The sequence below is a fragment of the Bacillus cereus genome (genome assembly GCF_002567495.1).
In the GTDB taxonomy this organism is placed as follows: domain Bacteria; phylum Bacillota; class Bacilli; order Bacillales; family Bacillaceae_G; genus Bacillus_A; species Bacillus_A cereus_AQ.
In genome coordinates, this window is the sequence record NZ_NVAP01000045.1 from 1 (window position 1) to 56,950 (window position 56,950).

Here is a 56,950-nt window from a genome sequence, read left to right on the forward strand (position 1 = left end):
CCCGGTCGGGACCGCCATTTATGTTGGCTCGGTAGCTCAGTCGGTAGAGCAGAGGACTGAAAATCCTCGTGTCGGCGGTTCGATTCCGTCCCGAGCCACCATTTTTTTTATGCCGGCTTAGCTCAATTGGTAGAGCAACTGACTTGTAATCAGTAGGTTGGGGGTTCAAGTCCTCTAGCCGGCATCATTTAGGGGCATAGTTTAAAGGTAGAACTGAGGTCTCCAAAACCTCCAGTGTGGGTTCGATTCCTACTGCCCCTGTAAAGTATATGGGCCTATAGCTCAGCTGGTTAGAGCGCACGCCTGATAAGCGTGAGGTCGATGGTTCGAGTCCATTTAGGCCCACCATATATTATTCCGCAGTAGCTCAGTGGTAGAGCTATCGGCTGTTAACCGATCGGTCGTAGGTTCGAGTCCTACCTGCGGAGCCATGGCCCGTTGGTCAAGTGGTTAAGACACCGCCCTTTCACGGCGGTAACACGGGTTCGAATCCCGTACGGGTCATACAAAAAAGAGTCAGCATTATGCTGGCTCTTTTTTATTTTGTTGATCCTTTTTATTATGTTACTTTCCCGAAATAAATAAAGGAATTTTGGAAAAGCTATGGTATGTATAAAAAGGAGGAAATAAATAATGACGCGAGTTAGAGACTTAATGAGTACCCATATTGTACATTGTACACCGCTAGACAATGTATATGAGGCAGCTGTAAAAATGAAGGAAGAATCGGTTGGATTAATTCCTGTTGTTGAAAATGAGCAAGTTGTTGGGCTTGTTACTGACCGAGATTTAGTTGTTCGGGGGATTGCTGAAAAACATCCTGGATCTAATAAAATTACAAATGTAATGACAACAAATATTATCTCAGTTTCTTCAAATGATTCTATTGAAAAAGCTACAGAGCTAATGGCACAGTATCAAATTAGACGATTACCAGTAGTTGATAGTGGTCAACTTATTGGCATGTTAGCACTAGGAGATTTAGCTATAAGGGAATCGGCAGATGATCAAGCTGGATTTGCCTTGAGCGAAATCTCAGAGCATACGGAGTAAATTGAAACTTGAATTGACCGAGATTTTAATGGCCCTATAAAGAGCTAAATTATATATAAAGTTCAGATACATTATTCTAGCATATGTGGATTAAACTAATATGTTAGCGTGATGTATCTGAGGCATTATATAATAAGTATATAGTTAATAATTTCGACAGTTTTTTAAAATTTCTTATTCTTAATTTTTAATAAGAGAAAAAATGATATACTGATAGATATAAGTATTATGAGGGGTTTTGAATATAACAATATTAATTTTTAATGGTGCAATAATAAATTAATATTTCCTACATAGATAAAAAGGGAAGGGGAATTATATGAAGGCTGTACAGGGCGATCCAAATTGGAATTTGGTTACAGATACATATATAGAACCAAATAATTTCGCTGAATTACTTTCTTTGCTTGTACCTTGTCACCCAAAAGGTGAGGGGAAAGAACGAACTATATTAGTATGGAAAGAGAAAGAATTTTATAAAGAAGAAAATTTAGCGGCATTTATCGTATATGGCATGAATAAAGTAAAGAGTTTACCGCAGTTTCATAAAGATGAAATTCCAACTTTAGTGCGTATCCTTCGCTTATGCCAAGAGATTGGTTGGTATGAAGAGGCAAATGCTTTTATGATAGCACAAGGGTTAGCTGAATTTGTTCGTACTTCATTGGAATATGAAACATGGGATCTTTTGACACAATCGGTTGCTTTAAACTATTTAATTATTAAATATCGTATCGGTGAATTGACAGATGGGGATATAGAAATTTGGGATAGAGTTAAATTTAATGAGAAATGTATAACAGATTGTAAACATTTATTATCTCATAAAGAAGTATTGGAATTTACATTCTTTTATATGTGCAAGAGAGCCAAATCATTATCAAAAGAGCAATTAAATAGTGATATGATGAGTTTAGCGATGTATTGTAATACTTTTGTATATGATTTATATACACATGATTTATTACGGAAATATCGTAAGTGTACAGACTTCCTATCATATTATGGACCTAGTCAAGCAGTTTTAGCATGTCAAAGAGCTGTATTGTCTCAAATTTCCGATCGATTAGACCCGTTAAAGACAACTCATGTAGATGATTATTTATATGTGATGAAAGAAATGATGGAGCATATGACGATAGGAGTAATGGATCGATACGGTCATTTTATTGGAAAGCTACTATCTTATGTGCCATTTTTTGAAATGATACAAGTTCCACAGCATGCATATTATTGTGAAGAATTACTGTATATTTGTAAGGGCATTGAATATAAAGAAGAAATACTACGCAATTATATATTTATACAATTACATGATTGTTTACCATCATTCTTTAAGCTATTTCTTAAAAATAAGCGTTACGCAACGATTCATGATATTCTTTTCTATTGGTGCGATGATGAACAAAGAATGAGCTTAGAGAAAAAATATAACCTGAGCTTTATTTATGAAAAATATGCTTGTGGATAAACAATATTTTCGATATGAAAAATTAATATAAATTAAAAAGGATCTCCGGTTTATGTGAGATCCTTTTTTGTTAGTAAAACAAGGAGAAAGTGATTAAGACAAGAAACAACATTCCATATAGCAGAAGTTGTGCAGTATAACTTCCTTGTATACCAAAAAAAGTATTGGCTTTTTCATACAAATTCAATATATATTTTATTGTATTATCTTTGAAAGATTGGTACACAGTGTCTCCTCTTTCTAAGCTTCTTGTTCTTGTTTTTTGTTGTTAGGGACATTAATATATCTAGCTACAAATAATAATACAGCCATAAAGAATACAGGCAATACGGTAGATAAATAAAAGCCATTACTAATTATATTTGTTATAAGGGCACTCAAAAGAAAAATAGCATTATAAATATGGGCAATTTTTTGTTTTAGTTGCACTTGAAATGATTCCATCATAATTTCTAATGCAACAAAAGCGATGATAATAGATAAAAATACAATGTTTGTATTGTAAATGATTAAACAACAGATTAAACCCAAAAAGGCTAGGCATTCAATTATAAGAGGTATATTGCGTGGCATATAATTTACCTAACTAAATATGGCAGTGGATTTACTGCATTTGTTTTTTCAAAATTCCATTCTCCATTATGTAATTCAAAATGAAGATGTTGCCCGTATGAATGACCTGTGTTTCCCATATGACCTACTAACTGTCCAGTTTGTACTTGATCACCAGCTTGTACAGTGCGATCCTTCATATGAGCATAAACAGTTGTATATAATTTCCCATTGATTTGATGCGCAATGAACACAACATTGCCGTAGCTAGCTGAATAATAAGATTTCACAACTTTACCTGCAGCAGCAGCTTGGATAGAGACGTTCCCTTGAGCGGCAATATCTATACCATAATGCATTTGTTCCCAGCGTATATCAAAGGTTGAGCTAATTCTTCCTTGAGCAGGGAATTTGAAAGCAGCTGGAATTGATGAAGGTTGCTCTGTTTTAGCTTGTGGTTGATTTTGTACTACATAGTGTCTTGCTACATATCCGTATCCTGTGCCAAAACGAATTTTATACCAAGTTCCTACAGTTTCTACTACTTGTACTTGTGTACCGTTTTGTAAAGAACCAAGTAGAGCGCTACTTGTACTAGCGGTGCTACGTACATTCAGCGTAGGTGTTGCAACAGTATATTTTGTATTATTTTGAACTGTGATTCCTTTTACTTGGGGCTGTGAACCATTAGACACGAATGCTTTTTGTACGTAACCTGTTTGGCCATTATGTGAAATTTTATACCATTCACCTTGATTTTCTTGAACGGTAATGAACTTGCCATTTGGTAATACATCTAAAATGGAAGATTCTAAATTAGGTTCAGAGCGAACGTTTAATGCATTAGCATTGACGATGTATTGATTATTAGATTGAAGTTTGTTTTTTAGTAAAATAGCATCCTTTTGTACATAACCTACTTTATTTTGAACAGATACTTTATACCAATCTTTAGTTGTTTCAAGGATGTTCACTTTTGTATTAAAGCGAATTGTATCAATTGACGAGCTATTTACGTTATCTTTTGTATGTAAGGCTACTTGATCGAATTTGACATATCCAGTTTTGACATTAGATAATTGTTCAGCGTTGGCTGTTTGTACATTTGTTTCTCCCATAGAAGGAAGTAAAGAAGCAATTGCGACAGTAGTTGCTGTTAAAGCAGCAGCTTTCATATGCATGTAATAGAGACCTCCTCTAGTTGTATAGTTGTAATTTTATTATAGTATAAAGATATAATATAGTGGGTTTATTCACATAAATGTAATATGAAATCAATATAAAAATAAATTTTTTGAGGATAATGATTCCTTTTTATACAATTAATTGGTTTTATATTTTCTAAAATAGAATATATGTATTGTATAACTTCAGTATTTTGTTGACAATTGAGAAAATTAAAACAGTTGATGATGTCTTATTAGGGTGTTATACTGACAGTGATAATTTTATAGTTTGCTAGGAGAGCTGGTGTTGCCAGCTGAGAGTAGGCCGTAAGCCTTTGATCCTTTTCATTACCTGATCTAGATTATGCTAGCGTAGGGAAGCAATTCGGACACTAATAATGAGTCCCCGTTTCTTTGCGTATAGAAACGGGGCTTTTTTATTTAAAAATTTCATATTGAAACCACTAGGGGTGCTTGATTTGCTGAGAGAGGAATAATCCTTAACCCTTACAACACCTGATCTAGGTAATACTAGCGAAGGGAAGTGGAGCATCGAATAAATGTACAATTTTATTTGCTGTAACCACTTCTTATATATAGAAGTGGTTTTTTATTTAGATACATATATTGAAAGGGGATAGAGAAATGAAATTTTGCGATAGATTATTAGGAACTGTGCAACCGGTTTGGGAGATGAGTCATAGTCATCCGTTTGTAGTAGGTATGGGAGATGGCACGTTAGAAAAAGATAAATTCCAGTATTATATTATTCAAGATTATTTATATCTATTGGATTATGCAAAGTTATATGCGATTGGTGTTGTAAAAGCAACGAATCCACAAGTAATGGGAAAATTCGCTGAACAAATTGATGGAATATTAAATGGAGAAATGACGATCCATAAACAATATGCAAAAAGACTTGGAATTTCTATAGAGGAGATAGAGTCTGCGAAACCATCTGCTAAAAATTTAGCCTATACAAATTATATGATGTCCGTATCCCAAAATGGCACACTTGCGGAATTAATAGCAGCACTCCTTCCATGTATGTGGAGCTACTGGGAAATTGGAAAGCGTTTAAATGATATTCCTGGAGCAAGAGATCATGAGTTCTTTGGTGAGTGGATTCAAGGATATAGTTCTGAAGAATATGGTAACCTTTGTATTTGGTTAATAGATTTATTGAATGAAATGGCAGTTGGAAAGTCTGAGAAAGAACTAGACCGATTAGAGGAGATTTTCCTATATTCCAGTCGATTTGAATATTTATTCTGGGATATGTCCTATCGTAAGGAGATGTGGGGATTTGAGGAGCAAGAACATACTACAGTTTCATAATGTTTCTTTTCATTATGATGAGAAGCCAATCATCCATGAATTAAATGCTTCTATACACGAGAAAGAGTTTGTCAGTATTATCGGACCGAGTGGATGCGGGAAAAGTACTTTATTTCGTCTTATTACAGGTCTAGAAAAGGTAAGTATTGGACAGATAGAACTGAAAGAAACAGAGCGCCATCCGGTAGGGTATATGCCACAAAAGGATATGCTTTTGCCGTGGAGAACAATTATTGAGAATGCTGCTTTGCCGCTAGAGTGCCAAGGTATGCAAAAGAAAGAAGCACAAGTAAAGGCGAAGGAACTGTTACATAAATTTGGTTTACAAGGATACGAGAAAAAATACCCGAAAGATTTATCTGGTGGTATGAGGCAACGTGTATCTTTTATCCGAACTTTATTAACAGGCGGGGAGATATTGTTGTTAGATGAACCGTTTAGCGCATTAGATGCTTTAACGAAGGCCTCTTTGCAAGAATGGTTGTTTGAACAATGGCAAGAGTGGGAAAAAACAATTTTGTTTATCACTCATGATGTTGAAGAAGCGTTATTTCTTTCAAACCGAGTTTTAGTAGTGGAACAGCAGCCGATAACGACTTTGACTGAGCGGATTGTACCGCTTGATCATAACAGAACACGAAAAGATTTATATAAACCGGAAGTATTAGCGCTGAAAGATGAGCTTCTTAGTATGTTACAAAGGCAGGTACTCGTGTGATGAACCGTTTGAAAGAATTAGTTCCTGCCATTACACTTTCTAGTATTTTACTTGCAGTGTGGGAAATAGGAGCAAGAATTGTAGATGAGATGTATATTTTACCGTCACCGTCTGCAATTGTTATGAAAATATGGAAACTAAAAAATATATTATTTACGGTTCATTTGCCGGCAACATTATATGTCGTTTTAATAGGCGTTGTTATTTCTATCGTGCTTGGGGTAGGGCTAGCGATATTAATGAATGCGAGTAATTGGATGGAGAGAGCATTTTATCCGTTATTAGTTGCTTCACAAACGATTCCTATTACAGCGCTTGCTCCGCTCTTTGTTTTATGGTTTGGATATACCATCTGGAGTAAGGTTGTTGTTACAGTTTTAATTACGTTTTTCCCGATTGCGGTCAATACGTATGATGGACTGCGTAGTACGAAAAAAGAATGGGAGGAGCTCTTAGTTACATATGGAGCAACGAAAAAAGATGTTTTTCTTAAATTAAAGTTGCCGTCTGCTCTTCCTTATTTTTTCTCAGCTTTAAAAATTGCAGTTCCGCTTAGTGTTATCGGAGCAGCTATTGGTGAATGGCTCGGTGCACAAGCTGGGCTTGGATATTTCAGTAAGAGAATGATGACGCAGTTAGATGGAGCTGGTGTATTTGCACCCATTGTATTGTTATCATTATTAGCTATTTTCTTCGTCGTACTTATTTCCATATTAGAAAAGAAATTCATTAGTTGGAGGAAGCATTCATGAAATTTTTAAAGCGCATCTTTGTGTTTACATTATTAGTTGCAATGATTGCAGGATGTTCGAGTAATTCAGCATCAGACAAAAGTAAAAAAGAGAAAGAAATAACAGTCATGTTAGATTGGTATCCAAATGCGGTACATAGCTTTATTTATGCGGCAATTGAAAAAGGATACTTTAAAGAAGAGGGAGTGAAGGTGAACATAAAATTCCCTTCTAATCCGACTGATCCATTAACACTGGCTGCAGCGGGGAAGGTGACAGTTGGCTTGTATTATCAGCCAGATGTTGTTATGGCAAGAGCAAATGAGCAAATTCCAGTGAAATCAATTGGAGCTGTCGTACGTTCACCATTAAACCATGTCGTATCGCTGAAATCAGCAGGTATTCAATCACCGAAAGATTTAGAAGGAAAAACAGTAGGATATTCTGGAACACCTCTAAGTGAGATGTATTTAAAAACGATGGTAAAAGAAGCTGGTGGTAATCCAGATACAGTGAAAGTAGTCGATGTTGGCTTTGACTTAGTACCAGCATTAATTACAAAAAAGGTGGATGCGGTAACAGGGGCATACATTAACCATGAAGTACCTGTTATGCGTCATGAAGGCCATGAACCAGCTTACTTTAATCCAGCTGATTACGGAGTACCGAACTATCATGAGCTTGTGTTTGTAACAGGTGATAAAACGTTGAAAAAAGATAAAGAAGCATTGCAAGCATTCTTACGTGGTACGAAAAAAGGCTATGATTTCATGAAGAAAAACCCAGATGAAGTATTGAATATTTTATTAAATCATCAAGAAAAAGAGAACTTCCCACTTGTGCCGGAAGTTGAGAAGGAAAGTATGAAAATTTTATTAGAGAAGATGGAAACGAAAGATGAGCCATTCTTATCAGATTCAAAAGAGTCTTGGGAGAAACAAAATAAATGGCTAAAGGACAAAGGAATGACGAAAGAAATCGTTCCGGCCGATGAGCTATTCGAAAATATTTTAAAGTAGGCGAATGAATATGAAAAATGAGCTCCACGTAATCTCAAATGGCCATATGCCATTCGAAGAGTTAGTGAATGTAGCGATGCAAATTGAGAGTGAGATTGATTATTTGCATATTCGTGAGCGTGAGAAGAGTACGAAGGAATTATATGAAGGGGTGGAAGGTCTTTTAATGGAGGGCTTTCCAGCTTCTAAAATTGTTATAAACGATCGAATTGATATCGCCATTTTATTAAATATTCCTCGTGTTCAACTAGGATATCGAAGCACAGATGTCAAGTCAGTGAAAGAAAAGTTTTCGTATTTGCATGTCGGTTATTCTGTGCATTCGCTAGATGAAGCGATTGTAGCATTTAAAAATGGAGCGGATTCACTCGTTTATGGCCATGTATTTCCGACAGAATGTAAAAAAGGTGTGCCAGCGAGAGGGCTTGAAGAAATCGCAGACATTGCAAGGTGTTTATCTATACCGATTACAGCAATTGGAGGAATTACTCCAGAAAACACAATGGATGTTCTTACTAACGGTGTAAGCGGTATAGCAGTTATGTCCGGAATTATAAGTAGTAATAACCCATATAGCAAAGCGGAATCTTATAAGGAATCAATAAGAAAGTGGGCGGAAAAACATGTGTAAGAAGTATGATGTAGCGATTATTGGTGGTGGTGTAATTGGTAGTTCAGTTGCACATTTTCTAGCAGAAAGAGGACATAAAGTAGCGATTGTCGAGAAGCAAAGAATTTCATCGGAAGCTTCGAAAGCAGCTGCTGGTTTACTCGGTGTTCAAGCAGAATGGGATGCGTATGATCCGTTATTTGAACTTGCTAGAGAAAGCCGAGCTATATTTCCGCAACTTGCAACAGTTTTACGTGAAAAGACGGGTATTGATATTGGATATGAAGAAAAGGGAATTTATCGTATTGCTCAAAATGAAGTTGAGAAGGAAAGAATTCTTCACATTATGGATTGGCAGCAGAAAACAGGTGAAGATTCCTATTTTCTAACGGGGGACCATTTGCGGGAAAAAGAGCCGTTTCTATCTGAATCCATTATAGGAGCAGTATATTATCCGAAAGATGGTCATGTTATTGCACCAGAGCTTACGAAAGCATTCGCACATTCTGCGGCAACTTCCGGTGCGGATATATATGAACAGACAGAAGTGTTTGATATCCGTATTGAAAAAAATAAAGTGACCGGAATTGTTACAAGTGAAGGTAGGATTGCATGCGAGAAAGTTGTTATTGCTGGTGGTTCATGGAGCACGAAGTTACTAGGGCATTTTCAACGCGATTGGGGTACATATCCAGTTAAAGGAGAAGTGGTTGCAGTAAGAAGTAGAAAACAACTTTTAAAAGCACCTATTTTTCAAGAAAGATTTTACATTGCTCCAAAGCGCGGTGGACGTTACGTAATTGGGGCAACAATGAAGCCTCATACGTTCAATAAAACTGTGCAGCCAGAAAGTATTACTTCTATATTAGAGCGGGCTTATACAATATTGCCAGCTTTAAAAGAAGCGGAATGGGAAAGTACATGGGCAGGATTAAGACCACAATCGAATCATGAAGCTCCTTATATGGGAGAGCATGAAGAAATAAAAGGTTTATATGCCTGCACGGGCCATTATCGAAACGGCATTTTATTAAGTCCTGTTTCTGGTCAATATATGGCTGATTTAATAGAAGGAAAGCGGGAGAATCAATTGCTAGATTCATTGCTCTCTAAAACGGTTTAGAAAGGGGATGGAAGTTTGAATTTAAAAATTAATGGTAACCAAATTGAAGTGCCAGCGAGTGTAAAAACAGTAGCTGAGCTACTTACACATTTAGAGTTAGATAACAGAATTGTTGTAGTAGAGCGTAATAAAGATATTTTACAAAAAGATGATCATATAGATACATCTGTTTTTGATGGAGACCAAATTGAGATTGTAACTTTCGTAGGAGGCGGTTGATTATGTTAAACATTGGACCATTTTCATTTCATTCTAGACTTTTATTAGGAACAGGTAAATTCCCTGATTTTGACGTACAGCAAAAGGCAATTGATGTTTCTGAAACTGAAATTTTAACGTTTGCAGTACGTCGTATGGATATCTTCGATGCAAAGCAACCTAATTTATTAGAGAAACTTGATGTGAAAAAATATACGTTATTACCAAATACAGCAGGGGCAAAAAACGCTGAAGAAGCTGTTCGTATTGCAAAATTAGCAAAAGCTTCTGGGCTTTGTGACATGATAAAGGTAGAAGTCATTGGTGACGATAGAACGTTATTACCTGATCCGGTAGAAACATTGAGAGCATCTGAAATGTTACTGGAAGAAGGATTTATCGTACTTCCGTACACATCTGATGATGTTGTATTAGCACGTAAATTACAAGAACTTGGCGTGCATGCGATTATGCCAGGAGCATCGCCGATTGGATCAGGACTGGGTATTGTAAATCCATTAAATTTAAGCTTTATTATTGAACAAGCGACAGTACCGGTTATCGTTGACGCCGGTATTGGTAGCCCAGCTGATGCGGCATTTGCAATGGAATTAGGAGCAGATGGTGTGTTATTAAATACAGCTGTATCAGGAGCAAAAGATCCTATTAAGATGGCACAGGCAATGAAATTAAGTATTGAAGCAGGACGTTTAGGATTTGAAGCAGGTCGTATTGCACGTAAGCGTTGTGCAACTGCAAGTAGTCCTTTAGAAGGAATGAGCGTAGTTGAATAATCGATATTCTCGCCAAGAACTATTTTCTCCAATTGGAGAAGAAGGACAGCAAAAGATAAGAGAAAAGCATGTACTTATTATCGGTGCAGGTGCATTAGGTAGTACAAATGCAGAGATGTTTGTAAGAGCAGGTGTTGGCAAGATAACAATTGTTGACCGGGATTATGTAGATTGGAGTAATTTACAAAGGCAACAATTGTATGCAGAGAGCGACGTAAAGAATAATCTTCCAAAAGCTATAGCGGCTAAAAAACGTTTAGAAGAGATTAATAGTGATGTAACAATAGAAGCTCTCGTTCAAGATGTAGCGGCTGAAGCGTTAGAGGAACTGGTTGTAAACGTTGATGTAATTATTGATGCGACTGATAATTTCGAAACACGTTTTATTGTAAATGATATAGCGCAAAAATATTCTATTCCATGGATTTACGGTGCATGTGTAGGAAGTTATGGTCTTTCTTACACTATTCTTCCTAGTAAAACACCATGTTTATCATGTTTATTACAATCGATTCCGCTTGGTGGGGCGACATGTGATACAGCGGGTATTATATCACCTGCTGTATCTCTTGTCGTTTCTCATCAAGTAACAGAAGCTCTGAAACTGTTAGTAGAAGATTATGAGTCACTTCGAGATGGGCTTGTGTCGTTTGATATGTGGAAGAATGAGTATTCATGTATGAATGTGCAAAAGCTTCGCCAGCATAATTGTCCTTCATGCGGAGAGAATGCATTATATCCGTATTTAAATAAAGAGAATACATCAAAAACAGCAGTTTTATGCGGGCGAAATACAGTTCAAATTAGACCACCTCATAAAGAGGAAATGAATTTTGAACAATATAAAGAGTTGCTGGAAGGTCGCGTGAATGATTTAAATGTAAATCCATATTTACTATCATTTTCTGTTGAAGACAAGAGGTTAGTCGCCTTTAAAGATGGCCGTGTGCTCGTACATGGAACGAAGGATATAAGCGAAGCAAAAACGATTTATCATCGCTATTTTGGATAGAAAAGGATGAGTGGGATGAAAGTGAATAAAGCTTTAACAATTGCAGGATCTGATAGCGGCGGTGGTGCTGGAATTCAGGCAGATTTAAAAACATTCCAAGAGCTTGGTGTATACGGAATGACGGCTATTACGGCAATTACTGCTCAAAACACGCTTGGCGTTCAAGGGGTATATCCTGTTCCGTTAGAAGGTATTACAGAACAGCTGAATTCAATTGGTACGGATTTAACACCAGATGCAGTGAAACTAGGAATGTTATTTAGTAGTGAAATTATTCAAATTGTTGCAGAACAAATTGAAAAGTTTGGCTGGAATAATATTGTGCTAGATCCTGTTATGATTGCAAAAGGTGGGGCATCATTATTACAGCAAGAAGCAGTTCAAGCATTAAAAGAATATTTATTACCAGTAGCAACTGTTATAACACCGAATGTCCCAGAAGCAGAAGTGTTAACTGGGATGGAGATTCATAATGTTGAAGATAGTAAGGAAGCTGCAAAAGTATTGCACGAATTAGGTGCTAAATATGTGCTTATGAAGGGCGGACATGCAGAATATCAAGGTAATGAAGTAATTGATTTACTCTTTGATGGAGAAGAGTTTGTTGAATTTAGAAGTGAGCGAATTCCTTCGAAACAAACGCATGGAAGCGGATGTACATTTGCTTCAGCAGTTACAGCTGGACTTGCGAAAGGATACTCGATGGAAGAGGCAGTTCAAGAAGCAAAACGATTTATTAGTATAGCAATTGAAGAGCCATTGCATATTGGTAGTGGTCATGGACCGACGAATCATTTTGCGTATAAATTGAATAAAACGCGCGCATAGGTGAGTAAAAAGTCAGTTTTATAACTGGCTTTTTTTCTGTTTACTTTTTCAAAATACAGGAGTAATATATCAGCCAGAATACATTTTTTTGTAAACGCTGAGTCCAATTATGTGGAGCGGGGGAACCAATTTGTGCGCCGACACTAGGGGTGAATCTTTCAAATTTGAAAGTAGGGCTACTCTCAAAGCCCGAATCCGACAGCTAACTTCGTAAGCGTCTTGAGAGAGGACGGTGCCATGATGGATACACCACTTCATCGATCCGATTAGTATAGGGGAATATCAATCTATGTTTGAATTCTTTTATGCTAAGGAGGATGGGGTACATGGAACTAACACTTATTTGTGTTGGAGAAGAGAACAAGATAAAGAGTTTAAGAGAGCTAGTAGCATTTCAGCATGAATTAATTATTTTTACAGCAAATGAAGAGATAGCAGCTGAAGTTAGGAATTGTGGGTTTGATTGGACTTATAGTTGTAGTAAGGAGCAGGATTTTACTAGTATTTGTGAGAGTATTAAGAAGGTAATTTTACTAGGGGATGAGCTTCCAATCGTTAGTTTTTTCACAGAACACATTCGCTTTTCTTTCCAAGCACCTATTACTGTTGTTACAAGGAATAAACGATATCCAGCCAGGCTCTATGAATCAATTGGAGCTAAATTTGTCGTGTTTACGAATTGTGATAATATTTCTTTTTTATTTTATGAATAGGGCGGGAGGAAGCGAATATGAAAGTATTACTATTGGGAGATATAGCGAATCGTTGGGCGGTATCGGTAGAGCGAGTTCAAGAATTGGTCCAGATTGATCCTCTTTTTCCAGGGCCATATATTATATTACCATCAAAAGATGCTTTGTATTTAGAGATGGATATTACCGAGTATGAGCAGCTACATGCAGAATTGACACAAGTTTATATTCGCGGGAGAAATTTACGTGCATTTTTACGAGGAGAATAAAGCTTGAATAAAAAAGAGCGAATGCTAAGTGCAACAAGCTATGCACTTCATGTCATTCGCTCTTTTTATTTCATATTTAAAAGGTCATTTTTAAGAAAAGAGAAGAGAAATAAAGAAAATAGATGAAATAATATTAATAACCTCTAATGTAAGCGTTTAAATGGATAGGAAAATTATTATTTTCAGTAATTTACCCCTTTACAAGTGAAATATAGAGGAGTATATTTACTCTCATAAATCATTCATAAAATTTCCAAAAAAACCTAAAATCGCTGAGTTCCAGAAATGGAGCGGGGGAACCAATTTTGTGCATCGTCACTTGGGGTGAATCTTTCAGTTTTGAAAGTAGGGCTACTCTTTAGGCCCGAATCCGACAGCTAACCTCGTAAGCGTTTAGAGAGGAGGTTTACTTTGTGTTGTTCATTTCGAACACTAAGTAAAGCTTAGTGTTCTTTTTTTGATAATTCGATGGTAAATTTTTGCAAAAAGAGAGGGATAGCTATGTTAGATGTTGTAATGATCGGGATCTTTGTTGTGTTAGTCGCATCGATGGCAAGTCTTGCAAGTTGGTCAGATAAAGTTGTGAAAGAAGGGAAGCAATCATGACGATTGCCTTATCGGTTATTGTTGGAGCAATTACGGTGTACTTAGTGTATGCATTATTAAATCCGGAAAAGTTTTAATTAGGGGGAGTCATTCATTATGATCTGGGTCGCAGTTGTTATTACAATGCTGTTGTTTATTCTTGTGGCAAAGCCAACGGGAATTTATTTAGAGAAAGCCTTTCAAGGGAGTAAAAAGTTAGATAAAGTATTCGGGCCTTTTGAAAAACTTATTTTTAAAATTACAGGTGTAAAAGAATACAATCAAACGTGGAAACAGTACGCACTATCATTAGTTTTGTTAAATGGATTTATGATTGTTGTCGTATATTTCATTTTCAGACTACAAGGGGTATTGCCATTAAATCCAGCACACATTGAAGGAATGGAGCCTACGCTCGCTTTTAATACAGCAATTAGTTTTATGGCTGATACAAACTTACAACATTACAGCGGTGAAAATGGTTTATCTTATTTATCACAATTAATTGGGATTACATTTTTAATGTTCGCGGCACCAGCAACGACTTTAGCGCTCGTTATGGCATTTATAAGAGGGCTCGCTGGAAAAGAACTCGGTAACTTTTTCGTTGATTTTACGAGAGCGTTAACGAGAGTATTTCTTCCTATCGCGTTTATTACGGCGTTAATCTTTGTCGCACTTGGTGTACCACAAACGTTAGATGGGGCAGTTACAGCACATACGATTGAAGGTGCAAAGCAAAGTATATTGCGTGGGCCTGTTGCATCATTTGTTTCCATTAAGGAACTTGGAAATAATGGCGGTGGATTTTTCGGAGCAAACTCTACTCATCCTTTCGAAAATCCAGGGCAAATAAGTAATATTTTGCAAATGATGCTTATGATGTTATTGCCAACAGCACTTCCATTTACGTACGGACGAATGGTAGGAAATAAAAAACAAGGCCGTGTCCTTTTCGTATCACTATTCATGGTGTTTTTACTAGGATTTATAACGATTACGACATCTGAGCTACATGGCAATCCCGTATTAAACGAAATGGGTATACAGCATGTGCAGGGAAGTACTGAAGGAAAAGAAGTACGATTCGGAACAGTATTTTCTTCGCTATACGCAACAGTAACGACGGCTGCTGAAACAGGCGCTGTTAATACGATGCATGATACGTTAACACCAATTGGCGGATTAGTACCACTTGTAAATATGATGTTAAACACGGTATATGGCGGCGTTGGAGCTGGCTTTGTGAACATTATTATGTATGCAATTATTGCAGTCTTTATATCTGGTTTAATGGTTGGACGGACACCAGAGTTTTTAGGTAAGAAAATCGAAGGCAAGGAAATGAAATTAATTGCGGTAACGATTTTGTTTCATCCACTTCTCATTTTAGGATTTTCAGCATTAGCCCTTTCTACACATTTAGGAACAGAAGCAATCTCTAACTCGGGCTTCCACGGTTTAACGCAAGTTGTTTATGAGTATACATCATCAGCTGCAAATAACGGATCTGGATTTGAAGGGTTAGGAGATAGTACACCGTTTTGGAATATTACGACTGGTTTAGTTATGTTTTTAGGACGTTACTTCAGTTTAATTACGATGCTAGCTGTTGCAGCTTCCCTAAAAGAAAAAACGGTAGTGCCAGAAACAGTCGGAACGTTCCGTACAGATAATAGTTTATTTGGTGGCATTTTCATCGGAACGATTGTAATTGTCGGAGCGTTAACATTCTTCCCAATGTTAGTACTTGGTCCAATTGCAGAATTTCTTACATTGAAGTAATGGAGGGTACATGATGAGACCGGTAGTAGTAAAAGAAAAACAAGTAAATGAGTCACAAATACATGCTGTAGAAGATGAGGTTAGACAAGCGAAAACGATGGATCGTGATATCGTAAAACATGCGATGAAGCAATCCTTTGCGAAATTGAATCCGAAAGTAATGGTAAAGAATCCGATTATGTTCGTTGTGGAAATTGGATTTATCATTACGTTTATTTTATCTTTTCTTCCAAGCAGTTCTAGTAGTATACCAGGGTGGTTTAATATAACAGTTTCTCTCATTCTATTATTTACAGTTTTATTTGCGAATTTTGCAGAAGCATTAGCGGAAGGGCGTGGTAAAGCACAAGCCGATTCTTTAAAACAGTCGAAGAAAGATGTATTTGCAAATGTTGTAAAAGAAAATGGAGACATTGCCCAAGTTTCAGCAACTGATCTGAGAAAAGGTGACGTTGTTATCGTAAAACAAGGAGAAATGATTCCGAATGATGGTGAAGTAATCAAAGGATTAGCATCTGTAGATGAATCTGCAATTACAGGGGAATCAGCTCCTGTTATAAAAGAAGCTGGTGGTGATTTTTGTTCCGTAACAGGCGGAACGATGGTCGTAAGTGATGAGATTACAATTGTTATTACGAGTAATCCTGGTGAATCATTTATCGATAAAATGATTTCTTTAGTAGAAGGAGCTGCTCGTCAAAAAACGCCGAATGAGATTGCTTTAAATACAGTATTAACGAGTTTAACGCTTATTTTCTTAATCGTTGTTGTGACGTTGCCGATTTTTACAAATTATTTAGGATTTCAAATTGATACAGCTGTACTTGTCGCATTGTTAGTTTGTTTAATTCCAACCACAATTGGTGGGTTATTATCGGCAATTGGTATTGCTGGGATGGACCGGGTCACAAAGTTTAACGTGTTAGCAATGTCAGGGAAAGCAGTAGAAGCTGCTGGTGATATTAATACAATTATTTTAGATAAAACAGGTACGATTACTTTCGGGAACCGAATGGCCCATACACTATTACCTGTAGGAAATGAAACGATTGAGCAAGTTGGAAAGTGGGCTGCGATTAGTTCAGTTTTAGATGAAACACCGGAAGGGCGATCTGTAATTGAGTACGCGCAAGCGAAATCTATATCATATAATAGGGAACTTGCAGAACAAGGTGAGTTTGTTCCATTTAAAGCCGAAACGAGAATGAGTGGTGTCGATTTACAGGACGGAACGAGAGTAAGAAAAGGTGCTGTCGGTGCCGTTATTGAATGGGTGCAATCACAAGGTGGAACAATTCCGAAAGATGTAAATCAAAAAGCAGATTTTATTTCAAAAGAGGGTGGAACACCACTTGTTGTTGCAGTAGACGATCGTATTTACGGTTTAATTTATTTAAAGGATACAGTAAAACCTGGTATGCGTGAGCGTTTTGAACAATTACGTCAAATGGGGATTAAAACGGTTATGTGTACAGGTGATAATCCATTAACAGCAGCAACGATTGCAAAAGAAGCTGGAGTAGATGAATTCGTTGCCGAGTGTAAACCAGAAGATAAAATTGCGGTTATTAAAGCAGAGCAAGATAAAGGGAAACTTGTAGCGATGACAGGTGATGGTACAAATGATGCGCCGGCATTAGCGCAGGCAGATGTTGGGTTAGCTATGAATAGTGGTACGACAGCTGCGAAAGAAGCAGCAAATATGATTGACCTAGATTCGAATCCAACGAAAATTATTGAGGTTGTAGGAATCGGTAAGCAATTATTAATGACGCGTGGTGCGTTAACGACATTTAGTATTGCGAATGATATAGCGAAGTATTTTGCGATTATTCCCGCGATGTTTACGCTTGCGATTCCACAAATGGAAGCATTGAACATTATGAAATTAACCTCACCACTGTCAGCGATTTTATCAGCATTAATATTTAACGCTGTTATTATTCCATTACTCATTCCGTTAGCAATGAAAGGTATCGCATATAAACCGATGAGTTCTAACGCACTACTTGGCCGAAACTTACTTATTTACGGGCTTGGTGGAGTGATTGTTCCATTCATTGGAATTAAAGTAATTGATATGATTGTCGGCTTGTTTATATAAGGAAGAGGGGAAAAAGATGGAGAAGAAACAAAGTATACTATCACCAATCATCCGTATTACTTTTACATTTTTAGTATTGTGCGGCCTTGTATATCCACTTATTGTTACAGGTATTGCGCAAGCAGTAATGAAGGATAATGCGGATGGAAGTCTAATATATAATGATAAAAATGAAGTGATCGGTTCTAAATTAATCGGGCAAAATTTCACGGATCCACGTTATTTTCAAGGGCGTGTTTCTAGTATTGAATATAAGGCTGAAGCATCTGGTTCAAATAACTATGCACCATCTAATCCAGATTTAGCAAAACGAGTAGAGAAAAGTATTGCAGACTGGAAGGAAAAAAATCCAGCTGTTCCAGTTACAGAAGTACCGATAGATTTAGTGACAAATTCAGGTTCAGGGCTAGATCCTGATATTAGTCCACAGGCAGCTTCTGTACAGGTGGATCGCATCTCTAAATTAACGAATATTCCGAAAGAAACGCTAAATCAGTTGATTAAAGATCAAACAGAAGGTGCGGCACTTGGCTTATTTGGAGAGAACCGCGTGAACGTCTTAAAGTTAAATGTAGAATTACAGAAACTATTGAAATAGTAACAGTGCTACCTCAATCTAACGGATTGAGGTAGCGTTGTTTCGAAGGAAAGGCGGTTTTTATTTTGTATGCAGATGACTATGAACCGAAGTTTCAAAGGCGAACACCAGAAGAGTATTTAGAATATATTCGGCAGCAAAATCGCGGAAAGTTAAAGCTATATGTAGGGGCAGCTCCAGGAGTAGGAAAAAGTTATAAAATGCTCTTTGATGCAAGAGAGATGAAAAAAGACGGTATAGATATTGTAATTGGTTTAATTGAAACGCACGGAAGAAAAGAGACAGAAGAAGCAATTGCTGATTTAGAAAAAGTTCCTTTAAAAGAAATAGATTATAAAGGGAAAGTATTTTATGAACTCGATGTGGAAGGAATTATAAAACGTGCACCGCAAGTCGTTGTTGTGGATGAACTTGCGCATAGTAATATTCCCGGATCTAAAAATAAGAAACGTTATATGGATGTACAGGAATTGCTAGATGCGGGTATATCCGTCTTATCGGCATTTAATATTCAGCATTTAGAAAGCGTTCATGACATTGTAGCTCAAATTACGAATGTTAAAGTGCGCGAACGAATTCCAGATTTTATTTTACAAAAGGCAAATGAAATTCAGCTCGTTGATGCAACGCCTGAGGTATTAAGAAAGAGATTAATAGACGGGAAGATATATAAGAAAGAAAAAATAGAGCAAAGCTTACAAAATTTCTTCACGCTTAATAATTTAGGAGCACTAAGAGAATTATCGCTTCGTGAAGTGGCCGATGATATGGATGAGAAAATTAGCCAAACCGTTATAGAACCGATTGGCGTGAAAGAAAAAATTCTCGTTTGTGTACAATACAGTTCAACAGCAGAGAAGTTAATACGGCGAGGTTGGCGTATGGCTGATCGGCTAAACGCGGAATTGTATGTATTAAATGTTGAAAGGGAAAATATAGATTCTCTTTCAGCTGGTAAAAAGCAAACAATTGAAGAGTGGAAGTCGCTAACGAATCAATTTGATGCAAGTTTTGTTTTAGAAGAGGCAAAAGGAAGAAAGCCAGCGGATGTTATTATTGAAGTCGCAAAAAAACTACAAGTAACACAAATTTTACTTGGGCAATCGGCAAGAACAAGGTGGGAAGAAGTTCGCAAAGGTTCGATTGTAAATGAAATTATGAGGCAAACGAAGTATATTGATATTCATATTGTTGCGGATCAAAGAGGATAAAATAGAGCCAACCTTTTTGGGGCTCTATTTTGCTTTTTGCGTGGTAGAGAAGTGTAGCATTTTCATCGCATATAAGATTACGAGTAGAAACATAATTGCTCCTAGGAAGAAAATCCAAAAGTAATTTTGATTCAATAAAAGAAATCCACCTACAAGTGGGCCTGTTCCCATACCGAGATAGCGGATGAAGTTGTACATACCGATAGCTGTTGCACGTTCTTCTACAAATTCTTCCGTTAATAAAGTAGTGTGAGTTGGCATAGAAAGTCCCATACTAAAACCGTATAAAGATGTAACGATAATGATGAATGGGATATTGATGCTATATGTGAAAGAGAATAAAGCAACGCATATAATATTGAAGAAACTAGTGATGAATAGAGCTTGCTTTGTTGTGAGGCGTTTTTGCAAAAACTTGTAGCAATAGCTTCCTAGCATAATAGAAAGGGACATTGGTACAAACATAAGACCAATTTCACTTGCAGTTAGGTGAAACGAATTTGTTAAAATGCTCGGTAAAAAAACGAGGAAGCAAAAGTAAATACAAAATTGAATGAAGCCAATAAGAGTAATAGAAAATCCAGTTGTATTTTTTAAGATAAGCCAGTAATTCTTTTGGGCTTTAGATTGCTTAATTATATTTGGCTTTGTTTCCGGGAGTAGTGAAATGTTTATGATTAATAAGATGATGCCAATTGTAGATAGAAAGAGAAAGACAGATAAGTGGCCATTTATACTGCCGAGATAACCACCTATGAGAGGACCTATTGCAGGTGCGAGAGCAAGTAACATTTGGTATAGGCTCATCGCTTCTCCGCGTTCTTTTCCTTCAAATAAATCACCAATAATTGTTGCTGCAACTACAGGGATAGCTGCTATTCCTATAGCTTGAACAGCCCTAAAAAATAGAAATAAATAAACGTTCGGCGAAAAAGCACATCCGATTGAACCAATCGTACTAATAATTAAACTAGGAATAAGGACAGATTTTCTCCCTTTTGTATCAATCAAGGGTCCATATATGAGCTGCATAATCGCAAGAACGAATGTGAATAGTGAAACGGTTAAATTTACAAGATAAAGAGAAGTATGAAAGGAATTTTGAATCATCGGTAAGATAGGTGTGTAAATATTTTGAGAGAAGGAACCGAGTAAGGCACTAATACAGACAACATATAAAATGAAATTAAGTTTAGATTTTTTCATAATGCTAACCTCCTTGTAATTTAGTTTCCTTGGAAACTAAATTTATTTTAACATGATTTTCTAACTTGTAAAGATGAAAAAATAATTTTAAAATGGTATATAGTTAAATTGTTTCTTTGGAAACTTAGGAGGCGAACGGATTGAAGCATACAACGAAACTAATGGAAATACTTTCAGACATTCGTACACTTTTGCATAAAAAAGAAGAACATTTAAAACGACAAAACGAGAAGTTTCTTCGTGAGACAGGTGTAAGTGATATGTCTTTATCTGAGTTACATGTTATCGAGTGTATCGGAAAAAGTGGTTTGATGAATGTAACGGCAATTACGACAGAAATGGGAATGACGAAGGGTGCAATCTCTAAAATATGTACAAAGTTGTTTCAAAAGAAATTCGTTGAGAAGATGCAAATGTTAGATAATCAAAAAGAAATCTTCTTCCGCTTAACGGAAAGTGGAAATGAAATATATATAGCTCATGAAAAATTGCATAAACAAGCTGAAGAAAAGTGGCTGTTACTTTTAGATGGATATACGAAAGAAGAGCAAGACTTTATTCAAAGGTTTATAAAGGATGTCACCAATCATTTGGAAATATAATTGGAAGAAAAAAATCCTTCTTCTCAAGCCTTTTGAATATAATTTCTGAAAGAACTCATATATAATAGAAAAAGATACTTAACATAGTGAATAATTAAAGAGTCAATATATATAGAGGAGAGAGTAACATGCTTGAAAATACCGGGTTAGTATTAGAAGGCGGCGGTATGCGTGGTGTATATACGGGCGGGATACTAGAATATTTTATGGAACAAGACTTATATTTTCCATATGTAATTGGTGTATCAGCTGGTGCTTGTCATGCAGCGTCGTATCTTTCCAGACAAAGAAATAGAAATAAAACGGTCAATATTGATTATGCATCACATCCGAAATATTTATCGTATAAAAATTTATGGAGAAAACGTCAGCTATTTGATATGGATTTCATTTTCCATGAAATTCCAGAAAAGCATGTGCCGTTTGATTTTGAAACATACTTTAATAGCTCGGAACGTTTCCTTGTAGGAACGACGGATTGTGAAACAGGACAATCTGTTTATTTTGAAAAAGAAGGAACGAATGATGATGCACTAAATTTATTACAAGCGTCTAGTTCATTGCCCTTCATTGCACCGGTAGTAAATTACCGTGGTAAACAACTGTTAGATGGCGGGATTTCTGATCCGATTCCAGTTCGTAAAGCGCAAGAAGATGGATTTAAAAAATCAGTCGTTATTTTAACGAGAAATCATGGCTACGCGAAGAAAAAATCAAAGTTTGGATGGGTTGCAGCGAAAGCTTATAAAAAATATCCGAACCTTGTTAACACGATGCTGAATCGTTATGAAGTGTATAATGAAACACTTCACTACATTGAAAAAGAAGAGCAAGCGGGTAATTTATTTGTTATTCGCCCAGAAGTGCCACTTCAAGTAGATCGTATGGAAAAGGATACGGCTAAATTACAAAGTTTATATGAGCAAGGCTATGAAGATGCGAAGAGACAATTTGCAGATTTACAGGCGTTTTTGCAAAAATAATAAAAAGGCTGTGGAGAAGAGTTTCTCTGCAGTTTTTTTTATTATTGGTTTCAATGCTGAATGTTGGTTATACACGTTTTTAGGTTATGGTATAATATGGATAAAAGTATGTGAAGAGGTGATACATATGGAAAATGTATATAAAGGACTTAGACATACTGGATTTACTATGTTACTTATTTTTGGTGGTGTATTTTTACTTCGTTTTCTCATTCATGATGAAATATTATTGGATCAGCTTATTGGTTTTAGTGTAGGGATGACAATGTTTATTTCATCAGTTTTCATTCAAAAGTACAGTAAAGAATTACACGTGAATGAGAAATATTAAAGGTTCCTAATCTCATTTAAGTAGTTTGTACATAGAGGAGGCTTGCATATGATTTTTTATTCGCCGTATATTTTGTTTTCATTATGACGCTGTTAATTACGTTTCTTCTTTCAAAAAAATCATATAAGAAGCCTGTTATTAAATATATACCAACGTTAATATTGTTTATTTTTGCTGTCATTTTTTCTGTTATGTTTGTATTGAATAACGGAATGGGAGAGCTGATGATAGCGGTCTTTTTAGGGAGTGCAGCGATTGTGAATGGTCTTTTACTTCTTACGTTGAAAGTAGTTCGTGTGATTGTTGCAAAAGGAAAGTAGCGCATCGGAATTCGATGCGCTACTTTTTATTTACGCTTCTTTTTAATAAATGAAAAGGCTAAAGCTGTAATTAAAATACTGCCTTTAATGATATCTTGTGCATAATAAGGGACATTCATCATTGTGAGGCCATTTAATATAATTCCGATTAATACCGAGCCGAGGAATGTTCCGACTATATTTGGTTTCTTGGCACCGAACATTGCGTAACCGATATAGGCAGCTGCAACTGCATCCATTAATAATGGGGCACCAGCTGAAACTTGCCCTGTTCCAATGCGGCTACATAGAATAATGCCGCCAATAGAAGCTAGTAAACCGCTAATCATATAAGCGTACACACGGTAACGATCGGTAGGAATACCAGCTAGTCTAGCAGCTTCTCGATTTCCACCTGTCATATAAAAGAAACGACCGTACGTTGTTTTTTCTAAAAATAGATGTGCAATTAAAACGACGATAAGCATGATAATGACAGGGACTGGAATTCCTAACACGGAACCTTGGCCGATAAATAAAAAGGATGGAATAAAATGTCCTTTAGCCTCAGACATACCCTCATAAATAGAAGATCCTTTTGAAAATGTTAAGTGCAGTCCATTAACGATATACATGATACTTAATGTAGCTAGTAAATCTGGTAGTTTAATTCGGATAACGAGTAGGGCATTACATAATCCAACTAATAACCCGCAAAGAATAGGAACAAGGAGTGTAACTAATAGTTCTTGTCGATATAAAACGAGACAAGAAGAAGCGGCAATTGTTGCTACACTAGCCGTAGAGCCGACTGATAAATCAAATCCATCTACAATTAATGTAAAGGTAACACCGATCGCAAGTAACGTTACGATAGAAATAGAACGTAAAATATCACTAATATTGTTGTATGTTAAAAAAGAATCATTGACGATAGAGAAAAAAATTGTAACACCTATAATAATAGCGATTGTACTAAATTGATAAAAAAGATGAGTAGGTAAATATAGTTTCTTAGTTTTCGTTTTATGAACGAGATTCAATGGAATAACTCCCTTCAGATAAATGTAAAAGCTGTTCAGGAGATAGTTCGTTTGGTAAGTATTCACCTACAAATTCTCCGTTTGCCAGTATAAGAATGCGATCAGCGATATGTAGTGCTTCATCTTGTTCTCCTGTGAAATAAATTACGGAACTTCCGTTTTCTGTAATGCTGCGAATGAATTGAAAAATGTCTTGTTTCGCAGCTATGTCTACACCTTTAGTTGGTTCGTCCAAAAGAAATAGATTAGGTTTGAATCCACCCCACTTTGCAATTGAGACTTTTTGTTGGTTTCCACCGCTAAGTGAATGAATAGAGGCTTTTGGATTATTTGGTGAAATACCGAAAGAAGAAATTGCTGTAGTAGCATTATTTAATTCGGTTTGTTTTCGTCTCCAACCTGATTGGTGTAAATTTGTGTGACCTATAATATCTTCTGCAAGAAATACGCCTTGTTTTCTTCTTTCTTCGGGTACAAGTGCGATTTTCGCTTTAATCGCATCTCGTGGTGTTTTAATCGTTATTTTTTGACCGTCTATTTCTGCGTGATAAGTATGACGAGCGCCAAATAACGTTTCAGCAAGGGTTGTTTTTCCGCTTCCAATTAATCCGTATACCACAATAGTTTCTCCTTTTCGTATTGTAAGAGAAAGGTGAGAATGGTCTTTGTGTAATGGAAGTTCTTGTACTTTAAATAATTCTTCGCTTCCGCGTTTTGGTGCTGTATTAATAGGGAGTGTAAGTTGTTTTCCAGTCATTGCTTCCACAATTTGCTGATCTGTAATCTTTGTAGTAGCTTCAGAAAGTGCAACTTTACCGTTATGTAATACAGTTACATCATCCGCGAAATTTCTAATTTCTGATAAACGATGAGAAATTAAGATGATACCAATGCCTTTTGATGTTAAATCTTTTAATAGTTTCCCAAAGGCTTCAACTTCTTTCGGTCCAAGAGAAGAAGTGGGTTCATCTAATAAAAGATAATTTGTATTATTAGATAAAGCTCTTGCAATAAGAAGTAACTGTTTTTCGTGTAACGAGCAGTTTGAAACATCTTCTGAAACATTTAAATCTATCTGTACAGATTGCAAATATTGTTTGGCGAGCGCAACCAATTTTGACTTTGAAAATAGTGCTTTGTTTTGCATTGCTAAATGATCGATTAGTACATTTTCTAAGATAGATAATCCAGGAATAAGTCCGTGATCTACTTCTTGTGTGACGAAAGAAATACCATGCTTTTTCGCATCTCGTGGTGAAGCAAAGGAGGCAGATTGATTATCGATTTTTATATCGCCAGCAACTGGTTGGATTTCACCAGTTGCTATTTTTAGTAAAGTACTTTTTCCTGCCCCGTTCATTCCTAGTAGGGCATGAACTTTTCCCTTTTGAATATGAATAGAAACATTTTCTAGAACAGGCGTAGCCACATGATAAGAATGTGAAATATTTTGAAGAGAGAATGTCATTATTTTTTCTCCTTCTCTAATTTTTTCATCCAAGGGGAATATGCATCTTTTGAGTCGCCCCAACCGTTTATGTGTTTTGATAACTGATCCATTGTTATATTTTCTTTTGGTAAATTATTTTTCTTTACTAAATAAGGTTCTAGCGAATAAATATCTGGCGTTTGTTCACCAGCAATTTTTTTGTATAAGAATCGTACTTGAACTTTCCCTACTTCAGCTGGATCAGTTGCAGCTGTAGCAGCCCAAGGTGAGTTTTCTTTTTGCATGAGCTGCAAATCTTCATTACTTAAGTCAATGCTATATACTTTTATATCTGTACGACCAGCTTGTTCAAGTGCTTTAACAGCCCCTTTAGCAAACTCATCCCATGGAGCGAAAATAGCTTGTAAATCTCCTTTTTTTGGATATTTTTTTAGTAAAGCTTCTACTTGTGTTTGTGTATCAAGCGGTGTGTTATTACTAGCAGTACCGAATCGTGCAACTTCCTTTATATTTGGATAACGTTTATAAAAAGCATCAATGATAACATTGCGACGTTCCATTGGAGCAAATCCGCCAACCCATACGACTGCGATATTTCCTTGGCCATTCAAATCTTCTGCTAATGTTTTTAATGATTTCCATGCAAGACTATAGTCATCTTGATCAATAATCGTTACACCTGGTAAGCGTAGATCGTTATCAAAGGCCACTACGGGAATGTTTGCTTGTAATGCTTTTTCTACTCCGGGTTTTAATGCTTCAGAGCGGCCGTGATCAATTAAAATACCATCCACTTTTGAATTAATAGCGGTATCTAAATTTGCCGCCATTTTTGCTAAATCGTTATCAGAATTGTAGACTTGTACACTGCCGCCAAATAGCTCGATTTGTTTTTTGACGCCCTCAATATATTGAGAGGAAAAAGTTCCGATAGACATTTGCATAATTAATGCGATTTTTAATGGTTTCTTCACTTTGCTTGGAATTTCTGTTTGTAAGTGGTTCTCTACTGTTGTAGTTGCCTTTTTCGCAGTTTGTTGCTTTTGTGAAGCGATAGCATCTTGTTCATTTGTACAAGCTGTTAATGTAAATAAGAGAAAAATAAGTACGATGGAACATAATTTTTTCATAAAAAAATCCCTCCTAAACTAAGAAGAGAGGGGAGGGAGTGAAAATAAAAAACGCCTTTTCATATAGAAAAGACGTCTTATCATATTACTCTTATCTTTCAACACAACGTGTTGTAAGAATTAGCACCGTGCCCATAAATGGGTCGGTTGCCGGGCTTCGTAGGGCTCATCCCTCCACCTGCTCTTGATAAGACATCGAATATTCAACTATTTCGAATTATTCCACAAGTTTGAGGTGTTGTCAAATGATTTTTTTTATAAAAAAAATCCCTCTTTATGAGGGATTTTAATGTGGTAAGAAAATTAATTGATAAGCGAACAAGATTCCGAATACATACACAAGTGGGTGAACAGAACGGAATTTACCTTTTGCCACTTTCATAAGTGGGTATGAAATAAATCCAAGTGCGATACCTGTTGCGATACTTGATGTAAGTGGCATGCTTAAGATTACTAAGAATGCTGGGAATGCTTCATCAAATGCGTCCCAATCGATGTGGCGAACTGAACCCATCATAAGACTACCAACGATAATTAATGATGGTGCGGTAATAGCTGATACACCAGAAACGGCACTTACTAATGGTCCGAAGAATGCTGCTAGTGCGAATAGAACAGCTACTGTAACAGTTGTTAAACCAGTACGACCACCGGCAGCAACACCAGCAGATGATTCAATGTAAGCTGTTGATGGTGTTGTTCCGAACATGGAACCGATTGTTGCTGAGAATGAATCAGATAGAAGAGCTCGTCCTGCTTTTGGAAGCTTTCCGTCTTTCATAAATCCACCTTGTTGAGCTACACCAAGTAGTGTACCTGTTGTATCGAATAGTGTAACAAGGAAGAATGAGAATACAACGCCGTATAATCCGTAGTTAATTACGTCAGAAACAGCAGTAATTGGATTTGAAACGATAATTCCTTCTGGTAATCCAGGCATTGATGTAACACCGTTTGAGAATGATAATTGTCCTGTGAAGAAAGCGATAATACCAGTTAATAGCATACCGATAAATAGTGCACCATTTACATTTAAAGACATAAGGACAATAGTAATTCCAAGTCCAGCTAATGCTAGTAGAACTGGAGCAGAATGAAGATCACCAAGTCCAACTAGGTTTGCATCATTTTTTGTAACGATACCAGTTAAACGTAAACCGATAAAGGCGATGAAAAGACCGATACCAGCAGTAATTGCATGTTTTAAGTTTTCAGGAATTGCTTCCATTAATTTTGTACGGAAAGATGTAAATGATAACAAAATTAAAATCATACCTGCTACGAATACAGCAGAGAATGCAATTGCGAAAGTCATGCCTTCATGAGCTTTTACAACAGAGTAAGAGAAGTAAGCATTTAATCCCATACCTGGCGCGATTGCGATTGGTAAGTTTGTAAAGATTGCCATAAATAATGTTCCGACAACAGCAGCAATAATTGTTGCTGTAAATGCTTGTTCAAATGGAACACCTGCATCCCCAAGGATGACAGGGTTTACGACAATAATATATGCCATTGTTAAGAAGGTAATAATACCTGCCATAATTTCAGTTTTAATAGAAGTTTTATGTTTTGAAAGGTTAAACATATAAACATCCTTTCTGTTTACGAATAATTTTCACAACAGTTATATATAATATTCGTTTTTTAACTATTTTGCAATAGTTTTGCATAAAAAGTTTATAACAATTCATATTTTGTGTCTTAAATTCGAATATTAATCGTAAAACGATGTGTGAATTTCAGTTTTTTATTGTGCACATGATAAGGAAAAGGAGTTGAAAGAAGCTATGCCACAGCAAAAAAACTTTATAACAATGCCTGCGCAACATCAAAATAAGCAGCCTGGTATTGAATCATTAATGAGCCCTCTGCCGCAGTTTGAAGATCCAAATTATAAAGGAAGTGAAAAGTTAAAAGGAAAGAATGTGTTAATTACAGGAGGAGATAGTGGTATCGGACGAGCAGTTTCCATTGCTTTTGCAAAAGAAGGAGCAAATATTGCAATTGCTTATTTAGATGAGGAAGAAGATGCAAGTGAGACGAAACAACGTGTTGAAAAAGAAGGAGTAAAGTGTGTGTTGTTACCGGGGGATTTAAGTAATGAACAGCATTGTAAAGATATTGTGGAAGAGACTATTTCGCAGCTAGGTAGTTTAAATATTTTAGTAAATAACGTTGCACAGCAATATCCGCAGCAAGGGCTAGAGTATATTACAGCAGAACAGCTAGAAAAAACATTTCGTATTAATATTTTTTCTTATTTTCACGTTACGAAAGCAGCACTTTTTCATTTGAAGCAAGGGGATGTCATTATAAATACGGCATCTATCGTTGCATATGAAGGAAATGAAACGTTAATTGATTATTCTGCAACGAAAGGAGCAATCGTAGCTTTTACAAGATCACTTTCTCAATCGTTAGTACAAAAAGAGATTCGTGTAAATGGTGTTGCGCCGGGACCGATTTGGACACCGCTTATTCCATCGAGCTTTGATGAGAAGAAAGTCTCTCAGTTTGGAAGTAATGTCCCGATGCAAAGGCCTGGTCAACCATATGAGTTAGCGCCGGCATACGTATATTTAGCGTCTAACGATTCTTCTTATGTTACTGGACAAATGATACATGTAAATGGGGGCGTTATTGTAAATGGATAGTTTTCATTTATAAGAGCAAAGTAAAGTTAATTACAATTATTATGGTGAGCGCTAAGGGGGGATATAGGTGAAAAAGATATGTTTCGTCTTACTATTATTTTTCTTCCTACCGGTTAGTGCTTTTGCTGCTACAGATCACTTAATATTAGTGAACCTTACGACGAATCAGCTGTCTTTCTTTGAGGATGGGAACTATACGAAAACATTTCCGATAACGACTGGAAGAGATCGTACACCTACGCCTGAAGGTAACTTTTGTATTATAACTAAATTTAAAAATAAAGAATACCATCGAAAAAAAATACCTGGGGGTGCACCAAACAATCCTCTCGGTACGAGGTGGTTAGGGCTGGATAAAAAAGAATATGCGATTCATGGAACGAACCGAGAATGGACGATTGGAAGTAGGGAATCAAATGGGTGTATTCGCATGCATGACCGGGATATACAATGGTTATATGACCGAGTACAATTACAAACAAAAGTAATCATTTCTCGTTTTCATACGAGCCCCGAATATGAAGCGAATAAGCTTGGTTATCGAGTTGTGAGCTGGAATGGTCGAAAAATGGAAGAAGAACAAATTGGAATGCTTACGTTAGTAGATCGTTTAAATATATATTGGCAAGAACCAAATGGACAGTTAACAAAAGTGAAAATGGTATTGCCGAATGAAAGATATCCGGTGTACTCGAAACGAAAAGATGGAATATATTATATAGGAAACAATTTGTATATTATGGATGAAACAGGAGAAAAAATCCGTTATGAGCAAATTCCTTCTTCGACTTTAAGTAATATATATAAACGGAAATATAATGTTCCATAATGGCTACCGTATTATAGACGGTAGCTTATTTCTACTTAGAGTTTAACTGCAACTATTGTATTTTGCTGAATATAATACAGTACAGATAGGGGGCGGTGATATTATGAAAAGTGAATTTGCGTTTAAAATTTTCTTAGTAACGACCTGTTTATTTATCGTGTATTTATATGCGTTTCTCGTCTTTTCTTTTTATGTTCCATATGTCGATTTAATATTGTTCTTCGGTTTTATTTGGGCATTTGTGAAAGCGAGGGAAGGGGAGAAGAGTATATATCGGCGCATCACTTTATGTGGGACGGCCGTTCTAGTTATTTTGTACTTTTTTATTATGCATGATTTTTGGAGGGGAATGTAAAAAAGCATACGATTAATCGTATGCTTTTTATGTTTAATGTTTAGGCTTAAATGTATGACAACAAGTCTCTACACTCGTTGCTACAGAACTTTCTAGCGTCTCGTTTGTTAAAACCGCGCCTGTATAAGAATCATTTGTATTCGGACCAGCTTCTTGTGCATCTGGTTGAACAATGATTGAACTCGCTTGACAAAAGTTACCTTGTCCCCAAAATGAGCAATTGGAAACAGAGCATTTTACTTCTGGCATAAAATCCCCTCCTTATACATTAGTGTGGGATTTTACGCCCATTTCATGTGTAGAAGGAGTTTCCTTTTCTCGTTACTTTTTCGTTTGTTCAAGCCATTCTTTTAATTTATCTTTCGGCTGTTCACCGCTAATACGGCTCACTTCTTTGCCATCTTTAAAATGAATGATGGTTGGTGTACCTTGAATTTTATATTCATCCCAAGGAGCATCTAATTTTTCAATATCCATAACTTTCATATCAACGTTCAAGTCTTTAGCCATCGGCACTACGACAGGAGATAATTTTTGGCAATGAACGCAAGATGTTTGATAAAAGTATACTGTTTCTTCTTTTTTCTCTTTTAAGTTCTTTTGAAGATCTGAAAGAGAGATTTTATTTGTGTAGTAGTCAGGACCATCTGTTTGACTACCAGTAGCATTATCAATTTTTTGGCTAGTAGCGTTTTTTTCTTCCATTTGTGTGACAGCGAAAATTGCTACGAACAAGGCGATAATAATACCACCAAATATAAGCATTTTTTTCATTCTTTCATCTCCTTATTTGTTTTTGATAACAATAAAGCTACAAACCGCGATAGTAATAAAGCCGATAAGTGCTAGAAACGGGATTGTCACAAAACCGAACCAGTTTATGTATTCTCCCGTACAAGGTACACGACCACAAGCTGCTCCAGCAGCTGAAAATGCTGCGACTTTTTGAATTGCATAGTGATATAAAGAAATACAAGCGCCAATAGTTGCGATTGGTAAAGAATAACTTGCGATGCGATAGTCTTTCTTTGCTACAGCAATACCAAGCCATAAAACGAATGGATACATAAAAATGCGTTGATACCAACAAAGGACACAAGGCTCAAATTTCATAATTTCGGAAAAGTACAGACTTCCTAGTGTAGCGATAAAAGAAGCTCCCCATGCGGTAAGTAAAGCATATTCTTGCTTTTTTTCTCGTCCCATATTTTATACCTCTCTTATAATAGTTACATACTAAATTATAGTATGAAGTGGTATGGAAAAGAAAGAAAAAATATGTTTATCAATAAAAGTTTTATAAGAGGAAACTTTTATTAGTATTAATATTTTAAAAAAGCGCCATTCTCCTAAAGAGAATAGCGCTATATTTTACATTTGAATTTGCTCTACTTCTTCTACATGTGACTTTTGGGATGCGTGGTCAATATATTGAAATAGGAGCTGCAATTGTTTGTCAACTTCTGGTAGTTCTTTGCTGTATTGATAAGCGTGTAAAAAATGCTCAATACGCTTAGAAAATAATTGATCGTTCGTTTGAACCATTAGAACGAGTAGTTTGTCCCAATTACAGCAATACGTGTAATAGAGAGCTTTATCATAGTCATTATATGTTTGCACTGTGTACCCTCCTTACCGAGAGTTATATATAGTGTGTGACAAGTAAGGGGAAATACACTTGAAAGAATTTGTTAAGAAAAAAAGTGAATGAAAAGAAAAAAACGAGGAGTTTCCTCGTTCTTTAAGCCTTTGGCATTGGCGTAGGTGTTGGCTTGCCATAGCCTTCTTTGTATTTATTGTCGATATAGTTACGAATTTCGAGTGTTGATTTTCCTTTTTGTTTCATCGAAGCTGATTCCACGGCGATTTCTAGGCAATTGACGCAAGTCGTTGCGTGGGAATCCCAAACAACTTCACCATTCTTTTTAATTTCACGAATAAAGCAGTTTTTATTATTTTTATGTCCTACACTTTCACCGCAACCGCAGTAACATGGAATCCAATCTAATAGCTCTGCATTTTGTCCAGCTACAGTGTAAATGTCTTTCATTTGTGGATCAAGCTTGTCTAAAAAGGTTGGAAGTGTGTCGACGCCTTTTGTTTTTTCTTGAATGTCAGCTTGCTGCGTGTGCGATGCATGGTCATGCTCTTCTTTTTTTGATTCAGAAGATTTTTTGTCATTTGTACCAGTACTTCCGCATCCAGCAAGAATTAAGCTTAGTACTGCAAGTAAAGAAAATACATACTTTTTCATTCGCTTGTCCCCTTTACAAATGTATTAATCAAATTGTATCAAATATCATGGTGCGTTTGGTGAAGATTTTTTCGACTGATTTTTGAAACGCCAACGTAGCGAATGGAATAGAAATAAAATTGGGATATAAGCGTATACAATATATAAACCAGCTTGAGACAGTACTGTATTTAATGTATTGATACCTTCACGGTTTGTGAAAAATAAGGATGAAATAAATATAGCAGCGATAAAAAATGGCAGTGTAATGTTAAATGGTATGCGAAAAGATTTTTTACTAATGCAACAAGAAGACCAAATCGTTAAACAAAGATTAGGTAAAATAATAAGATACCATAGGAAAATAATAATGTACTCGAACCTTTGAATGAAAGGAACTTTAATAATTTTTAGCATCGTTAATGTTGGCCAAATTGTATGATGTAATTGTCCTTGGCTATAGTACATAAGAGACACAAGCGCTAATATTACGTATAGAATGGTTGTAAAAGCAATACCACCGTGCGCCCATTTATTTACCGATTTTCCTTTTTTAATAAATGGATAAAAAATAAGGATTGCTTCAAATCCAAGAAATTCTAATGCAGATGCTTTAGCTGCGGTTAGAATGTCTACAGGTGAATGAGTGAGAATTGGGAAAATGTTCCGAACATGTGCGTATTTCATCGGGAAAACTAAGAAAAGTAGTACGAAAATCGGTATGATGACGCCCCAAAAACATATTCCTGTTACAGAACGAAAGCCGCCTTTAATTATGTAATAAGCTACAAGTAAAAATAGTAAAGTTAATTTCCACGGTTTAATTGTAGGAAAGACCCAAACTTGAATAACTTCAATATACGTACGAAGAACAGTAAGGCAAAATAATAAAAGGTATGCGGCAAAGCATACAGAAAAAAATGTTCCAATCCACTTTCCGAAACATGTCGTATGGATATTCATTAAATCATTATCTTTTTCTAACATTTTCAGCATGCAAAATAACACGATATGGGTTGCGATACCTGCGACAATAAGGGAAATCCAGGAATCATAACCGGCATATTGTGCAATAATTCTTTGGTATCCTAACACACCTACTCCGATTTGAAGGGAGTGTAATAAAAGGAATGTGAAATAAGGGGAAACAGTATGTGTTTTATCTTGTTCAGCCATTATAGCACCTCACTATTCTCCAATACCAGATTGCACGACATTGATTTGCACATGAACAGAAACGTCTACGTTAGGGTACATTTCTTGAATTTGTTTCATGCTCCATTTTCTTGAATGACTACGAATTTCTTCACGTATACCTATTGGATCAACTTCTTTTTCTTGGAATTGTTTTATTAATTCGTTTAAATGTTTCTCAAGTGTTTTTTCTACATGTTTTTTTACGTAAGTTATATTTTCATTCTTTGCTAAATCGAGCCAGCTGGGAGCATTTTTTATCAGTCCATTTAATTTTAAATGAATGTTAATTTTTGGAGTGTCACCAGTATCGGAGAGGTAACAAACGCTCTTTCCGGATAAATTTTGAGTGGCAATTAATCCTTTATGACTACCTTGTTGTATTGGAACTTCATAGCGCCCATTTTTAGTTGGATTAATGAGTAATTTTAATAAAAACGATCCTTTTTTATCTGTGTACATAACCACTTTATCCTTTTTTAAAAAAGCGAGTCCTTTAATGGAAGCGGATTTGTCTTCATCAACTTTCATATAAGGAAGAAATGGATCGCATCCTGATGAATAAAAGTTATACAAGAAAATATTTAAAGCGGTCCGAGGAATCGTCTCATTTTCTATATTTTGTTCAAGCAAATCAGAAAGATATAGTGATCCATTTGTTTTAACATGTTTGAGAAGTTTTTCAGTTAAACCGTCTACGAGTGCTAGCTGTACATCCCGGCCAATGTTAGGATCACGCTGTAAATTGTTAATAATGTCACCAATTCCATGTTCGCCAAAGGATTTTCCAAAAAGTACAACACGCATTTGACCTACGGCGATTGTATGAGGTGATTTTGCATTTAGCCGTGAAGAAATCGTTTCAATTGTACCTGCAGTAGTGGACTGAGTTTCTGGCTCCGATTGAACACCTTTTGTGTAATCCGGATATAAAATCGTCCCGCGGAATTGTTTATCTTTCGTTATATCAAATCCACCTACATGAATCATTCGTTGCGTGTCTACTATATTTGGCTGTGTACAACCAGATTGGAAAATTAAAATGATAATGGAAAAGCATAATAAAATATTTTTCATTGCTCCTCACCGTCACGTTTTTCTTTCGCTTTGTTTGGGTCATAGCGCCATTTCTTTTTCGGTCTCAGAAAAGATGCACGCGCTGCTGTTTGACTAAATGGCAAACGAAGGAGACCCTCTGCGGTTCCTAACCCGCGGAATGGGTATAAAGGTAATAAATAAGGTGATCCAAGTGATTTAAGGCGAATTAAGTGAGCTAATATGAATACGAATCCGACAATGAGACCTAGGCCACCAAATGCTCCAGCTAAAATGATGAGTGGAAATCGTAATATCCGGATAGTAGAAGACATTTTTACTGTCGGTGTTGTAAAAGAAGCGAGTGCAGATAATGCTACTGCAATTAATAAAATGGTACTCGTTAAGGCAGCCTCGACAGATGCTTGTCCGATTACAATTCCTCCAACAATACCAATTGTTTGACCGACTTTAGTTGGTAAACGTGCTCCAGCCTCGCGAAGTAATTCAATTGTAATTTCTAAAAAGAGTGCTTCCAAAACAGGTGGAAATGGTACGTTAGCTCTAGAATAAATAATAGGACCAAGTAAATCAGCCGGAATCATTTGATAGTGATATGTTAATACAGCAGTGTAAATGGCTGAAGAGAATAGAGAGAACGCTGCTCCAAAAAAACGAACCAATCTAAGAAATGAGCCCGCTATCCATGGTAAATAATAATCTTCTGGTGAGACGAAAAAATCGAGTAATGTCGCTGGGCCAGCTAATGCATACGGTGAACCATCTGTTAAAATAACGACCCCTCCATTAAGTAATGCATAAACGGAGCGATCTAAACGTTCTGTAGGTAATAAAACAGGAAAGGGGGAGTTGCTATTATCACTAATAAACTGTTCAACCATAGTTGCATCGAAAGGGACATCAAAATCGATATCTTGTAGACGTTGCAGTGCAGTATTAATATGTTGTTTGTTTGTGATTTCTTCCATATAAGCAACTGCTACTTTTGTTTTTGATATAGATCCAACTTGGACTTCTTTAAAAATTAACTGCTCGGTTACAATATTTCGGCGTAGTAAATGTATATTTATATCAATGTTTTCAACGAAGCCAACTTTTGGTCCGATAACGCTATATTCGTTTTCGGTATCATTTGCTAATCGGGTACCCAACACGTTACTTTCTGCGCGTACGAGTGCATATTCCTTCATTGTTGCATCACTTTTTCGTTCTATAAGTACATATCCACCTAACAATTTTTCACGAACATCATTAGTGGAAGGATTAATCATAATATCTTCAATGGATATAACATTTATTAAATCATTTATACTGTGAATGTTTTCTAGTTCTCTTTTTAGAGGTGTTAAAATGAATTGTTTAACAATGAGAGATTCTACAGTTGATTTATAATAAAATAAACAGAGAGTGTCTTCTTGATCGATGCTATAAGACACGAAGTCCATCGATTCTTTCATACTTTTTATGAATTCTGGAACAGAACAGACTGGTTTATGTTTTTGTTTTTTTGATGATAAACGAAACATTTTCTCACCCCTAACATACGTCATTTACTTGTGTTAGTTTTTGGGAAAGACGGGAATTTATACTTCAAAGTTGAAAGTTTATAAAGAAAAGGAAGAGTAGTGAATACCTCTTCCTTTTTGGCGTGTTAATTTGTTTTCTTTTCTTTAATAGACTTCACTAATTTCATCATTTCTGCTCGTATATCTCCTCTTTTTACATTTAATTTTTCGGCAATTTGTTTAATGTCCATTCCATCTTTTTTCATTTTTAATACATCATCAAGAGGGGTATTGCTTTTTTGAGAGATGATTGTTAACACAGTAAGGTGACGCAATTTGATGTTATATTCTTTCATTTTTTGTTTTAGCTGATCCGGTGTGGATTTTTGCATAGTTGCTAACTGTTGTAGTAGTGCTTGCTTTGTTTCTTTACTCATATGATGCTTTTTCAGCTTACTTGGATCTACACCGAAATGCTCGGCGGTTTTCTCCCAAGATTTATTTTGCTTATAGTAAGCTAAAACGTCTTTTATTTCTTTTTTACTGATTCTTGCAATGTGAGCAGCTCGCCAAATTTCATGTTTGTTGTAGCCGAGTTTTTCTAGCGATTGCATTTCTTCTTCTGAAATTGGTTTGTGATGATGCATTGTTACTTCTTTTGGCGTAGCAGCGGACGTAGGGAAGGTGGATATTCCGCATAATAATGCTGCCATAGTCATACTTACTGCGATTTTTTTGTACATGTAAACTCCTCCTAGACGGATAATGTGGAAAACTGTACACATATCATTTCCATAAAATGTGAAATACTTGTGAACAAGTTAAGTTTTTTTATTCACAGCATGAAATGACGTTTTTAGAAGTTTTCCAACATAAAACATTGATTAATAGTAAAAAACTAAGGTATAATCGAAATTGAAAATCAATATCAATACTAACAATAAACTTATACATATAGATAAAAATAAGGGAGAGATAAATATGACTACATATACTTCCATCGCTAATGTGATTAAAGAAAGACGCTCTGTTCGTACATTTACAGATAAAGCAGTAGAAAAAGATTTATTAATTGAGCTATTAAACGATGCAACATGGGCACCAAATCATCAACACCGTGAACCATGGAATTGTAAATTATACATTGGAGAAGGACGCAAGAAATTAGTGGATGCAGTATTAAACTCTTTCACAGAAGAAGAAAGAGCGAAACGCGGTAAAATTTTATCAGATCGTTTCTTAAGCACGCCTGCACAAATCGTTGTATATATAAATGAAGATCCACGTCAAATTCAACGTGATGAAGATTACGCTGCAACATGTGCATTTATGCAAAACTTCCAACTTCTTGCTTGGGAACGCGGATTAGGTTGCGTTTGGAAATCAGGCGGATTAAACTACAATCCATTATTTATAGAAGGAATCGGTTTAACAAGAGGCCAACGTATCGTTGGAATTCTTCATATCGGCTATTTCGATAAGGCACCAGAAGGAAAAGCTCGTACTTCGATTACGGAGAAGATGGAGATTATTGAAGGTTAATAGATGAGACATTCTCGTTTTTACGGGGGTGTCTTTTTATTATGCAATCAATCCTCATGAAAGCTTGTTCCCCATCATACACTTTCTTAAGGGAAAGTGTAAGGAGGGAAAATAATGAGAGCAAGTGATGATAAAGCACTGCAATATGCGATTGCAGAAATTACGGAAATTGCGACTGGATTTGGTCTTGATTTTTATCCGATGCGTTATGAAATATGTCCAGCGGAAATTATTTATACATTTGGTGCATATGGGATGCCGACGAGGTTTTCACATTGGAGTTTTGGAAAACAATTTTTCAGAATGAAATTACAATACGATTTAGGACTTAGTAAAATATACGAACTCGTTATTAACTCTGATCCATGTTACGCCTTTTTATTAGATACGAACTCGTTAATTCAAAACAAATTAATTGTAGCACACGTTTTAGCACACTGTGACTTTTTCAAAAATAATATTCGTTTTTCAAATACGAAGCGAGATATGGTAGAGAGTATGGCGGCAACAGCGGACCGTGTGAAAGCATATGAGCATAAGTATGGAAAAGCAGAAGTAGAAACATTTTTAGACGCTGTACTTGCCATTCAAGAACATATTGATCCGTCGCTTATGCGTCCGAAACTTGCGTGGAGTATCGATGATTTAGAAGAGGAAGAAGTAGAAAAGAAAAAGGCATCGCAATACGATGATTTATGGAATTTAGATAACCGAAATAAAAAGCAGGAACGATCTAATATACGTAAAAAGAAGAAAATCCCGCCGCAACCAGAGAAAGATTTACTCCTCTTTATTGAAGAATATAGCCGTGAGCTAGAAGATTGGCAACGCGACATATTAACGATGATGCGCGAAGAAATGTTATATTTCTGGCCGCAGCTTGAAACGAAAATCATGAACGAAGGCTGGGCGTCCTACTGGCATCAACGCATACTTCGTGAAATGGACTTAACATCTGATGAAGCAATTGAATTTGCGAAATTAAATGCAGGTGTTGTACAGCCATCAAAAACAAGCATTAATCCATACTACCTCGGTATTAAAATGTTTGAAGATATTGAAGAACGGTACAACAATCCGACAGAAGAAATGAAACGAAGAGGCGTAAAACCAGGATCTGGCCGTGATAAAATCTTTGAAGTACGCGAAATTGAATGGGACGTATCATTCCTAAGAAACTACTTAAATAAAGAACTTGTCATGAGAGAAGATATGTACTTATTCCAGCGCCAAGGAAAAGAATATAAAGTAATAGATAAAGAATGGGAACATGTGCGTGATCAACTCGTAAATATGCGGACAAATGGTGGGTTCCCGTACTTAGTAGTAGAAGATGGAGACTACTTAAAGAACGGAGAATTATACATTAAACATAGTTACGAAGGAATCGAGCTCGATTTAAAATACTTAGAAAAGGTATTGCCATATCTTCATCAGCTATGGGGAAGAACGGTGCATATGGAGTCCATTGTGGAGAGTAAGGGCGTTGTGTTTTCTTATGATGGGAAGATGGTGCATCGGAAGTATGTGTGAGGGGAAGAACGGACATAGGATACTGTGTCCGTTCTTTTTATTTAAAACAGGAAAAATATGCTATTCTTAAGGGGGATTTAAAAAGGGGACGATTCAAATGAGCAAAGTAGGGGTATGGAAGGTGGATATTACGCCGCCTTTAGGTATTGATTTTGTCGGATATCATAGAGAGACAGGAATAAATAATATTGAAGAGCGTATTTACGGGACAGTCTTTGTATTTGAAAAAGATGAAATGAAGACTGTGTTTATAAGCATTGATAATATCGGTATGTTAGTAGAAGATACGAATATGATTCGTGAACGAGTAGCGAGTGAGCTTCATGTGCCATTTGAGCGAATAACAGTTGTTTATACACATACACACTCTGGTCCGGAAACTGTTGGTGAGCAACCTTTAGTAAAGTCGTATAAGACGATTTTAGTAAGTAATATAGTGTACGGTGCTGTTACTGCAAATAATAACTTGGAGCTATGTGAAGTTGGCTGGGGTGTTACGACAGGTGATATTGGGATCAACCGAAGAGAGAGAACATCTGATGGAAGAGCAAAGATGGGAACAAATATAGAGGGTGTTGTAGATAAACGAATTGGCATGTTAGCAATAAGAAATGCTGAAACGAAGGAGCTATCTGGGATTATAGTATTTTGTACTGCGCATCCGAATGTTTTAAAAGGTGATAGCGATGTATTATCAGCGGATTATCCTGGAATGACGAGGGAGATTCTTGAGGAAATCGTAAACTGTCCTGTTATTATTGTGCAAGGAGCTGCTGGTAATGTAAATGCGAAGTATCGCGGTTCAAGAGAAGCATTAAAGAAAATGGCTTACACACTTAGTGGACATGTATTAACGATGTTGCCAACAGTTACATATAGCTCAATTGTAAATTTAAGAACAGTTTCGAGTACGATGCAAATGAAATTGAAAGATATTCCTGAAATGAATGAGATACGAAGCATGGCTCAATTGGCGGAGAAGCAGTGGGGTGTGAATACGGATGAATGGCTTACTATCGTTTTAGAGAAATATAAGCAAGGTATTCGGAAGTTACGTATTGATTTAGAAGTTCAACTGTTTCAAGTTAATGATGGTATGTTCTCTGGTATACCGATGGAACCTTTTTCAGAGACTGCGTTAGAAATGAAAGAGTGTCTTCAAAATGAACTAGCTTTCTTTGGTGGATATATGAATGGATATATTGGTTACTTACCGACAAGGGAAGAGTTTGAATATGGTGGATATGAAGTGGAATTAAGCCCTGTTGTGTATGGACCGGTTACGAATTTATTGATGCCACCGGGGGAGAATACTGCGGAGTTGGTTGTGAAGAGAGTTATGGAATTATATAACGCGTAAAAAATATATTCAGTAGAATAAAATTTAAAGAAATTAATGATTTTTAATACAGCTATAGAAAAACGAATCCATTTTGAAGAAGATGAATCAAAATGGATTCGTTTTTTGTTTACCAGACAGGTCGTATATTTGATGATAACTTCTCTGTATTTTCTTTAGTAACGAATGTTGTTAAATCTTCTTTTAGCATCTGCATTCGTTCTGTACCTATGTTTTCAATCCATCGCTGTTCTATTTCAGCTACTATTTCTTCTTTTGCTCTCATTACTGACAAACCACGTTCGGTTAAAACGATGATTTTACCTCTTTTATCAGTAGGATGTGTTTTGCGTGTAACGTAGCGATTACTCTCAAGAGAATCCACCATTTTACTTACAGCTTGTTTGGAAATCCCCAAATACTCAGCTAGCTCTATACCAGTTGCCCCATTAGGAAGGATGCGTTTGAACATAAAACCATGTGCTGGCCTAATATCTTCAAATCCTAATTCACTTAATTTGTCATGTAGCTCAGTGATTAATGTGCTAAATGATAATGATAAAAGCGATGTAAGATCTAACTCGTTGAATGTTTGATCCATGTATATAACCTCCGCGTTTGTAGTCAATTAAGTTGACTATATGTAATACCTATTGTACTATGTATAATATAGTCAATCAAATTGACTATATTATGTTGGTAGAACAAATAATGATTTATATAATATAGAATCAATGGAGGTTTCACATGGTTAATATCGTGAAAATTAGAGGGAGTGTATTTGCACCGTATGCATCGCTGGAACCTATTAAGGACCCTGCAACAGGAAGAGTGTTTGAATATGCTGGAGATGCACGTGAGTTTACACCACAAGCTGTGAACACAAAGCGTTCAAGGTTAGAACAAGAAGTAAATATTGATTTTTATAAAAGAGAAATTTTCACATATGCAGATGCTTGTATCGTCACCGTGAAGATTACAAATCCAGATGGCTCAATTGAGTATCAAAAGGGAGAAACAAGTACAGAAAATATTGTATGTACAAATATTGTATGGAGTGAAGATGAAGTTTCATTTGAAATGAGAGCAAGTGCAAGTAATCCTTTAAACGCAGCAGCACCTGCAGCTGATTATTTTTTGACTATACGAGCTAATGAAAATGGTACTGTGAATATTGAAGGTGTACATGATGGTTTCCCTTGCTATGAATTTTATAAACAAGTAGATTTTGGTTCGTTTGAATTAATATATATACATGATTTTAGAGAAACAAATGATACTCCAGCAGCACTAGCTGGAGAGATGGAATATAGCTTTAAAACGACAGTCTAAACATAAATATAGCGCTATTTTTTAGAAGGAAATAGAAAAGTAAAAGAGAAATCTATTGGTTTTAGGATTGAAATTATGGTCTGTTTTATTTAATAAGCATTCAGTATCTAAAATAAAATTATAGAGGTGTTTCTTATGACTAATATCGTGAAAATTAGAGCCAGTGTATTTATTCCAATGTCTTGGACTGAGGCTAAGAAGGATATGGAAACAGGAAAAGTAATTCAATTCGAAGGTGATTCACGTGAATTCACACCGTATGCGGTAAATGCGATGCGCTCTAGAGTTGAGCAAGAGGTAGTAGTGGATTTTTATAAAGAAGAAGTGTTTTCATATGCGAACACGGGTATTACGACAGAGAAGGTTACGAATCCAGATGGTTCTGTGAATAAAAGAACAGGAAAAGCGAGTACAGAAAATATTGTGTGCACGAATATCGTATGGAATCCTGGTGGTGTGCAATTTAAAATGAGTGCGAGTGCAAGTAATCCATTAAATATATATGCACCTCCTGTAGATTATTTATTACATGTATGTGTGAAAAAGGATGGTAGTATTGATATTCAAGGAGAGCATGATGGATTCCCTTGTTTTGAATTTTATAAGCAAGTAGATTTCGATTCATTTGAAAAAATATATACACATGATTTTAGAGAAACTGGTGATACAGCTGCAGCACTAGGCGGGAACATGGAGTATAGTTTTACAAAGAGATTATAGGAAGTATGAAAATGGAACGATGGATTGCTTCATTCGTAAAGAACTTGGAGATATCTAAGTTCTTTTTTATTTGTTTCAAATTTGTGAAAGAAAGACATATTGATTGAAATTAAATTTTTTATACTCTATCATATACCCATACAGGTATAGGTTTTTGTGGTACATGAGAAAATTAAATAATATGGAGGTTTAAAATATGTCCAGAAAAATAGTTGTAGTAGGCGGAGTTGCTGGCGGGGCATCAGTAGCTGCAAGGCTTCGTCGTTTAAGTGAGGAAGATGAAATTATTATGGTTGAACGCGGTGAATATATTTCATTTGCAAATTGTGGATTGCCGTATTATATTGGCGGTGTCATTACAGAAAGACAAAAATTATTAGTACAAACGGTTGAAAAGATGTCAAAGCGTTTTAATTTAGATATACGTGTATTGAGTGAAGTGGTAAAGATTAATAAAGAAGAGAAAACAATTACTATAAAGAATGTAACTACAAATGAAACATATAACGAGGAATATGATGTTTTAATTCTTTCACCAGGGGCGAAACCAATTGTTCCACCTATTCCGGGGATTGAAGAAGCGAAGGCGTTATTTACGTTACGAAATGTACCTGATACAGATCGTATAAAAGCGTATATTGATGAGAAGAAACCACGTCATGCGACGGTTATTGGTGGTGGATTTATTGGAGTGGAAATGGTTGAGAATTTAAGAGAACGTGGGATTGAAGTTACTCTTGTAGAGATGGCGAATCAAGTGATGCCATCAATCGATTATGAAATGGCAGCATATGTACATGAACATATGAGAAATCACAATGTTGAGCTTGTTTTTGAAGATGGCGTAGATGTGTTGGAAGAAGACGGGGCTGTTGTGCGCTTAAAAAGTGGCTCAGTTATAAAGACAGATATGATTATTTTAGCAATTGGTGTACAACCAGAGAGTAGTTTAGCGAAAGACGCAGGATTGACATTAGGGGTTAGAGGAACGATAAAGATAAATGAGAAATTTCAAACGTCGGATCCACATGTATATGCAATTGGTGATGCGATTGAAGTGAAAGATTTTGTTACAGAAACAGAAACGATGATTCCTTTAGCGTGGCCAGCTAATCGTCAAGGTCGCATGTTAGCGGATATTATTCATGGTCATACGGATTCTTTATATAAAGGTACGATGGGAACTTCTGTAGCTAAAGTTTTTGATTTAACAGTTGCTTCGACTGGAGTAAATGAGAAAATATTAAAACGATTAAATATACCCTATGAGGTAGTACATGTACAGGCAAATTCTCATGCGGGATACTATCCGAATGCTACACCCGTGCTAATAAAATTAATTTTTAATAAAGATAGTGGGAAAATTTATGGAGCGCAGGCATTAGGACGTGATGGTGTAGATAAGCGTATTGATGTTATCGCAACGGCAATAAAAGCAAATTTAACTGTAATCGATTTACCGGATTTAGAATTATCATATGCCCCGCCATACTCTTCTGCAAAAGACCCATTAAACATGGTAGGGTATGTGGCAAGTAATATAGTAGATGGTTTTGTGGACACAGTGCAATGGCATGAAATAGATCGTATTGTTGAAAATGGTGGGTACCTTATTGATGTTCGAGAACCTAATGAACTAAAACAGGGAATGATTAAAGGCTCTATTAATATTCCGTTAGATGAATTACGTGATCGTTTGGATGAAGTGCCAATGGACAAAGAAATATATATCACTTGTCAACTTGGTATGAGAGGGTATGTTGCAGCGCGTATGTTAATGGAAAATGGGTATAAGGTAAAGAATGTAGATGGTGGTTTTAAATTGTATGGGACAGTATTGCCAGAACGTGTTGCATATTGATGTTTTTCATCTTCTACTTCAAGATTTAGTGGAAGATGAAAACCTATAGATTAAGGTTTTACTTTTTGTTTTGCGAACATATAAGGTGAAAATTAAAAATAGGGGTTTACAAAATACCTGCGGGGGTATAATATATTGTCATAAGTTATAAATGGTGACATAATGGTAATGAGGTGATTATAGGATGGAATATAATCAAGATATGAAAAATAGATTGAAACGTATTGAAGGTCAAGTTCGTGGCGTGCTTCGTATGATGGAAGAAGGAAAAGATTGCCGAGAAGTTATTACACAGTTAACGGCATCTCGTTCTGCCCTTGATCGTACAATTGGACTCGTTGTTGGAACAAATTTAGAGCATTGTTTACGTGAACAGTTTGAAAGTGGCAATGGTTCAAATGAAGAGTTAATTAAAGAAGCTGTTCAATTACTTGTAAAAAGCCGATAATCTGTCAAACGTAAGTGTTGACAGATTTTCAAAAACATTTTAATATACCCCTACAGGTATATGTATATAAGTTGTGGAGGAATGGATTATGAGTATAAAAGTGGATATGGGTTTAGACTGTAAAGGTTTGGCTTGTCCGATGCCGATTGTGAAAACAAAGAAGGCGATGGAAGGATTGGCACCAGGGCAAGTGATTGAAGTTAAGGCAACAGATAAAGGATCTACGGTAGATATAAAAAGTTGGGCGAGTAAAGTAGGACATCAATATATCGGGACGAAACACGAGGGTGATGTATTGATGCATTATGTTAGGAAAGCAAACGAGCATGAAGTGAATGAAGTTGTGAAATATCCTCATACAATTACGAATACAGAATTACAGTCTACATTGTCACGTGGCGAAGAGTGCATTGTATTAGATGTTCGTGAAGCAGCAGAATTTGCTTTTGGTCATATTCCATCGGCCATTTCGGTGCCATTAGGTGAACTAGATCGTGCAGTATTAGATGAGACGAAGCAAATTTATGTTGTTTGCCGAACTGGTAACCGCAGTGATGTAGCTTGCCAAATGCTGAAAGAGAAAGGTTTTTCAAATGTAAAAAATGTTATTCCAGGTATGGTAGAGTGGCAAGGGAATATAGAGAATTAAATTTTTTTAAATTAAAATATACCTCAGGGGGTAAGAAGATGAGCGTTAAATCATTACAAGCAAAAGATGTGGCAGAGAAAGTTTTATTCGGAGAGTTATTCATTTTAGACGTTCGGAATGAGGGGGACTATGAAGATTGGAAAATCGAAGGAAAACAAATCTCATCTATAAATAAACCGTATTTTGATTTGCTAGATGGTGTAGATCATATTGTAAGTGAATTACCTAAAGATAAAGATGTTTTAGTAGTATGTGCAAAAGAAGGGTCTTCTATATTTGTGGCAGAGCAATTAACAGAGGCTGGATTAGAAAATATTTATTATTTAGCTGGTGGTATGAAGGCTTGGAGTGAATATGTAAGGCCGTTAAAAGTAGGAGATGTACAGGGCGGAGGAAGTATATACCAATTTAACCGTCTTGGAAAAGGTTGTTTATCTTATATGGTCGTTTCAAATGGTGAAGCAGCAGTTATTGATGCAGTAAGAACAGTTGAAGCGTACGAAAATTTTGCGAAAGAGCATGCTGTTACGATTACGAATGTAATGGATACACACTTACATGCAGACCATATTTCTGGAGGGCGTAAGTTAGCTGAAAAAGTCGGTGGTACGTATTGGTTACCTCCAAAAGATGCAGAGGAAGCCGTTTTCTCATACGAACCGCTTGTAGAAGGATCTATTATTACGGTGGGGGGTACCAAAATTGAAATTGACGCGTTATACTCACCAGGGCATACGATTGGCAGTACGTCATTTATTGTAGATGATTCCTATTTATTATCAGGCGATATTTTATTTGTAGATTCAATTGGGCGTCCAGATCTTGCTGGGAAGGCTGAAGATTGGGTGAGTGATTTACGAAATACGTTATATACACTGTATCAGGAACTGTCTCAAGATTTAATTGTTTTACCAGCTCATTATTCAAAAATAAGTGAAATGGATGAAAGAGGCATTGTGAGTGCGAACTTACAAGATTTATTTAAAGAGAATGTAGGATTAAATATTGCCGATGAAGTAGAGTTTCGTAAAATTGTGACAGAGAACTTACCGCCACAGCCAAATGCATACGAAGAAATCCGTCAAACGAATATGGGGAAAATTCATCCAAGTGTGGAAGAAGAGCGTGAAATGGAGATTGGTCCAAATCGTTGTGCAGTGCATGATTCATTATAAAGTGAAACTTTAATTAGTAGGGGGATCCCGGCTCTAACCCAATGTCTTTTATAGCTGGATTTTGAGGTGGAGTCTTACTGCCCGCAAATAGTGGGATAAAAATAACAAACTGGAGGAATATATGATGAATATTAAACAAGTATTAGATGCGAAAGATTTAGCATGTCCAATGCCGATTGTAAGAACAAAGAGAGCGATGGATGCTTTACAAACTGGAGAAGTGTTAGAAGTACATGTAACGGATAAAGGGTCAGTTAAAGATATTCCAGCGTGGGCAAATAAAAGTGGCCATGACATCGTAAAGCTTGAAGAAGAAGGCGATGTACTGAAGTTTTGGATTGAGAAGGCATAGTAAAGAAATAAAGTTATAAATGCAGAGAGGTTGGTTATATGAACACAATATTAAGTACGCTTTTCATTGTACTTGCTGCATGGTTTGTTATTTCACGCTTTTTACCAGTGAAGGGTGTCCAAAGTATAAGTGGAAAAGAATTAAAAAGTATAGTGGGGAAAAAGGGGAAGTACTTTATCGATGTTCGTACAGTAGGTGAATATAGAGGGAATCATATGAAAGGTTTTCAAAATATCCCGCTAAATGAGCTATCTGGCAGGGCGAATCAATTAGATAAAAATAAGGACGTAATTGTTATTTGTCAAAGTGGAATGAGAAGTAAACAAGCAGCAAAGATGTTAAAAAAATTAGGATTTCAGCAAGTAATAAACGTTTCAGGTGGTATGAATGGTTTGTGAGGAGGGGCTTTAAAATGAAAGAAATGACTACAAAAGAATTAGAAGAAAAATTGTCACGTAAAGAAGCGGTAAATATTGTAGATGTACGTGAAGTAGAAGAAGTAGCCGAAGGAAAAATTCCAGAAGCACTTAATATTCCGCTAAGGCTATTAGAGTTTCGTATGCATGAATTAGACAAAAATAAGGAATATGTTATCGTTTGCCGTGCTGGCGGAAGAAGTGCAAGAGCCGTTCAATTTTTAGACGGTTACGGTTTTCGAGCGATTAATATGGTAGGCGGTATGTTAGCTTGGGAAGGAAAAGTCGTATAGTACGGAGATAAAGGATTTCAGCTTTTTTATAAATAAGAAAATACCCCTATAGGTAATTAGGAGGAGAACAACATGGAACAACAGAAGAAAACAACAATCGTTTTATTTAGTGGAGATTACGATAAGGCGATGGCTGCTTATATTATTGCAAATGGTGCAGCGGCGTATGATCAAGAGGTAACTATTTTTCATACTTTTTGGGGATTAAATGCTTTAAGGAAAGATGAACATGTGAATGTAAAGAAAACATTTATAGAAAAAGTATTTGGAAAAATGATGCCGCGCGGTGCTGATAAGATGGGGTTATCCAAAATGAATTTTGCTGGTATGGGACCAAAGATGATTAAAGGTATTATGAAAAAACATAATGCAATGCCTTTACCAGATTTAATTGATTTGGCGAAAGAACAAGGGATTAAACTTGTAGCTTGTCAAATGACAGTAGATTTATTAGGGTTAAAAGAGGAAGAGATTATGGAAGGGGTAGAGTTTGCAGGAGTAGGAGCATATTTAGCGGATGCTTCGGACGGGAATGTAAACTTATTCATTTAAATCACCTTCTTTTTGGAAGGAGGGGGATGTAAGGTGAGTGTAGTATTATTACTTTTTATAATTGGGTTTATAGGGTCGTTTATATCAGGAATGGTTGGAATTGGCGGTGCGATTATTAATTATCCGATGATCTTATATATTCCAGTATTATTAGGATTTACCGGATATACGTCACATGAAGTTAGCGGTATTACAGCGGTACAAGTATTCTTTGCAACTTTTGCGGGTGCGTGGGCATATCGGAAAAGTAGTGACATGAATAAAACGTTAGTTGTGTATATGGGAGTTAGTATATTAATAGGAAGTTTTATAGGAAGCTTTAGTGCAAATTTATTAAATGAACATGCTGTAAATGTTGTTTATACAGTATTAGCGACCATTGCAGCTATTATGATGTTTGTACCGAAAAAAAATAATAGCGGAGCAGTTAATTATAATAAATGGTTAGCGAGTGTGTTAGCGTTTATTGTAGGAGGTGTTTCCGGCATTATTGGGGCTGGCGGTGCGTTTCTTTTAGTTCCAATTATGCTAGTTATTTTAAAATTACCACTGCGCATGACGATAGCAACATCTATCGCTATTACGTTTATTTCCTCAGTAGGGATTACGACTGGAAAAGTGATTACTGGGCAGGTAGTTATCATTCCAGCTCTAATTATTGCGGTTGCAAGTATATTTGCTGCGCCACTTGGAGCACGAATCGGGAAGAGGATAAATCAAAAAGTACTACAATATATGTTATCGATTTTAATTGTAGGCACTGCTGTTAAGATGTGGGTCGATATGATATCGAAATAAAAGGATGGTGCTGTTTACAGCCCATCCTTTTATTTATCTCGCTATTTATGGATCGTAAATCCCGACTGATTATAGTTTCACTTTACGCCCAAATAACTTTCATTAAGTTTTTATATTCGTCATTTGCTAATTTATATAGCATTCTCGTATGTTCAAAGACAAGTGCTGGATTAAAGTTTGGTTCTGAGAATGCAAGAGATGTTGAAATATCAATTGCATTTTGCTTGTTTAATGTGAATTTTGCAAAGCGATAAGATGTGTTTAATTCATTGATGATATGTAAAATATCATTTGTTGATGTTGCATCAGCCACGTGAGCAACATTGAAGCAGTATATATCCACCGTAGGGTGTTCGTTTTGGAAAGCAGCGATAAGTTGAATTTTTGCGCCAGCTTCTGTCTCTAATCCTACTGAAAAATGAACAGATCCATCATTTTCATCTATATTTTCTTCCATGTATATATCGTTGGATTTTAAGTAGTCTTTAAAATCTGAGATGTTATGTTTTACTGCAGCTTTCATATGTATGAGCCCCCTGATAATTGGAATAGATTGCTATTATTTATTATAATTTAAAAATATTAAAAAAGATAGTTAGAAAGTTCTGATTTTTGTATTTGGAAGAATAAAAAGAAGCGGTTCTCTACCTCCATAGAGAACCGCTTCTATATTATTCATTGTTATTAGATGATGTTTCTTTATCTTTACTATTAGTTTCATTTTTACTTGATTCGTGCTCGTTCTTATTTTCAGACTTAGATTCTTTTATCTTTTTCGAATCAGAGTCAGATTCAGACTTTGTATATGCAGGTAGTCCAAGATGAGTACGAAGTTCATTTGTAACATTAGCTAATTCTTTTTTATCTGGATTGTAGTAGTAAGTTCGGCCACCACCAGCAGATTTGCTACATGTATCGTCACCTTTTGCCATATAGCAGTCATCACCTTGAAGTTGTAATTTCTCAATTTCCGAATCCGATCCGTATTTATAGAATGAAAGCATATCATCAAATGTTAAGTTTGTAACGAATTGTCCGTTAATATCATCAATGATGTTGCCAACTTTTGTTACAGATCCAACATTTGTTAGTTTCTTTAAAATAGCTTCGATAACGAGTTGTTGACGTTGTCCACGCATTGCATCACTATCGATGTGTCTTGTTCTAGCCAGAGCCAGAGCCTCTTCACTATTTAACTTTTGAACACCTTTTTTCAGGTGAATCGCCTCAGCATTATCATTGCTATCTTGTTCAGTAAATTCAACCGGTACATCGACTTCAATGCCGCCTAAATCATCAACAATTTTCATAAATGACTTGAAGTTAAACTTTACAAAGTAATCGACAGGTACATTCATTAATTTTTCAACTGCATCAATACTAGCTTGTGGTCCACCATCTTTTCCGTTTTTAGTAGAACCGAATGCATGAGCGTGTGTAATTTTATCTTTTTTCTTTTCTATTGGAATATAAGTATATGTGTCACGTGGGATACTTAATAGCTTTACAGTTTTGCTATCTTTATTAAAAGTTGCAAGTAAAAGCGCATCCGTTCTTATAGCTTCACCATATTCTTTTCCTCGGACATCGCTTTCATCAACACCCATTATTAAAACAGAGACATTGTTTGTAATAGGTTTTACAGCTTTATCACGTAAATCAGATTTATCACCGCGTGCTAAATCGTGTGCGGCATTTCGCATAGCAGAAGATGCTTTATTTACTAAAAACCAAGTGTAACCGCCGCCTATTAATAAAATAAATAGTATAACGCTTATAATGATTTTTATTTTTTTCTTATTTTTTTTCGGGTTACTGCGTGTATTTTCTTGCAAAGATGGGTTTTGCTCCATTTCCTGTACTCCTTCATTTGGATTGAAATACGACACTCATATCCACTTATTATAATGAAATTTAGCGAAAAAAAACATTACAAATCATTTACATTTCGTAAAAATTCAATTTATTTATAAAAAGTCAGATTTTTTATATATTATTTTTCAGATGTAGAATAAGTATAAGGGCTTTTAGTAGAAATGAAAATATATATTATGAGAAAGTGATAGGGAAGTAAGATTTGTTGAAATATAGCCAAGAAGAAATGAGTAGGCTTACTTATTTCTTCTATATAATAAAGAAGAATTTGACGGATAAAGGAGAGAGCATAATGAATCATACATCATTCCGAGCAATCGTTGTGAACGAAACAGAAAGTAAGCAGTTTGTAAGAAACGTTGTAGAGAGACAAGTAAGTAGTTTACCTGAGGGGGACGTATTAATACAGGTTCATTATTCTTCATTAAATTATAAAGATGCCCTTTCAGCTACTGGTAATAAAAGTGTTACGAGAACATATCCTCATACGCCAGGAATTGATGCTGCAGGAGAAGTTGTGAGTAGTGAAGATAACTCTTTTAAGATAGGAGATCAGGTTATTGTAACGGGATATGACTTAGGTATGAATACCTCTGGTGGTTTCGGAGAATATATTCGCGTGCCATCATCTTGGATCGTGCCTTTACCAGAAGGAATGTCATTAAAGGAAAGTATGATGTATGGGACAGCAGGTTTTACAGCTGCTTTGTCGGTATATAAGCTTATTGGATCGGGAATTAAGCCTAGTATGGGAGACATTTTAGTAACTGGTGCTACAGGAGGCGTAGGTAGTGTAGCCGTTACTATTTTAAGTAAGCTAGGCTTTAACGTAGTAGGAGCGACCGGAAAAATAGAAGAGGAAGATATGCTACTACGTCTAGGAGCGAAAAAAGTGATTCATCGCGCGGAATTGAATGATGAATCAGGAAGACCGATGTTAAAAGGGCTATACGCCGGAGTTATCGATACTGTAGGTGGACATATGTTAGAAACAGCTTTAAAAACAGTAAAGTATGGTGGGTGTGTAACGACATGCGGTAATGTGGCAGGGCAGGAATTACATACAACGGTATATCCGTTTATTTTGCGAGGCATTAGCCTTTTAGGGGTAGATTCTGTACAATGTCCAGTGGACGTGAGAAGAGATGTGTGGATGTTGTTAGCGAGTGAGTGGGAAAATAAAGAGTTACTAACTTATATAGAAGAATGTACGTTAGAAGAGTTAGATGAAAAATTTGCACTTATATTGCAAGGAAAGTTAAAAGGAAGAACAGTTGTTAAAATGAAATGAAAAAAGAGACGCTTAATATAGCGTCTCTTTTTTCATTATAATGATTGTTTTAAATTGATTTTTTCTTGTTCACCTAAAACACCGTCAGCGATATTTACAGCGTGATCGCCAATGCGCTCTAAGTTACTTACCATATCGACGAAGATGATACTTGCATCACCTGAACAGCTACGTTCGTTTAGACGTAATACGTGACGTTTACGAAGAACACGTTCCATTTGGTCGATTTTACGTTCTTTCGCAATAACAGTTTGAGCTAGTTCAGTATCGAAGTTTGTTAAAGCTTCAACTGCGTCTTGTAGTGTTGAAATCGTCAATTCTAACATTTCGTTTAATTCGGCTAATGCTTCGTCTGATAGTGAAACACGATTTGAAATTTGGAAATCTACAAGTTCTACAAGATTTTCCACATGATCACCGACACGTTCAATATCTCCAACAACACCTGCTAATACGGAATGTTTTTCAGAATCCGTAGGTGAAAGAGGCTTTTCTGATAGTAAAACTAAATACTCGGTAATCTTTTTATCTAAATTGTTAATAGCTCCTTCTAATTGAGTAGCCATGTCAGCGTGTTTTTTGTCTTGTGTATTTAAAAATTGGTTTGCTTCTTTTAATCCATGTAATGAGAACTCAGCCATACGAATAATTTCTTTTTGAGCTTCTGTTAAAGCGATGGCCGGAGATTGTTCAATAAAGATTGGATTTAAATGTTGCGGTTTGAAATTAATAGCAGAATCTTCGCCGCGAATAATTTTTGTTACAATCCATGCTAATACTGCAATGAATGGGAACTGAATAATCGTATTTGTTACGTTAAATGTTCCGTGTGCAAATGCAATGGTCATTTCTGGATTTAAGTTTAATGACGTTTGGAAATATTGAATTAAACTTGTAAATGGTACTAATAAAATTGTAAAGATAATTGAACCGATAATATTAAAGATAACGTGAACTAATGCTGCACGTCTTGCTGCAATTGAAGTACCGATTGCTGCTAATACTGCTGTAATTGTCGTACCGATGTTATCACCGAATAATACAGGAAGAGATGCTTGTAAATCGATTGCACCTTGACCGAATAGTTCTTGTAAAATACCGATTGTTGCACTTGAGCTCTGTACAATTAAAGTGAAGACTGTACCGACAACAATTCCTAAAATTGGATTATCACTCATACTAACCATCAAATCTTGGAATGACTCTAAAGAACGAAGAGGTTTCATACCTGCGCTCATTAATTCTAAACCGAAGAATAACATACCAAAACCGAATACAACTTGACCTACAGAATGTACTTTTTTATTTTTAAAGAAGAATAGTAAGATCGCTCCAACTGCCATAACTGGGAGAGCATATTCTCCGATTTTAATTCCGATAATAAATGCAGTAACTGTCGTACCGATGTTTGCACCCATAATAACACCGATTGCTTGTCGTAATGTCATAAACCCGGCACTTACAAGTCCGACTGTTAAAGCGGTTGTTCCTGAACTTGATTGGATTAATACAGTAACTAACATACCAGCTAGTACACCCATTAGTGGGTTTGTTGTAAAACGATCTAGAATATCGCGAAGACGATCTCCAGCTGCTTGTTGCAGTCCATCGCCCATGTATTTAATCCCGAATAAGAAAATACCTAATCCACCAATGAATTGGAAGATCATTTCTTGAACATTATATTCCACGCATTCCACTCCTTAAATTTCATGTACGCTGTAATTATTAACTGAACCTTGAGTCACTGTAAACGGTTTGCTAGTAAAATTTACACTAAATTTACAAAGAGATGAAAAGTTTACAATTCTTTAAAGAAACAGCTGTATTTTATTGGTTTTTGTCTTTCGTAAATAGTTTTTTTGTAAATAAATCACACTTTTTAGAATAGTATTATTCAATTGTATATCAAGGGAATCGTCTACAAGTTCCTTGTATATTTTTTGATGAAAGCTAAAAAAATATGTAGGGAAATGCATGTAGTTTTATAACGTCAACATGAGGTTTAATATTTATTAAGTAGTCTTTTTTGCAAGAAAAAAAGCCGCTAAATTATCCAGCAGCTTTTTCCGTATTTTTATCTCTGTACTTTTGTTTTCTTATACTTGTAATGTAAATGAAGAGGAAAGCAATAAGTAATAGAGAGGAGTAACGATATACAGTTGCGTAGTTTGTAAAATGAGCAATAAATCCAAATATAATCGCTCCAGCACCAATTCCAAGGTCAAATGCGGAGAAGAATGTAGCAGTTGCTACGCCGCGTCGATGCGGTGCTACGCGGTCAATCATCCATGCTTGTAGTGCAGGTTGAATCGCTCCAAAGCCACTTCCGTAACATGCTGCAGCAATAATTAAGCTCGGAATTGTCGTCGTATACGACAATAAAATAATACCTGCGAACGTTATAATAACCCCTGGAATGATGACGAATGTATGGCCTTTCGCATCATATAACTTTCCAGAAAATGGACGAGTTACAGCGATTGCTAGCGCGTTACATAAAAAGAAGAGACTAATATCAGCAATGCCAACTTCTGTAGCAAATAGTGTGATAAAGCTGCCGATTCCGCCGTACATTAATGTAATACATAATATTAATAATGAAGGAAGTAAAGCTTTACGCTCAATAAATCCATCGAGAAAAGTACCAGATGATTGTTGTGGAGGCTGTTTCGTTTTTTGGATTTGAAGTAGTTTCGTTAAAATTAATGAAACGATTGTGCATGAGAGTGCACATAAAAAAAGAACATTGAAATTATATGCTTGCATAAGCCATAGTCCGATAAGTGGACCGAGAGCCATTGCAATTGTTCCAGAAAGGCCGAAATATCCCATACCTTCACCGCGGCGAGCTTGCGGAATTAAATCAGAAACGACAGTTCCGTATGTAGTCGTTGTAATACCGAAACCAGCTCCGTGTAAAATACGAACAGCAAGCAAAAGAAAGATCGTTGAGGCGAAAAGGTAACTGCCCATAGCGAGTAAACAAATAGCAGTACCAATCATTAAAATGATTTTTTTATTGAATTTTTGCAAGGCGTTCCCAGTTAGCGGTCTAACAAAAAGTGCTGCAACGGTAAACATGCCGACAACAAATCCGATATTGGAACTTGTGCCACCAATTTCCTTCACATAAACAGGTAAGGTTGGAATTAACATTTGAAACCCTAAAAACATACATAAGTTTGCAAAAATTAAAGCGACAAACTCTTTTGTCCATAACGGTTCTCGTTTTACGAGTATTGCTTCTCCCATATATTCATCCCCTATATAAAATTTATCTCTTTTCTTTCGAGTATATGTATTGGCCAATGCAACAGTCAAGGAAGGTGTCTTGAAAACGGATAACAATTTTCAAGGTAAAAAACTGACAAATTTGTGTAAACGCTACACAACTATGAAAAAAAGATGTAAAGTATAGATGTATAGACTTGTAGGTGTTAAGAATGATAGAAATTGTTTTTTCTTTAAAGAAAGCGGATTCAAAAGAGTAGTGAACAAGATGGGGATATATACTTTTTCACTACATATATTTGAAAAGGTTTACAATATGACGAAGGAAGAGGCGTGTACATATGAGACGATTAGGTATTTCTATTTATCCAGAACATTCAACAGTAGAGAAAGATAAGGAGTATTTAACATTAGCAAGTAAATACGGATTTACACGTGTGTTCACATGTTTACTATCTGTGGATGGAGAAAAAGAGAAAATTATAGAAGAATTTAAAGAAACGATCTCTCATGCGAATGCATTAGGGTTCCAAGTATTAGTTGATATTAGTCCATCTGTTTTTGAACAATTAGGTATTTCGTATAATGATTTATCATTTTTCCATGAACTAGGTGCGTACGGTATTCGTTTAGATGTCGGTTTCTCAGGATTAGAAGAATCGATTATGACGTACAATCCATATGGTTTGAAAATCGAGATTAATATGAGCAATGGTACGAAGTATGTAGATAACATTATGAGTCATAGACCAAATCGTGAAAATTTAATTGGTTGTCATAATTTTTATCCGCATCGCTATTCAGGGT

General features: G+C 36.0%; 65 protein-coding genes, 6 tRNA genes and 5 riboswitches (1 of these 76 cut by a window edge). Of the genes, 50 read left to right on the top strand and 21 right to left on the bottom strand.

Annotation, left to right across the window (positions count from 1 at the left end):
- The first annotated feature begins 25 nt into the window (after positions 1-25).
- The 8 genes from COK05_RS21555 to COK05_RS21590 all read left to right on the top strand — a co-directional run bounded on the left by COK05_RS21555 (position 26) and on the right by COK05_RS21590 (position 2,524).
- A tRNA-Phe gene (locus COK05_RS21555) sits at positions 26-101 on the top strand.
- A gap of 10 nt (positions 102-111) precedes the next feature.
- Positions 112-184: transfer RNA gene (locus tag COK05_RS21560), tRNA-Thr, on the top strand.
- A 6-nt stretch (positions 185-190) separates the two neighbouring features.
- Positions 191-261, top strand: a tRNA-Trp gene (locus COK05_RS21565).
- Positions 262-271: 10 nt separating this feature from the next.
- Positions 272-348 (top strand) — tRNA-Ile (locus COK05_RS21570).
- An 8-nt stretch (positions 349-356) separates the two neighbouring features.
- A tRNA-Asn gene (locus COK05_RS21575) sits at positions 357-431 on the top strand.
- 1 nt (position 432) lies between these two features.
- A tRNA-Glu gene (locus tag COK05_RS21580) sits at positions 433-504 on the top strand.
- 129 nt (positions 505-633) lie between these two features.
- Positions 634-1,053: a CBS domain-containing protein gene (locus tag COK05_RS21585; RefSeq protein ID WP_098614185.1), complete on the top strand. Its 420-nt coding sequence runs from the start codon at positions 634-636 to the stop codon at positions 1,051-1,053.
- Positions 1,054-1,372: 319 nt separating this feature from the next.
- Positions 1,373-2,524, top strand: coding sequence for a DUF3965 domain-containing protein (locus COK05_RS21590; RefSeq protein WP_098614186.1), 1,152 nt, complete (start codon positions 1,373-1,375; stop codon positions 2,522-2,524).
- A gap of 240 nt (positions 2,525-2,764) precedes the next feature.
- On the opposite strand, the gene COK05_RS21600 is transcribed toward COK05_RS21590, so the two are convergent.
- Positions 2,765-3,097, bottom strand: a complete 333-nt coding sequence (locus tag COK05_RS21600) for a hypothetical protein (protein ID WP_098614188.1) — start codon at positions 3,095-3,097, stop codon at positions 2,765-2,767.
- 5 nt (positions 3,098-3,102) lie between these two features.
- Positions 3,103-4,257: an SH3 domain-containing protein gene (locus COK05_RS21605; protein WP_098614189.1), complete on the bottom strand. Its 1,155-nt coding sequence runs from the start codon at positions 4,255-4,257 to the stop codon at positions 3,103-3,105.
- 269 nt (positions 4,258-4,526) lie between these two features.
- A riboswitch (TPP riboswitch) is annotated at positions 4,527-4,638 on the top strand.
- A gap of 60 nt (positions 4,639-4,698) precedes the next feature.
- Positions 4,699-4,802: riboswitch (TPP riboswitch) on the top strand.
- An 85-nt stretch (positions 4,803-4,887) separates the two neighbouring features.
- Here COK05_RS21605 and tenA point away from each other — a divergent pair.
- The 19 genes from tenA to kdpDN all read left to right on the top strand — a co-directional run bounded on the left by tenA (position 4,888) and on the right by kdpDN (position 19,860).
- Positions 4,888-5,583, top strand: a complete 696-nt coding sequence (gene tenA / locus COK05_RS21610) for a thiaminase II (RefSeq protein ID WP_098614190.1) — start codon at positions 4,888-4,890, stop codon at positions 5,581-5,583.
- Positions 5,552-6,301 (top strand): ABC transporter ATP-binding protein, encoded by a 750-nt coding sequence (locus COK05_RS21615; RefSeq protein ID WP_098614191.1) that lies wholly within the window; start codon positions 5,552-5,554, stop codon positions 6,299-6,301. Before tenA ends, COK05_RS21615 begins: the two co-directional genes overlap by 32 nt.
- The gene (locus COK05_RS21620) at positions 6,301-7,053 is read left to right on the top strand and encodes an ABC transporter permease (RefSeq protein WP_098614192.1); all 753 of its coding nucleotides are present in this window, start codon (positions 6,301-6,303) and stop codon (positions 7,051-7,053) included. Before COK05_RS21615 ends, COK05_RS21620 begins: the two co-directional genes overlap by 1 nt.
- Positions 7,050-8,051, top strand: a complete 1,002-nt coding sequence (locus COK05_RS21625) for an ABC transporter substrate-binding protein (RefSeq protein ID WP_098614193.1) — start codon at positions 7,050-7,052, stop codon at positions 8,049-8,051. Before COK05_RS21620 ends, COK05_RS21625 begins: the two co-directional genes overlap by 4 nt.
- 10 nt (positions 8,052-8,061) lie before the next feature.
- The gene (gene tenI, locus COK05_RS21630) at positions 8,062-8,682 is read left to right on the top strand and encodes a thiazole tautomerase TenI (RefSeq protein ID WP_098614194.1); all 621 of its coding nucleotides are present in this window, start codon (positions 8,062-8,064) and stop codon (positions 8,680-8,682) included.
- Positions 8,675-9,784 carry a glycine oxidase ThiO gene (gene thiO / locus COK05_RS21635; RefSeq protein WP_098614195.1) on the top strand — a complete coding sequence of 370 codons (1,110 nt, stop codon included), beginning with the start codon at positions 8,675-8,677 and terminating at the stop codon, positions 9,782-9,784. Before tenI ends, thiO begins: the two co-directional genes overlap by 8 nt.
- Positions 9,785-9,799: 15 nt before the next feature.
- Positions 9,800-10,003 carry a sulfur carrier protein ThiS gene (gene thiS / locus COK05_RS21640; RefSeq protein WP_098614196.1) on the top strand — a complete coding sequence of 68 codons (204 nt, stop codon included), beginning with the start codon at positions 9,800-9,802 and terminating at the stop codon, positions 10,001-10,003.
- A gap of 2 nt (positions 10,004-10,005) precedes the next feature.
- Positions 10,006-10,776: a thiazole synthase gene (gene thiG, locus COK05_RS21645; protein WP_098614197.1), complete on the top strand. Its 771-nt coding sequence runs from the start codon at positions 10,006-10,008 to the stop codon at positions 10,774-10,776.
- A complete protein-coding gene (locus tag COK05_RS21650; RefSeq protein ID WP_098614198.1) occupies positions 10,769-11,788 on the top strand; it encodes a thiazole biosynthesis adenylyltransferase ThiF in 1,020 nt (339 codons plus the stop codon). The genes thiG and COK05_RS21650 overlap by 8 nt, the downstream gene beginning before the upstream one ends.
- 6 nt (positions 11,789-11,794) lie before the next feature.
- Positions 11,795-12,616 (top strand): bifunctional hydroxymethylpyrimidine kinase/phosphomethylpyrimidine kinase, encoded by an 822-nt coding sequence (gene thiD / locus COK05_RS21655; protein ID WP_141539202.1) that lies wholly within the window; start codon positions 11,795-11,797, stop codon positions 12,614-12,616.
- Between the two features lie 85 nt (positions 12,617-12,701).
- A riboswitch (cyclic di-AMP (ydaO/yuaA leader) is annotated at positions 12,702-12,849 on the top strand.
- A gap of 93 nt (positions 12,850-12,942) precedes the next feature.
- Positions 12,943-13,329: a hypothetical protein gene (locus COK05_RS21660; protein ID WP_141539203.1), complete on the top strand. Its 387-nt coding sequence runs from the start codon at positions 12,943-12,945 to the stop codon at positions 13,327-13,329.
- A 17-nt stretch (positions 13,330-13,346) separates the two neighbouring features.
- Positions 13,347-13,577 carry a hypothetical protein gene (locus COK05_RS21665; RefSeq protein ID WP_000866309.1) on the top strand — a complete coding sequence of 77 codons (231 nt, stop codon included), beginning with the start codon at positions 13,347-13,349 and terminating at the stop codon, positions 13,575-13,577.
- A gap of 3 nt (positions 13,578-13,580) precedes the next feature.
- The gene (locus tag COK05_RS31855; RefSeq protein WP_001034421.1) at positions 13,581-13,703 is read left to right on the top strand and encodes a hypothetical protein; all 123 of its coding nucleotides are present in this window, start codon (positions 13,581-13,583) and stop codon (positions 13,701-13,703) included.
- Positions 13,704-13,837: 134 nt separating this feature from the next.
- Positions 13,838-13,983: riboswitch (cyclic di-AMP (ydaO/yuaA leader) on the top strand.
- A gap of 95 nt (positions 13,984-14,078) precedes the next feature.
- The gene (locus COK05_RS21675) at positions 14,079-14,183 is read left to right on the top strand and encodes a SipW-dependent-type signal peptide-containing protein (protein WP_000887889.1); all 105 of its coding nucleotides are present in this window, start codon (positions 14,079-14,081) and stop codon (positions 14,181-14,183) included.
- Positions 14,180-14,260, top strand: coding sequence for a K(+)-transporting ATPase subunit F (gene kdpF / locus COK05_RS21680; protein ID WP_000150657.1), 81 nt, complete (start codon positions 14,180-14,182; stop codon positions 14,258-14,260). Before COK05_RS21675 ends, kdpF begins: the two co-directional genes overlap by 4 nt.
- Positions 14,261-14,279: 19 nt before the next feature.
- Entirely contained in the window at positions 14,280-15,947 is a 1,668-nt protein-coding gene (gene kdpA, locus COK05_RS21685; RefSeq protein WP_098614201.1) for a potassium-transporting ATPase subunit KdpA, read from the top strand.
- Positions 15,948-15,960: 13 nt separating this feature from the next.
- Complete coding sequence (kdpB, locus tag COK05_RS21690; RefSeq protein WP_141539204.1) at positions 15,961-18,051, top strand: potassium-transporting ATPase subunit KdpB; 2,091 nt, start codon at positions 15,961-15,963, stop codon at positions 18,049-18,051.
- Positions 18,052-18,067: 16 nt separating this feature from the next.
- The gene (gene kdpC / locus COK05_RS21695) at positions 18,068-18,649 is read left to right on the top strand and encodes a K(+)-transporting ATPase subunit C (protein WP_098614203.1); all 582 of its coding nucleotides are present in this window, start codon (positions 18,068-18,070) and stop codon (positions 18,647-18,649) included.
- A gap of 65 nt (positions 18,650-18,714) precedes the next feature.
- Positions 18,715-19,860, top strand: a complete 1,146-nt coding sequence (kdpDN, locus tag COK05_RS21700; protein WP_141539205.1) for a KdpD-like non-kinase potassium sensor — start codon at positions 18,715-18,717, stop codon at positions 19,858-19,860.
- 24 nt (positions 19,861-19,884) lie between these two features.
- On the opposite strand, the gene COK05_RS21705 is transcribed toward kdpDN, so the two are convergent.
- Positions 19,885-21,066: an MFS transporter gene (locus tag COK05_RS21705; RefSeq protein ID WP_098614205.1), complete on the bottom strand. Its 1,182-nt coding sequence runs from the start codon at positions 21,064-21,066 to the stop codon at positions 19,885-19,887.
- Positions 21,067-21,206: 140 nt separating this feature from the next.
- On the opposite strand from COK05_RS21705, the gene COK05_RS21710 reads away from it, so the two are divergent.
- The 4 genes from COK05_RS21710 to COK05_RS21725 all read left to right on the top strand — a co-directional run bounded on the left by COK05_RS21710 (position 21,207) and on the right by COK05_RS21725 (position 23,302).
- Positions 21,207-21,668, top strand: a complete 462-nt coding sequence (locus COK05_RS21710; protein ID WP_098614206.1) for a MarR family transcriptional regulator — start codon at positions 21,207-21,209, stop codon at positions 21,666-21,668.
- 128 nt (positions 21,669-21,796) lie between these two features.
- Positions 21,797-22,651, top strand: a complete 855-nt coding sequence (locus COK05_RS21715; RefSeq protein ID WP_098614207.1) for a patatin-like phospholipase family protein — start codon at positions 21,797-21,799, stop codon at positions 22,649-22,651.
- 127 nt (positions 22,652-22,778) lie between these two features.
- Positions 22,779-22,982 carry a hypothetical protein gene (locus tag COK05_RS21720; RefSeq protein ID WP_098614208.1) on the top strand — a complete coding sequence of 68 codons (204 nt, stop codon included), beginning with the start codon at positions 22,779-22,781 and terminating at the stop codon, positions 22,980-22,982.
- A gap of 83 nt (positions 22,983-23,065) precedes the next feature.
- Positions 23,066-23,302 (top strand): sugar ABC transporter ATPase, encoded by a 237-nt coding sequence (locus COK05_RS21725; protein ID WP_098614209.1) that lies wholly within the window; start codon positions 23,066-23,068, stop codon positions 23,300-23,302.
- A 26-nt stretch (positions 23,303-23,328) separates the two neighbouring features.
- On the opposite strand, the gene COK05_RS21730 is transcribed toward COK05_RS21725, so the two are convergent.
- From COK05_RS21730 to COK05_RS21745, 4 genes are all read right to left on the bottom strand, one after another.
- On the bottom strand, positions 23,329-24,324 hold the full coding sequence (locus COK05_RS21730) for an ABC transporter permease (RefSeq protein WP_098614210.1): 996 nt from the start codon (positions 24,322-24,324) through the stop codon (positions 23,329-23,331).
- Positions 24,308-25,795: a sugar ABC transporter ATP-binding protein gene (locus COK05_RS21735; protein WP_141539213.1), complete on the bottom strand. Its 1,488-nt coding sequence runs from the start codon at positions 25,793-25,795 to the stop codon at positions 24,308-24,310. The genes COK05_RS21730 and COK05_RS21735 overlap by 17 nt, the downstream gene beginning before the upstream one ends.
- The gene (locus COK05_RS21740) at positions 25,792-26,904 is read right to left on the bottom strand and encodes a sugar ABC transporter substrate-binding protein (RefSeq protein WP_098614212.1); all 1,113 of its coding nucleotides are present in this window, start codon (positions 26,902-26,904) and stop codon (positions 25,792-25,794) included. The genes COK05_RS21735 and COK05_RS21740 overlap by 4 nt, the downstream gene beginning before the upstream one ends.
- A gap of 88 nt (positions 26,905-26,992) precedes the next feature.
- Positions 26,993-27,098: riboswitch (SAM riboswitch) on the bottom strand.
- Between the two features lie 92 nt (positions 27,099-27,190).
- The gene (locus COK05_RS21745) at positions 27,191-28,492 is read right to left on the bottom strand and encodes an NCS2 family permease (RefSeq protein ID WP_087951414.1); all 1,302 of its coding nucleotides are present in this window, start codon (positions 28,490-28,492) and stop codon (positions 27,191-27,193) included.
- A 202-nt stretch (positions 28,493-28,694) separates the two neighbouring features.
- Between COK05_RS21745 and COK05_RS21750 the strand changes: the two genes are divergently transcribed.
- The 3 genes from COK05_RS21750 (at position 28,695) to COK05_RS21760 (ending at position 30,745) form a co-directional block, all read left to right on the top strand.
- The gene (locus COK05_RS21750) at positions 28,695-29,561 is read left to right on the top strand and encodes an SDR family oxidoreductase (protein WP_098614213.1); all 867 of its coding nucleotides are present in this window, start codon (positions 28,695-28,697) and stop codon (positions 29,559-29,561) included.
- A 67-nt stretch (positions 29,562-29,628) separates the two neighbouring features.
- A complete protein-coding gene (locus tag COK05_RS21755; RefSeq protein WP_098614214.1) occupies positions 29,629-30,390 on the top strand; it encodes a L,D-transpeptidase in 762 nt (253 codons plus the stop codon).
- A gap of 103 nt (positions 30,391-30,493) precedes the next feature.
- The gene (locus COK05_RS21760) at positions 30,494-30,745 is read left to right on the top strand and encodes a hypothetical protein (protein WP_098068385.1); all 252 of its coding nucleotides are present in this window, start codon (positions 30,494-30,496) and stop codon (positions 30,743-30,745) included.
- A 33-nt stretch (positions 30,746-30,778) separates the two neighbouring features.
- Here COK05_RS21760 and COK05_RS21765 read toward each other — a convergent pair whose 3' ends face one another.
- From COK05_RS21765 to COK05_RS21805, 9 genes are all read right to left on the bottom strand, one after another.
- Complete coding sequence (locus COK05_RS21765; RefSeq protein WP_098614215.1) at positions 30,779-30,994, bottom strand: DUF1540 domain-containing protein; 216 nt, start codon at positions 30,992-30,994, stop codon at positions 30,779-30,781.
- A 72-nt stretch (positions 30,995-31,066) separates the two neighbouring features.
- On the bottom strand, positions 31,067-31,519 hold the full coding sequence (locus COK05_RS21770; protein WP_098614216.1) for a thioredoxin family protein: 453 nt from the start codon (positions 31,517-31,519) through the stop codon (positions 31,067-31,069).
- 12 nt (positions 31,520-31,531) lie between these two features.
- On the bottom strand, positions 31,532-31,951 hold the full coding sequence (locus tag COK05_RS21775) for a disulfide formation protein C (RefSeq protein WP_000532265.1): 420 nt from the start codon (positions 31,949-31,951) through the stop codon (positions 31,532-31,534).
- Between the two features lie 165 nt (positions 31,952-32,116).
- Complete coding sequence (locus tag COK05_RS21780) at positions 32,117-32,365, bottom strand: YhdB family protein (RefSeq protein ID WP_001195459.1); 249 nt, start codon at positions 32,363-32,365, stop codon at positions 32,117-32,119.
- Between the two features lie 121 nt (positions 32,366-32,486).
- Positions 32,487-32,999 (bottom strand): PCYCGC domain-containing protein, encoded by a 513-nt coding sequence (locus tag COK05_RS21785; RefSeq protein WP_098614217.1) that lies wholly within the window; start codon positions 32,997-32,999, stop codon positions 32,487-32,489.
- A gap of 45 nt (positions 33,000-33,044) precedes the next feature.
- A complete protein-coding gene (locus COK05_RS21790; protein WP_098614218.1) occupies positions 33,045-34,154 on the bottom strand; it encodes a GerAB/ArcD/ProY family transporter in 1,110 nt (369 codons plus the stop codon).
- Between the two features lie 12 nt (positions 34,155-34,166).
- Positions 34,167-35,249, bottom strand: a complete 1,083-nt coding sequence (gerYC, locus tag COK05_RS21795; protein ID WP_098614219.1) for a spore germination protein GerYC — start codon at positions 35,247-35,249, stop codon at positions 34,167-34,169.
- Positions 35,246-36,754 carry a spore germination protein gene (locus COK05_RS21800; RefSeq protein ID WP_098614220.1) on the bottom strand — a complete coding sequence of 503 codons (1,509 nt, stop codon included), beginning with the start codon at positions 36,752-36,754 and terminating at the stop codon, positions 35,246-35,248. Before COK05_RS21800 ends, gerYC begins: the two co-directional genes overlap by 4 nt.
- 125 nt (positions 36,755-36,879) lie before the next feature.
- Positions 36,880-37,476 carry a hypothetical protein gene (locus COK05_RS21805; protein ID WP_141539206.1) on the bottom strand — a complete coding sequence of 199 codons (597 nt, stop codon included), beginning with the start codon at positions 37,474-37,476 and terminating at the stop codon, positions 36,880-36,882.
- A 238-nt stretch (positions 37,477-37,714) separates the two neighbouring features.
- Here COK05_RS21805 and COK05_RS21810 point away from each other — a divergent pair, with 238 nt between their 5' ends.
- The 3 genes from COK05_RS21810 to COK05_RS21820 all read left to right on the top strand — a co-directional run bounded on the left by COK05_RS21810 (position 37,715) and on the right by COK05_RS21820 (position 41,168).
- Complete coding sequence (locus COK05_RS21810) at positions 37,715-38,275, top strand: nitroreductase family protein (RefSeq protein ID WP_098614222.1); 561 nt, start codon at positions 37,715-37,717, stop codon at positions 38,273-38,275.
- A 114-nt stretch (positions 38,276-38,389) separates the two neighbouring features.
- Entirely contained in the window at positions 38,390-39,808 is a 1,419-nt protein-coding gene (gene spoVR, locus COK05_RS21815; protein ID WP_098614223.1) for a stage V sporulation protein SpoVR, read from the top strand.
- A gap of 97 nt (positions 39,809-39,905) precedes the next feature.
- Positions 39,906-41,168, top strand: a complete 1,263-nt coding sequence (locus tag COK05_RS21820; protein ID WP_098614224.1) for a neutral/alkaline non-lysosomal ceramidase N-terminal domain-containing protein — start codon at positions 39,906-39,908, stop codon at positions 41,166-41,168.
- A gap of 109 nt (positions 41,169-41,277) precedes the next feature.
- Here the strand turns inward: COK05_RS21820 and COK05_RS21825 are convergent, their stop codons facing one another.
- On the bottom strand, positions 41,278-41,748 hold the full coding sequence (locus COK05_RS21825) for a MarR family winged helix-turn-helix transcriptional regulator (protein ID WP_098614225.1): 471 nt from the start codon (positions 41,746-41,748) through the stop codon (positions 41,278-41,280).
- 146 nt (positions 41,749-41,894) lie between these two features.
- Between COK05_RS21825 and COK05_RS21830 the strand changes: the two genes are divergently transcribed.
- From COK05_RS21830 to COK05_RS21885, 11 genes are all read left to right on the top strand, one after another.
- A complete protein-coding gene (locus COK05_RS21830) occupies positions 41,895-42,479 on the top strand; it encodes a DUF3238 domain-containing protein (protein ID WP_098614226.1) in 585 nt (194 codons plus the stop codon).
- 135 nt (positions 42,480-42,614) lie between these two features.
- Positions 42,615-43,199 carry a DUF3238 domain-containing protein gene (locus tag COK05_RS21835; protein WP_000182102.1) on the top strand — a complete coding sequence of 195 codons (585 nt, stop codon included), beginning with the start codon at positions 42,615-42,617 and terminating at the stop codon, positions 43,197-43,199.
- Between the two features lie 196 nt (positions 43,200-43,395).
- Positions 43,396-45,060: a CoA-disulfide reductase gene (gene cdr, locus COK05_RS21845; protein WP_098614227.1), complete on the top strand. Its 1,665-nt coding sequence runs from the start codon at positions 43,396-43,398 to the stop codon at positions 45,058-45,060.
- 184 nt (positions 45,061-45,244) lie between these two features.
- A complete protein-coding gene (locus tag COK05_RS21850; protein ID WP_000456202.1) occupies positions 45,245-45,508 on the top strand; it encodes a metal-sensitive transcriptional regulator in 264 nt (87 codons plus the stop codon).
- Positions 45,509-45,596: 88 nt separating this feature from the next.
- Positions 45,597-46,157: a sulfurtransferase TusA family protein gene (locus COK05_RS21855; RefSeq protein WP_098614228.1), complete on the top strand. Its 561-nt coding sequence runs from the start codon at positions 45,597-45,599 to the stop codon at positions 46,155-46,157.
- A 38-nt stretch (positions 46,158-46,195) separates the two neighbouring features.
- Complete coding sequence (locus COK05_RS21860) at positions 46,196-47,332, top strand: MBL fold metallo-hydrolase (protein WP_098614229.1); 1,137 nt, start codon at positions 46,196-46,198, stop codon at positions 47,330-47,332.
- Between the two features lie 121 nt (positions 47,333-47,453).
- A complete protein-coding gene (locus COK05_RS21865) occupies positions 47,454-47,684 on the top strand; it encodes a sulfurtransferase TusA family protein (protein WP_098614230.1) in 231 nt (76 codons plus the stop codon).
- A 38-nt stretch (positions 47,685-47,722) separates the two neighbouring features.
- Positions 47,723-48,082, top strand: a complete 360-nt coding sequence (locus COK05_RS21870; RefSeq protein ID WP_141539207.1) for a rhodanese-like domain-containing protein — start codon at positions 47,723-47,725, stop codon at positions 48,080-48,082.
- Positions 48,083-48,096: 14 nt separating this feature from the next.
- Positions 48,097-48,393 (top strand): rhodanese-like domain-containing protein, encoded by a 297-nt coding sequence (locus COK05_RS21875; RefSeq protein WP_098614231.1) that lies wholly within the window; start codon positions 48,097-48,099, stop codon positions 48,391-48,393.
- A 72-nt stretch (positions 48,394-48,465) separates the two neighbouring features.
- Positions 48,466-48,945, top strand: a complete 480-nt coding sequence (locus tag COK05_RS21880) for a DsrE/DsrF/DrsH-like family protein (protein WP_000437741.1) — start codon at positions 48,466-48,468, stop codon at positions 48,943-48,945.
- Between the two features lie 33 nt (positions 48,946-48,978).
- Entirely contained in the window at positions 48,979-49,743 is a 765-nt protein-coding gene (locus tag COK05_RS21885) for a sulfite exporter TauE/SafE family protein (RefSeq protein ID WP_098614232.1), read from the top strand.
- Between the two features lie 82 nt (positions 49,744-49,825).
- On the opposite strand, the gene COK05_RS21890 is transcribed toward COK05_RS21885, so the two are convergent.
- Complete coding sequence (locus COK05_RS21890; RefSeq protein ID WP_098614233.1) at positions 49,826-50,266, bottom strand: hypothetical protein; 441 nt, start codon at positions 50,264-50,266, stop codon at positions 49,826-49,828.
- Positions 50,267-50,414: 148 nt separating this feature from the next.
- The gene (locus COK05_RS21895) at positions 50,415-51,596 is read right to left on the bottom strand and encodes an LCP family protein (RefSeq protein WP_098614234.1); all 1,182 of its coding nucleotides are present in this window, start codon (positions 51,594-51,596) and stop codon (positions 50,415-50,417) included.
- A 227-nt stretch (positions 51,597-51,823) separates the two neighbouring features.
- On the opposite strand from COK05_RS21895, the gene COK05_RS21900 reads away from it, so the two are divergent.
- Positions 51,824-52,909, top strand: a complete 1,086-nt coding sequence (locus COK05_RS21900) for a YhdH/YhfP family quinone oxidoreductase (protein ID WP_141539214.1) — start codon at positions 51,824-51,826, stop codon at positions 52,907-52,909.
- A gap of 35 nt (positions 52,910-52,944) precedes the next feature.
- Here COK05_RS21900 and COK05_RS21905 read toward each other — a convergent pair whose 3' ends face one another.
- Both COK05_RS21905 and COK05_RS21910 read right to left on the bottom strand, forming a co-directional pair.
- Positions 52,945-54,600 carry a Na/Pi cotransporter family protein gene (locus COK05_RS21905; RefSeq protein ID WP_098614236.1) on the bottom strand — a complete coding sequence of 552 codons (1,656 nt, stop codon included), beginning with the start codon at positions 54,598-54,600 and terminating at the stop codon, positions 52,945-52,947.
- A 361-nt stretch (positions 54,601-54,961) separates the two neighbouring features.
- Positions 54,962-56,164 (bottom strand): MFS transporter, encoded by a 1,203-nt coding sequence (locus tag COK05_RS21910; RefSeq protein WP_098614237.1) that lies wholly within the window; start codon positions 56,162-56,164, stop codon positions 54,962-54,964.
- Between the two features lie 320 nt (positions 56,165-56,484).
- Here COK05_RS21910 and COK05_RS21920 point away from each other — a divergent pair, with 320 nt between their 5' ends.
- On the top strand, positions 56,485-56,950 hold the 5' portion of the coding sequence (locus COK05_RS21920; protein ID WP_001253350.1) for a DUF871 domain-containing protein. The gene runs 623 nt beyond the window's last position; only the first 466 of its 1,089 coding nucleotides appear in the window; the start codon lies at positions 56,485-56,487; its stop codon lies off the right edge, out of view.

Bases quoted from the DNA above. Each gene is read 5' to 3' on its own strand.
- COK05_RS21805 (WP_141539206.1), bottom strand. From the start codon at position 37,476: ATGTACAAAAAAATCGCAGTAAGTATGACTATGGCAGCATTATTATGC.
- kdpA (WP_098614201.1), top strand. From the start codon at position 14,280: ATGATCTGGGTCGCAGTTGTTATTACAATGCTGTTGTTTATTCTTGTG.
- thiG (WP_098614197.1), top strand. From the start codon at position 10,006: ATGTTAAACATTGGACCATTTTCATTTCATTCTAGACTTTTATTAGGA.
- COK05_RS21620 (WP_098614192.1), top strand. From the start codon at position 6,301: ATGAACCGTTTGAAAGAATTAGTTCCTGCCATTACACTTTCTAGTATT.
- COK05_RS21750 (WP_098614213.1), top strand. From the start codon at position 28,695: ATGCCACAGCAAAAAAACTTTATAACAATGCCTGCGCAACATCAAAAT.
- COK05_RS21585 (WP_098614185.1), top strand. From the start codon at position 634: ATGACGCGAGTTAGAGACTTAATGAGTACCCATATTGTACATTGTACA.
- COK05_RS21705 (WP_098614205.1), bottom strand. From the start codon at position 21,066: ATGAAAAAATCTAAACTTAATTTCATTTTATATGTTGTCTGTATTAGT.
- COK05_RS21625 (WP_098614193.1), top strand. From the start codon at position 7,050: ATGAAATTTTTAAAGCGCATCTTTGTGTTTACATTATTAGTTGCAATG.
- COK05_RS21910 (WP_098614237.1), bottom strand. From the start codon at position 56,164: ATGGGAGAAGCAATACTCGTAAAACGAGAACCGTTATGGACAAAAGAG.
- COK05_RS21770 (WP_098614216.1), bottom strand. From the start codon at position 31,519: ATGAAAAAAATGCTTATATTTGGTGGTATTATTATCGCCTTGTTCGTA.
- COK05_RS21850 (WP_000456202.1), top strand. From the start codon at position 45,245: ATGGAATATAATCAAGATATGAAAAATAGATTGAAACGTATTGAAGGT.
- COK05_RS21790 (WP_098614218.1), bottom strand. From the start codon at position 34,154: ATGGCTGAACAAGATAAAACACATACTGTTTCCCCTTATTTCACATTC.
- COK05_RS21890 (WP_098614233.1), bottom strand. From the start codon at position 50,266: ATGAAAGCTGCAGTAAAACATAACATCTCAGATTTTAAAGACTACTTA.
- kdpF (WP_000150657.1), top strand. From the start codon at position 14,180: ATGACGATTGCCTTATCGGTTATTGTTGGAGCAATTACGGTGTACTTA.
- COK05_RS21855 (WP_098614228.1), top strand. From the start codon at position 45,597: ATGAGTATAAAAGTGGATATGGGTTTAGACTGTAAAGGTTTGGCTTGT.
- COK05_RS21745 (WP_087951414.1), bottom strand. From the start codon at position 28,492: ATGTTTAACCTTTCAAAACATAAAACTTCTATTAAAACTGAAATTATG.
- COK05_RS21765 (WP_098614215.1), bottom strand. From the start codon at position 30,994: ATGCCAGAAGTAAAATGCTCTGTTTCCAATTGCTCATTTTGGGGACAA.
- cdr (WP_098614227.1), top strand. From the start codon at position 43,396: ATGTCCAGAAAAATAGTTGTAGTAGGCGGAGTTGCTGGCGGGGCATCA.
- COK05_RS21605 (WP_098614189.1), bottom strand. From the start codon at position 4,257: ATGCATATGAAAGCTGCTGCTTTAACAGCAACTACTGTCGCAATTGCT.
- COK05_RS21860 (WP_098614229.1), top strand. From the start codon at position 46,196: ATGAGCGTTAAATCATTACAAGCAAAAGATGTGGCAGAGAAAGTTTTA.
- COK05_RS21865 (WP_098614230.1), top strand. From the start codon at position 47,454: ATGATGAATATTAAACAAGTATTAGATGCGAAAGATTTAGCATGTCCA.
- thiD (WP_141539202.1), top strand. From the start codon at position 11,795: ATGAGTGGGATGAAAGTGAATAAAGCTTTAACAATTGCAGGATCTGAT.
- COK05_RS21830 (WP_098614226.1), top strand. From the start codon at position 41,895: ATGGTTAATATCGTGAAAATTAGAGGGAGTGTATTTGCACCGTATGCA.
- COK05_RS21590 (WP_098614186.1), top strand. From the start codon at position 1,373: ATGAAGGCTGTACAGGGCGATCCAAATTGGAATTTGGTTACAGATACA.
- COK05_RS21825 (WP_098614225.1), bottom strand. From the start codon at position 41,748: ATGGATCAAACATTCAACGAGTTAGATCTTACATCGCTTTTATCATTA.
- kdpB (WP_141539204.1), top strand. From the start codon at position 15,961: ATGAGACCGGTAGTAGTAAAAGAAAAACAAGTAAATGAGTCACAAATA.
- COK05_RS21785 (WP_098614217.1), bottom strand. From the start codon at position 32,999: ATGAAAAAGTATGTATTTTCTTTACTTGCAGTACTAAGCTTAATTCTT.
- COK05_RS21775 (WP_000532265.1), bottom strand. From the start codon at position 31,951: ATGGGACGAGAAAAAAAGCAAGAATATGCTTTACTTACCGCATGGGGA.
- COK05_RS21740 (WP_098614212.1), bottom strand. From the start codon at position 26,904: ATGAAAAAATTATGTTCCATCGTACTTATTTTTCTCTTATTTACATTA.
- gerYC (WP_098614219.1), bottom strand. From the start codon at position 35,249: ATGAAAAATATTTTATTATGCTTTTCCATTATCATTTTAATTTTCCAA.
- kdpC (WP_098614203.1), top strand. From the start codon at position 18,068: ATGGAGAAGAAACAAAGTATACTATCACCAATCATCCGTATTACTTTT.
- COK05_RS21875 (WP_098614231.1), top strand. From the start codon at position 48,097: ATGAAAGAAATGACTACAAAAGAATTAGAAGAAAAATTGTCACGTAAA.
- tenI (WP_098614194.1), top strand. From the start codon at position 8,062: ATGAAAAATGAGCTCCACGTAATCTCAAATGGCCATATGCCATTCGAA.
- COK05_RS21820 (WP_098614224.1), top strand. From the start codon at position 39,906: ATGAGCAAAGTAGGGGTATGGAAGGTGGATATTACGCCGCCTTTAGGT.
- COK05_RS21725 (WP_098614209.1), top strand. From the start codon at position 23,066: ATGACGCTGTTAATTACGTTTCTTCTTTCAAAAAAATCATATAAGAAG.
- COK05_RS21895 (WP_098614234.1), bottom strand. From the start codon at position 51,596: ATGGAGCAAAACCCATCTTTGCAAGAAAATACACGCAGTAACCCGAAA.
- COK05_RS21800 (WP_098614220.1), bottom strand. From the start codon at position 36,754: ATGTTTCGTTTATCATCAAAAAAACAAAAACATAAACCAGTCTGTTCT.
- COK05_RS21665 (WP_000866309.1), top strand. From the start codon at position 13,347: ATGAAAGTATTACTATTGGGAGATATAGCGAATCGTTGGGCGGTATCG.
- COK05_RS21870 (WP_141539207.1), top strand. From the start codon at position 47,723: ATGAACACAATATTAAGTACGCTTTTCATTGTACTTGCTGCATGGTTT.
- COK05_RS21810 (WP_098614222.1), top strand. From the start codon at position 37,715: ATGACTACATATACTTCCATCGCTAATGTGATTAAAGAAAGACGCTCT.
- COK05_RS21835 (WP_000182102.1), top strand. From the start codon at position 42,615: ATGACTAATATCGTGAAAATTAGAGCCAGTGTATTTATTCCAATGTCT.
- spoVR (WP_098614223.1), top strand. From the start codon at position 38,390: ATGAGAGCAAGTGATGATAAAGCACTGCAATATGCGATTGCAGAAATT.
- COK05_RS21760 (WP_098068385.1), top strand. From the start codon at position 30,494: ATGAAAAGTGAATTTGCGTTTAAAATTTTCTTAGTAACGACCTGTTTA.
- COK05_RS21600 (WP_098614188.1), bottom strand. From the start codon at position 3,097: ATGCCACGCAATATACCTCTTATAATTGAATGCCTAGCCTTTTTGGGT.
- COK05_RS21715 (WP_098614207.1), top strand. From the start codon at position 21,797: ATGCTTGAAAATACCGGGTTAGTATTAGAAGGCGGCGGTATGCGTGGT.
- COK05_RS21675 (WP_000887889.1), top strand. From the start codon at position 14,079: ATGTTAGATGTTGTAATGATCGGGATCTTTGTTGTGTTAGTCGCATCG.
- thiO (WP_098614195.1), top strand. From the start codon at position 8,675: ATGTGTAAGAAGTATGATGTAGCGATTATTGGTGGTGGTGTAATTGGT.
- tenA (WP_098614190.1), top strand. From the start codon at position 4,888: ATGAAATTTTGCGATAGATTATTAGGAACTGTGCAACCGGTTTGGGAG.
- COK05_RS21880 (WP_000437741.1), top strand. From the start codon at position 48,466: ATGGAACAACAGAAGAAAACAACAATCGTTTTATTTAGTGGAGATTAC.
- COK05_RS21720 (WP_098614208.1), top strand. From the start codon at position 22,779: ATGGAAAATGTATATAAAGGACTTAGACATACTGGATTTACTATGTTA.
- COK05_RS21660 (WP_141539203.1), top strand. From the start codon at position 12,943: ATGGAACTAACACTTATTTGTGTTGGAGAAGAGAACAAGATAAAGAGT.